This is a genomic window from Novosphingobium malaysiense, from assembly GCF_000802225.1.
GTDB lineage: Bacteria > Pseudomonadota > Alphaproteobacteria > Sphingomonadales > Sphingomonadaceae > Novosphingobium > Novosphingobium malaysiense.
The window spans coordinates 1-55,538 of the sequence record NZ_JTDI01000004.1 but is presented as its reverse complement, the minus strand read 5'-3'; the positions used below and the strand labels follow the sequence as shown (position 1 = coordinate 55,538).

The following is a 55,538-nucleotide window of genomic DNA, read 5'->3' as shown; positions in this document are numbered from 1 at the left end:
AAAATGGTGGTGGTGCGAAAAGACTTCTGCGGGGCGATTTTCAGTTTGAAGCGACCGAGGAGTGAAAAAAGCCCATGGCACCAGCCATTTGCCTCAATGAGTGGCTAGCGGAGGTGGACAACCTTGCTCTCTCCTCGACGGCTGCGAACGCCGAGGCTCAGGCCGGCTATGTGCGGGCGATGGGCGTGCTCATGCGCATGCGGCCCGAAGGGCTGGCGGGCGAACGCCTTTCGCCGGACCGCGAGGCCGACGTCATGCGAAACGTGTCCATGGGCGCCTTCGAATCGGCGGCCCTGGGCCTGTTACCGAGCGATGCACGCATGATGACGTCGTCACCAGGACCGGGGCGACACCTTGCTACCGTGCGGCTGTTCGGACAGCGAGGTGAATCGACGTCATCGGGAAGCACTTTCGCCCTGGCGCTCGTCGGCGCCCTGGCGCTGTCGGTCGTCGATCACTACCACGAAGCCGTTAACGCCCTCTAGCCGCTCCGACCGCGAACCTAAATCTGTCTTCGATCAACTCAGCGGTTTGCTCGATCCGAAGAACAGGGCCTGGCTTATCGCGGCGCGAACGGTTGTTTCCTGGAACGGCTTGGTGACCAGATAGGTCGGTTCGGGCCGCTCTCCGGTAAGCAGGCGTTCGGGGTAAGCGGTAACAAAGATCACCGGTACGTCGCCGAACTTGAGAAGGTCTTCCACGGCATCGATTCCCGAGCTGCCATCGGCAAGCTGAATATCGGCCAGGACCAGGCCAGCCGGCCTACGTTCGAAAATTTCCAGCGCCTGGGCATGAGTGGCCGCAGTGCCGACGACGTCGTGGCCGAGATCCGTAACCAATCCTTCAAGCTGCATCGAGATGAGCGGCTCGTCCTCTATGATCAGGACGCTGGTGCGGCTCTCGCCTTCGATCTCGCGCACGGCCTGGGCGATCAGCACGTCGACCTCTTCCTCGGTCACGCCGAGGATCTGTGCCGTCTCCTCACGCGTGAATTCCTCCACAGTTGTCAGCAGCAATGCCTGGCGGTGGGTCGGCGCGATCGTGGCCAGGCGCGTCTTGGCGGCCTGTTCATGCGCGCTGTCGCTGCGCAGCTCCGCGGTCGGTTCCTCGACATGCCCGGTGGACCAGATACGGGTAAAGGTCGCGTACAGGGCTGCCCGGCTTTCGGCGATCTCCTCGCGCAGGGGCTGGTCGGCGAGCGCGGCTTCGAGAGTGGCGCGAACGTACGCATCGCCAGAGTGTTGCGAACCGGTGAGCGCGCGCGCGTAACGGCGCAAATAGGGCAACTGAACAGCAATCTGATCGGAGACGGACATTGAAATTCCTCAAGATTTGGGGGTCGAATGATCTTGTACGTTCAAAATGGCGCTATGCGCCGCCACCCGGAGTAAAGGTCTGACTCCAGTGCGAGCATAGGGCAACCGCAAAATTTTTTCTCCCGTGCCTCTTTCCCGGGAACCAAATTCACGCATTCCACGTTTGCCTCATATCACCACTGGCTCCCCCCACCCCACCCCCCGCAACCGGTGGTGACCCGATCCCGGAGGCCTCCGTCCAGAAATATCTGGACGGAGGCCTCAAAGTTTCTGGAGCACACTTGTTCCTGCTGGACCGCAATTTTTTCATTGTGGCTGTGCCGGAAAATAATGTGCGAGCCCTGGATTTCCTAGCATTTAAAGCGCGTTGCGTAGCTCGGCCTTGTTGGTCCCTTGCGTGATTGGGGAACTTTTTTCGTCCGACCGGCGTTTGCTTGTCATCTGGTTATTTAGGAGGGCATCGAATGACCGTAGCAACCGAAGCCGGAGCGGAAACCAAGGCGGCACCGGCCAAAGCTCTCAGTGATCGCAAGTTCAAGCAGGCACTGTCCGACGTAGCCCCGCATCTGCGTGCATTTGCTCGCGGTCTTTGCGGCTGCCGGGATCGTGCCGACGATCTGGCCCAGGAGGCTATGCTGCGCGCCTGGGCTGCGCGTGACCGCTATGCTGCGGGTACGAATTTCAAGGCGTGGACCTTCACCATCCTACGCAACCATTTCTATAGCGAAGCTCGCCGGGCCCGTTTCCATGGGGAGTATGACGAGATCGCCGCCGAGCGCATTCTTTGCGCAGAGGCCAGCCAGGAAAGCGCCATCGACTTGGGCGACGTGATCCGCGCGCTGACGGCCATTCCCGAAACATATCGGGAGGCTCTGGTGCTGGTTGCTGCTGGCAATCTCTCCTATGAAGAAATCGCCCAGATCTGCGGCATTGCGCTTGGCACCGTGAAGAGCCGGATATGTCGCGCTCGCGCGATGCTCGCAAATGTCATCGAGTCGGGCCAGCTTCCCGACTTCCGCCATAACTTCGTCCTGAAGGGCGAAGCGATCGACGCATTCTTCGCTGAATTGGAGAAGATTGCGAACGTCGACGAGAGCGGCCGTGTTGCCGCTTGATGCAATAGGGAAGATTGAACCGTGGGTGCTGCTACGGTAGCTGATAGCGGGAAGGTCCTCATCGTGGAGGACGAGTTCCTGCTGGCGCTGCAGTTGGAAGATATTCTCGAGGATGGCGGGCACGCCGTGATCGGCACCGTGCCCGACGCCGCCTCGCTGGCCAAGTTGGGCGATGCGCCCGATGTCGCGCTGGTCGACCTCAACCTTCGGGACGGCCTGACCGGGCCCGAAGTCGCCCGGCAACTGGCGCTGCAGTTCGGGGCGCGCGTCATCTACGTTACGGCCAATCCCAAGCAGATCGGATCGCCTGCACCGACGGCTGTAGGCATCGTCCAGAAACCTTTCACACGCGAGTCCATCCTGGCTGCAATCGCCTATGTCCTGGCGGGGTGCCCGGATACAAATCGTCCGGCGGAGCTCGAACCGCTCAATCAGGCCTGACCGGCCAAAAGCGGAAAGGGCACAAGCCTCGTGGCAAGTGAAGCCGTCCTGCAAGCCCTGCAGTACTACGGCGCCGGCGCAGGTGCGCTGGCTGCCTTGGTCGTCTCACTGGACCTTGGACGGCGCTGGACGGGATGGGGCTTCGTCATATTCGTTACGAGTTCGCTCGCACTCATAGCCTGGGGCTTTCTTGACGAGGATGCAAAGGGGATCGGGGCGCAGAACCTCATCCTCTTCGTGATCAACTGCATCGGCGTCTGGCGCTATCTGCTGTCGAAGCGTCCGCGAAAGCCCGAGTGATCCGAAATTACCAATCCATTTGACAAACGAGAAGGGGAGGGGGACCGAGGTCCTCCTCCCCTTTTCCGCGTTTGCTCCGACCTGGAGAGGCTGGATCAGACAGGGCCGACGGCATGTTCGCCCGCTTCATCCGGATGGATCTTCTTTCCGGAAACGAGTTTGTAGGCGCCCTTCAGGCCCATGTCGGAAGTCCAGACTTCGCCATCGGCGATATCGAAGCGCAACATCATCACGCTCGGATCGCTCTTGCCGTCGGGGAACCAGGCCTCCACCGCATTGCTCCAGTGCTGATTGCGAAGGCCGGCGTCGGTCTCTTCGACCAGCGTACCGTCGATGCAGGCGAAAACGTCGTGGCCCTTGGTCATCACCTGGCCGACCGCCTTGCCGCCGGAGGCAATGCGGTTGTCGCGCTTGCAGAAAAACCAGATCGCGTGGTGCGCGCTCTTGTCGAGCTGTGCGGTCATGGGTTCTGCATGATGCCGCGCACCTTCGAGCTGCATCATGATGAACGGGCTGGCGGCAAAGGCCTTCCAGAATGTTTCGCGGACGTCGCTGTCCATTGATTTGGTTTCCACAATAGCTCTCCTGATTGGACTCTCGTGGAATCAACGCGCCCGTACCCGCCGCGTTCCCCACAGTAATGGCCTGCAGGGAACGGCTGGCCGCATGGGTTATTCGCGTTCGTCGCCGGGCTTTTCAGCCTCGGCATTCGCAAGTTCCTTTGGCTTGCGCTTCTCGAACACCTTGGCGAGCCTTTGCTCCGCCTCTGCTGACAAGGTCTTCGCCGCGGCGGGGAACATGTCTTCTTCCTCTTCATCGATATGGTGAAGATAGCGGTGGCGCATTTCCTTGAACTTGGTGAGCCACGCACTCGAACTCATGTCGGTTTCGATCAGTTCGCCGAGAAAGTCGTCGATTTCCTTGTGTTCGGACACCGAATGGCGCGCCTCGTCGCGAAGCTCCGGGCAAGCCAGCATCGTTGCATAGAGCGATTCCTCTTCTGCCGCGGCGTGTGCCTGGAGCTCCTTTCGCAACTGCTCGAAAAGCTGCCGGCGCTCAGGCGTATCGCCATGGGTTTCGCCCAGTTCCTCGAGCAACTTGCGATGCTGGTCATGGTCGCTTTTGAGGTCCTTGAATATCAATGCATCTGCCATCGTCGGCGGCTCCTTTGATAGATCGCGTTCGTCATCGATAAAACGACCACGGGCGGCCGTGGTTGCAGTGCAACCGAACCGGCGGCGAACCTAGGCGTCGGAGCGCATGACCTGCGCTATCGCCCTGCGGATGTCGCCTTCGTTGTAGGGCTTGGTCACGATCGGAACCGACTTGAACCGCTCGGCCTGCATCGAGGTATCCCCGTAGCCGCTGGCAAATATGAACGGTATGCCCAGCTCCAGCAGCCTCGAGGCAACGGGTTCGCTGGTGTCCTTGCCCAGGTTCACGTCCAGCATGGCGAAAGCCACCGATGTTTCCTCGATGATCGCGAGTGCCGCGTTAACCGAGCCAGCGACGCGGCAGTCGTTGAAGCCAAAACCACGCAGAACGTCTTCCGTCTCCATGGCGATGATCACGTTGTCTTCCACGATCAATGCGACTTCAGATGCGGCGTTTGGCATGAGTTCGGATACCTCGGGCGGTTCGTGCACCAGATCGCGCTGTGCGGCGCTCGGTGTTTCGAAAGTGGATATGTGGTCGACAGGGACGAGGAAGAACGCGTGGAGGCCTTCTTCCGGATAGATCACCGACGCCGATCCGCCGAGTTCGTGCGGAATCGTGCGTTCGATGATGGCTGACCCGAAGCCGCGGCGCGTGGGCTGCTTGACTGCGGGTCCGCCATGTTCGCGCCAGTCTATTTCCAGTGCCCCGTCATCGTTGCGCCCGATCGTGATGGCGACCCCGCCTCGCGAATCTGAAAGCGCGCCGTACTTGCACGAGTTCGTCATCAATTCATGCACGACAAGCGCGAGCGTGGTGAATGCCGAAGGCGCGATGAGTGCGTCGGGACCGTCGATCATCACGCGATCGGCGCTGTGGCTGGCGTAAGCGGCGGTCTCCGTGCGGATGAGGTCGTACAGCGAAGACGGCGACCAGTCACGGCGCGTTACCTGGTCATGGGCGCGAGCAAGGGCATGGATGCGGCTGCCGACGAGTTCGGCGAACTCGTCGATGGTGCTTGCGCCTTCCTTGCTCTGCGAAACGAGCCCCCGGATGAGATTGAGGATGTTGCGCACGCGGTGATTGAGTTCCGCGATGAGCATGTCCTGTTGCTGGCCCGCCTGTGCCCGCTCCAGGCTTGCCGCATCCGACAGGCGCAGCACCACTTCCAGCAGGGTCACGCGAAGCGCTTCGGCCGCAGAGGTTTCCTCGACCGTCCATGGCCGCGAGTAGCCGCTTCGTTCCTCCTTCCAGAGCTCGAAACTCTTGCGCGGGGTGAGGCGGGCGCCGTTCGGGCCCAGCTCGATCGCCTTTTCCGGATTGCCGGCCCAATTGACTTCGCGCGCCTGTTCTTCGCGAAACAGGACGATGTAGTCGCGCGGTGTCCGGCTTACGGGCAGAGCCAGCAGACCCGCCGCCTTGTCCGACCATTGCGCTGCCGGAGCAAACAGCGCCGAGAGATTGTCCGTGGCCCAGACGGTGCTGGCGCCTGCCGTGTTGAGGAAACGGGCCAGCTTGGCGAACTGCTCCCGGTCGGGAGTCGATCCCTTGCTTACGAACCGCCCGTCGAACCAGCCGACAACGCCGTCGAAGGGGATGACGGTCCGGATCGATTCGGCGAAGCCGTCGAACTCCTCGAGCAGTGAGCCGCCCCCTGCGACCCTCGCCATGATCTGGTCATGCAGCCGCAGCGAACGCGAACGCATTTCCAGCGCGGCATCCGTCTCCTTCTGCTCCAGCAGATAGGCGAAGAATTCACCGAAGAGTTCGCTGGCGGTGCGCACCGAATAGGACAAGGTGAGCGGCGAATAGTGATGGCAGGCCATCAGGCCCCACAGCTTTCCGCGGCGCATGATGGAGACGGACATCGACGCCTTTACGCCCATGTTGCGCAGATACTCGATATGAATGGGCGATACCGCGCGCAATCCCGACATCGACAGGTCTAGCGGATCGCCGTTGGGCCCGGTCGCCGGGTGGATCGCGACGGTCGGGTCGTCGACGTCGCTGATAATCCGCAACATGTTCTTGGCGTAGAGCCGTCGTGCCTGCGCCGGTATGTCGGAGGCTGGAAAATGCAGGCCCCTGAAACTGTCGACCGTTCCGTTGAGGCTCTCGGCAACGACTTCTCCGGCGCCGTCCTCGTTGAACTGATAGACCATCACACGGTCGAAGCCCGTCAGACCGCGTAAGTGGCGCGCTGCGCTGGAGCACAATTGCTCCACGCTGTCGGCTTCGCGCAGGCGGTTGATCATCGGCCTGACATAGGAGACGTAATCTCGCCGGTGTCCGGCTTCGTGTGGCTCGATTTCGACGACGAAGGATCGCCCCGAGCGGTGGACGGCAATGTCGAACATGCGCCCGTCGCCCAGCAGGTCGATTTCGAACAACCGCTCGACCGTGTTCGCATCCCCGGCCAGCTGCAGGCGCGAGCGTATATCGTGCATTGTGCCGGAGGGAATGAAGTCGGTGGCAGCAAGCCCGACCATGTCCTCAGCCGAATGCCCGAACAGGTCTTCGCAATTGTGCGAGACGTGATTGATGATCCAGTCGTCCGCGAACGACATGAGCCAGCCAAAGCTCTGGATGCGGCCTATGATGTGGATCGGTTCGATATCGCAGGTGGTCAGGTCCACCTGATGCATGTCTTCAGCCATCGACCCCCATTTCTTTCAGGCTCTCTTCGGCGGGGCTGACGGCAAATGCCCGGGCGAAAGTGTCAAAACTTGCGAGTGCGGCAGCTGGCACCGCTTCGCAATCAAGCGCGGTGAAGGCGTGTTCCCGTAACCAGGGCAGCAACGCTTTCCAGCAGGCGGGGCCACTGTCGTCTTCCATGTATCGGGAGCGAAAGCCTTGCTGTTCGCCCCAGTACCCCTGGCGCCGGATCACCGCGAGCCCGAGACGCGAGCCGGCAATGACATAACCGACGCCTGCGGCGCTTCCGGACGCGGCGATTTCGGGCGGAGTGGCAAGTGTGGGCAGGGCGGCGGATTTCATGCCGAGCCGGTGAAGATCGTCGCGCAGCATGTCGAGGTAGTCGGGCGCGGCCAGTCCCAATTCTTCTTCGACGAACCGGCGGAAGACTGCCTGCAAGGGTGCCAGCCCTATCGCGTGAGCCGAGAGGAACCGGATCAGGTCAGCACGACGATCAAGCACCAGCGACCCGAAAGCGGCATCCAACCGTTCATGGGACGGCCCCGTGCGTTCGCGCAGGAGCGCGAGCATGTCCGGCGACGTGCGCGCCGCTCGACCGCCGCCTACAGCATGTTGCATTGCGCTGATACGCATAGACTTCCCGCACAAAGGATAACTGTTGGTCGATTGGCCATCACGACCGGCAAATCCAACACGCCGGTTGGCGAAATGTTCCACGGGAACGCATAAACCTTCGTCGAGAGGGCGTCTGTTCACTTTTGTACGCAGCGATGGAACCGTAGCGGCGGGCAGGGGTTGATGGTCATGTTGAAGCCGCACGCCCCTTGAGGATGCCACACATGCCGCAGTTCACATCCCAGCCCCTGGCCCAGACAGCCGTTGCTCCACGGAGCGACCTTCTGGACGTGTTGCGTCCCGAGGAGCGGGCGCTGTTCGAGCAATATTGCACCAACGGCTGGATGAAATCGGGTTCCGTCATCTACCAACCGGGCGACACCGTGGAATTCTGCTATCTACCTACGGGATCTGCCCTGAGTTCGTTCTTCGTTGAGCTCGACGACGGAACTGCCGTGGAGACCATTCTCGTGGGTCGCGAGGGCGCACTTGGAGGAATTGTGAGTCAGGGAACCTTGCCTTCCTACGCCCGTGCCAATGTTCTCCATGAGGGCCTCTTCCGACGTATCGCCATGCGCGACCTCGAAGCTGCAAAGCGCGCCAGTCCGGCCATTGCCAACCTGTTCGCCCGCTATGCCGACTGCGTGATGGCCCAAGTGTTCCAGTCGATCGCGTGCAACGCAGTGCACACCATCGAGCATCGCGCCGCCAAGTGGCTGGGGGCGGCGATCGAGCGCACCGGCAGGACCGACGTGGCGATGACCCAGGAGCAGTTGGCTTCGATGATGGGCATTGGACGCAGCTATGCCAGTCGCGTCCTGCAACGGTTCAAGCGCGACGGGCTCGTGCGCACGCGCAGGGGCGGCATCGAAGTGCTCGATCCGGACGGGTTGCGGGGACGTGCGTGTAGCTGCAACGACCAAGTGAATGCGCATTTCGACCAAGTGCTGGGCGGCGTATACGCATCCGCTCGCTGAGGAGGAGGAGCGTTTGCTCTCGAATCCCCAACTGTCCGAAACCTGTCATAGTAAAGACGCCAAACTGCCAATTTAAAACTCTAGCAGAGTCGCCGCTAACACTAGAGCGGGGCTGTGACCTAGATGTCCGATACTCTCATAGAAAACGGTTATACCGACGGCGACGTCGACACCAACCAGACTACTTCCGTCTCCCTGGAAACTCTTGCCGACGCGCGATACTCGCGCCGCCAGGCCATATTCGGCGGGGCCAAGGCCACCAGCCTCGCCCTGATGGGAACGACGATGCTGGCCGCGTGCAATGAAGACAACAGCGAATCGACCCTCGTCGTGTCTGCCGGGCAGAACGCGGCGACCAGCGCCGGCCGCGTCGTGATCCTCACGGGCTCGGTTACCGCAGGCGATGCGAACGTCACCTCGTCGGCCTGGGCACAGAATAGCGGGCCGGACGTCGACCTCGTGGTCGATGGGCTTACCGCCACCTTCATAGCGCCTGCCGTCGAGACCGCGACAGACCTCACCTTCGGTTTCGCGGTGCAGAACGCCGATGGCGAGGCCGCGAACGCGACGACGACCATCCGCGTCTCGCCGGCCGTTCTCGGCTTTTCGGCCGTTGCGCACAGCCTTGACGACATCGTGGCGGTCCCCTCGGGCTACACCGTCACTATCATGACCCGCCTCGGCGATCCGCTGGCCGCAGGCGTGGGGGCCTATGCCAATGACGGCACCGACGGCGACTTCGCCCAGCGCATTGGCGACCATGGCGACGCTCTGCACTTCTTCGGGCTGTCCTCGTCCGGCACGCGGGACGACGGCAGTTCGACGCGCGGCCTGATGGTGCAGAACCACGAGAACCTGAATGTCCAGTATCTGCATCCCAATGGCCCGACCAATGTCTCGACCGGCCCGCGCCCTGCGGACGAGGCCAAGAAGGAAATCGAAGCGCACGGTGTATCCGTCTCCGAATACGTCGATGGCGGCGACCGGCAGTGGACGTACGTGGCCGACAGCAGCTTCAACCGCCGCATCACGCCGATGACGCCGATGCAGATCATGGGGCCCGCCGCCGGTTCGGCCATGCTGGCGACGGCCTACTCGGCCAACGGGACTGCCGGTCGCGGCACCATCAACAACTGCGCCAACGGCATTTCCGGCTGGGGTACGAACCTGACCTGCGAGGAAAACTGGGCCGGCTACTTCCGCCGCGACGCTGCCGACGTGGCGCTGCGCACCGAGCGCGAACTCACTGCACTGGCGCGCTACGGCGTCTCGGTACGGACCGGCAATTATGCCTGGTCGACGGTCGCCTCGACCGATCCGATGTTCACCAAGTGGAATGCGACGATCACCGGTGCGACGGCTGCCGACGACTATCGCAACGAGCCCAACCAGTACGGCTGGGTGGTCGAGATCGATCCCTACGATCCGAATTCGACCCCTCGCAAACGCACCGCCCTTGGCCGCTGCGGCCATGAAGGTGCCTTCGTGCGGATCGCTGCCGGCCAGAAGGTCGGTGTCTACATGGGCGACGACAGCCGCCGCGAGTACCTCTACAAGTACGTCTCGAACGCCACGTGGGATGCAGGCGATGCCAATGCATCGGATCGTCTCTCGGTCGGCGACAAGTATCTCGACAACGGCACGCTCTACGTTGCCAAGTTCGAGGCGGACGGCACGGGCACGTGGCTGCCTCTGGTTTTCGGTTCGGTACCGAACCGTCCCGCCGTCGGCACGACGCCGGAATACGTCTTTGCCGATCAGGCCGATATCCTGATCAACGCGCGTCTCGCCGCGGACGCGCTTGGGGCAACGCCGATGGACCGCCCGGAATGGACGGCTGGCAACCCGGTGACTGGCGAGATCTATCTCACGCTTACCAACAACAACGCCTCGAACCGTCCGCTTGACGGCACCGATGCGGCCAACCCGCGCCACTATGGCGACCCGAAGCTCTCGGGCTCGACCAGCTACGGCAACCCCAACGGCCACATCATCCGCCTGCGCGAGGATGGCGACGACACCGCCGCCACGACCTTCGCCTGGGACATCTACCTGTTCGGTGCCGATGCAACCGACTTTCCGTCGGATGCCAGCGTCAACGTTTCGGGTCTCACCACGGACAACGACTTCTCGAGCCCGGATGGCTTGTACTTCTCGCGCGACTCCAATCCCGCGGGCCAGATCAATCCGGTTCTCTGGATCGAGACCGACGATGGGGCGATGACCGACCGCACCAACTGCATGCTGCTCGCGGCCCTGCCGGGCCATGTGGGCGATGGCAGCGCGGTCACGCTGACCAACAAGGATTCGACCGGCGCGACGGCGCAGCAGGCGACCATTGCCGGTACCCCGGCTACGGCAGCCAACCTGCGGCGATTCCTGGTCGGGCCCGCCGAGTGCGAGATCACCGGCATCGACATGACGCCGGATGGCCGCACGCTGTTCGTCGGCATCCAGCACCCGGGCGAGGATGGCACGCCCGCGGCACCGACCAGCCACTGGCCTGACAGCCAGGCCGGTACCACTGCCACGACCGTGCGCCCGCGCTCGGCCGTGATTGCTATCACCAAGGACGATGGTGGCGTAATCGGCCTCTAAGAGGCTGCGCTAGTCAGTCTGTCCCAAGGATGTCGGGGAGGGGGCCTAGCCTTCTGCCCGACATGCTTTTCGACCCAGATCTCCGCTTCACCGGGTGCGGGCCGGAATTTGATCTAGGCCCTTGTTCAGCACGACGCCCGGTTCCATGCAGAGCGGATGGACAAGCCTCTCACTCTTACACTGAACGGTGCCGCCGGCACGGTCACCGGCTCCTGCCACGAATTCGTTTACGGCAAATCGCGCATCCTTGTCGATTGCGGGATGTTCCAGGGCTCGCGAACGCTCGAAGGGCTCAACGCGGAGCCGTTCGCGTTCGATCCGCGGCATATCGACGCCGTGGTGCTGACCCATGCCCATATCGACCACTCCGGGCTTCTACCGAAACTGGCTGCGGAAGGCTTTACCGGGCCGATCTGGTGCACGCAGCCGACGGCCGATCTTCTCGAATACATGCTGGCCGATTCCGGGCGCATCCACGAAGCAGACACCGCTCGCCGCAACCGCCGTCGCGATCGGGCCGGGGAGGACCCGATCGAGCCGCTCTATACCGAAGCCGACGCCATGGCGGCTTGGGGCATGTGCCGCCCGGTCGAGCTGGAAGAATGGTTCGAGCCGGCGCCGGGGTTTCGTGCCAGGCTCTGGAACGCAGGGCACATCCTCGGCTCGGCTTCGGCGGAGATCGAGGCGAATGGGACGCGTGTCATGTGCTCTGGCGATCTCGGCCCGGACAACAAGGCCTTTCATCCCGATCCCGAAGGTCCATCGGGCTACGACCACGTCCTTTGCGAAAGTACATATGGTGACCGCAGGCGCGAACCGGTGACGATCGAGGCCCGCCGCAAGGTGCTGGAAGCGGAAATCCGCGGCGCGCTCGATCGTGGCGGCAATCTCATCATTCCCAGTTTCGCGCTGGAGCGTACGCAGGAACTGCTGCTGGATATCGTCGAACTGCTGCGTGCCAAGGCGATCCCGCCCGTGCCGGTATTTATCGATTCTCCGCTGGCGAGCCGCGCCACCAGTGTGTTCAAGCGTCATGCCGCCGAACTGGAAGACCTGCACGGATCCTGCGTCTTCGAGCATCCGCAGCTCCACTATGTGGAGAGCGTGCAGGAATCGATCCGGCTCAATTCGGTGAGCGGGGCGATCATTCTCGCGGCCTCTGGCATGTGTGAAGGCGGACGCATCCGCCATCACCTGATTCACAATCTCTTCCGGCGCGAATCGACCGTGCTCTTCGTGGGATACCAGGCAGCCGGTACGCTGGGGCGGGTGATCCTTGACGGCGCGCAGCGCGTGCGCATTTCCGGACAGGACGTCCATGTGCGCGCAGCCATCCGCCGCATCGATTCCTACTCCGCGCATGCGGATCAGGGCGAGCTGCTGGATTGGGTCGCGGCCCGCGCGCCGATCAGGGGCAGCCTGTTCCTTGTCCATGGCGAGGAAGGGGCTTTGCAGACCATGAGCCGGCTCGCGCAGACCAGGGCTCCCGATGCGACCATGGTGGTGCCGGCTATCGGCGAAACCTGGGAATTGCCTGCCGGCGGCCCGGCCCGGCGTTTGAAGACCGGCCGCGTGGAATTGGCCACGGCCATCGATCACGACTGGCAGAATGCCTATGCCGATTTCGTCACCGGTCTGAAGCGCGATCTGGGACGGATCGGCGACGATCAGGCACGCAAGGAGGCTCTGGCGCAGATGCGCAAGGTGCTCGACAGCTACGCGGCGCACAAGGATGGGCGGCGTCGACGTACGACGAGTCATGCATCTCGCGAGCGATGACGCATTCTGCAGTCTGGAACTCGCGCGCGGGATACCTTAATAGACATCTGTGTTGAGTAGCGTCGGCGGCAAAACCACGGCGCGAAGGATAAGGCCGCAGGTGCCAAGGGAGACGCATCGTGAACAAGCCCGAGAAATTCGATCCGAACCGCCTGATCGCGCAGGACATGGATGATGAGGTTCTGTCCACTTATCCCACCGAGGCCTTTCTCTCGAAGGAGTATCTCGAGGCCGAGAAGAAGCTGCTCTGGCCCAGGGTCTGGCAGATGGTCGAGCGAGAAACCGACCTGCCGAACCCCGGCGACTGGATGACCTACAACGTCGCCGATGAATCGATCATCGTGCTGCGCAAGGATGATGGCAGCCTCAAGGCGTTCCACAACGTCTGCCCGCACCGCGGCCGGCAGCTGGTATCGGTACCCGACATGCTTCCGGGCAAGGTCCACGATGTGCGTGGCAACAACCGCAAGAATTTCATCTGCGGCTTCCACGGCTGGACCTTCGATCTGGACGGACAGAACACCTACATTCTCGATCCGCAGGACTGGGACAACAAGCTCACGCCCGAAATGACCTGCCTGTCGGAGGTCAAGGTCGATACCTGGGCCGGCTATATCTACATCAACATGGATCCCGACTGCGTTCCGCTGAAGGAGTGGATGGGGCGCGCGGGCGAGATCCTGGGGGCCTACGAGCTCGACAAGATGCGCTACAAGTGGCGCCAGTGGGCGATCTACGACTGCAACTGGAAGACCGCGATCGAGGCCTTCCTCGAGCCCTATCACGTCGCCGGCACGCATACCCAGTTGCTGGCTTATGGCGATTACTACGCGCTCTCCAAGCAGTACGGCCTGCACTCGGTGTCGAGCTACGACACGCGCGACGACAAGTTCAAGATGAACGAAAGCGCCGGCACCACGCGCGCCGGTAAGGGCGACGATCCGCGCGTCTCCACGTACGAACTGATCCGCGAGAACTACGAGACGGTGAACTACTCGGCCTCTACCGAGTCGCTGGTGAAGGCAGCAAGCCGGCTCAAGGATGAACTGCCCGAGGGCGTCTCCCCGCAGGAATGCATTGCCTACTGGCTCAAGATCGCCAAGGAAGCCGATGCCGAGCGTGGGGTGATCTGGCCGGAAATTCCGGACGACGTCATGGCCGAGACCGGCCTCGCCTGGGGCCTGTTCCCCAACCAGAACATCCTGCACGGCGTGACCTTCGCCCTGTGCTACCGCGTGCGTCCCTACGGCGATGATCCCGACAAGTGCATCTTCGAAAGCTACGCGCTCGAACGCTTCCCCGAGGGCGAAGAGCCGGAGACCGAATGGGTCTACGCCGATCCGACCGGCGACAACTGGGGATCGGTGCTGGCGCAGGACTTCTCGAACATGCAGTTCGTGCAGAAGGGCATGAAGTCGTCCGGCTTTCGCGGTCCGCTACCCAATCCGCACCAGGAGCAGAAGGTGATCAACCTGCATCGCAACCTGGCCAATTTCATGGAAGGACGCGGGGCGCCGACCAGACTGGATATAGAATAGCGGCGAACTGACCCTGCGAGGTCGCACGCGGCAAGAGGCACTGCGTCCTCGTTGTCTCGCGTGCCGGCGCCTGCCCGCGCGCCTGAAAATTCAAAGCTTTGCAACGCATTCTCGAAGATAGTTCCGTTTTGGACGGAAATTCTTCGCCTGTGGATTAAAATAGGGATTAATCCATACCGCAATCGTCCGTATTGTATCGGCATGGAACAGTACCGCACCATCGCCGTCATCGAGAGCAATTACCAGAATCGGGCCAAGGTGACCAACGCCCTGTTTTCGGGTGGCTATCACGCTGAACCTTATGAAGAGATTGAGGAATTCATCTCTGCAAGCCGCGATGGCTATGTTGTGCTGATCAATGACGACGGCAACAGCATCGATAAGCTGCTCGACCTCATGCACCGCAATGCGATGTGGTTTCCAATCATCCCTTATTCGGAAACGGCTTCGCTGGATTCCATTGTGTCGGCGATGCTGAAGGGTGCGATCGGGTACATCGACCGCCTTCCTGACCTCGAGAGCGTGGCCAACGTCATCAATTCGAACCAGCCGGAGCGCGCGAAGCTCGTCGAGACCGGTCGAATGCGTGCGAATGCACGTGCGAAGATGGTGTTGTTGACGAAGCGAGAGCGCGAAGTTCTGCAGTGCATGTCCGAAGGTATGTCCAACAAGGTGATTGGCATGCAGTTGGGGATCAGCCCGCGCACGGTCGAAATTCATCGCGCCAACATGATCGCGAAGCTCGAAACGGACTCGACCAACGAGGCGCTTCGTCTCGCTGCCTACGCCGAGATCTGAGCACTTCGGGAGGCTTGCTGTCCGGTGAGCCTGCCTAGGAAGATGTCCGCAGTCTGATCTGCGAAATCGTTTCGCCGAGAATGGCTTCGCGAGTCTCGTCGTATTCGTGCGAACCTGGCTTCAATTGGCTCAGTGTGGGCGGTTGGTGCTTCTTCTTGTGCATGATGATGAAGCACCTGTCGTAAAAGATCTGCACCATTTTCCTCAGCGCCGCATCCGTCAGTTGGATATAGACGCGTCTGGAATCCTGACTGTCGCGGTACCTTCTGACGAGTTCTTCGCGTTCCAGTAATGCAATCCAGCGCAACGCGGTCGTCTGCGGAACCTGGGCGCCGATACAGACGCTGGTTGTCTGCATCTTGATGTTTTTCAACTCGGCCATGAACAGGTCGAGAAGAATGTCCCACGTCGGCTCCCCGAAAAGCTGAGCGGTCTGGAAAACCTTTTCCCTGTGTCGGCGCAGGTTATAGGCTTCCGAAACCGTATCCATCCAGTCTTCTATCGTTGGTGTCTGGCTGGTTTCGTCGGCATCTTCGATCGAAATCCCGCGGGCTTCGATTTGCATGATGAGCTCGTTCAGTTCGTCGGCAAGCATTTTCATTCTTCTGGTCGGCATGGTCTTGCAATTCCCGCCTGAGTTTTATTCCGCGACTGAGTTCATCGTCTTTAACTCTGTCTCTCCCTGGCAGCCGAACTGACCCTAGTTCGCCGCCGATGAACGATAGCAAGGTTGCCTTGAGTTTCACGAAAGTCAACCGGATGAAAATCTTGAAATGCCTAAGTTTTGCAGGCGGGTGCTGACTTTTATTAAGAAGTTAGCGTCACATTGTGGCCGGTCGTAAAGCCTTGTTTCAGGCTTTGCTTATATGCGCACTTCTTACCGCTTGGCTGTTCGGAGCAAAGCGTGGGTTTCCTTGTGCGTTATTCTTAATTCCTGATTCTGCCGTGCGTTCCTGCGCTGCAGACGGAGTACACCTTTCCGTGCTTGACCGAGGGCGAAACATCGCCTAAGCGCGCGCTTCTCCTCGGCGAGCCCGAGGCAACATTATTGAGCTGAACAATGCCGCGTCGGCGTTTCCGGGGTCTTTTGGGCATTAACGCCTGATTGGTCCAACTCTGGATGGTCTTGCTCCCAGTCGGGCGAAGCCACTTTTCCGGATAACCGGCGGCAGAGTAATCCGGTGCTTCAGGCCGGGTGGAGTGTTTTCGGCTCACGCGAACCGATATCGCGATCGAGGTTTCGGAAATCCGGCGATGCCGGAAACACGAAGCTGCCGCGATGCATCGGTTTGGCGTGACTGTGCTCTACTCTTCCCTGCTGCAAGCGCCGGGCCCCAGACCCGGGGTGCGACGGGTCCGTCCCGTGGCTTGCGGTTTCGCCCACGGTACGGGCCGGATCCATCGCACTCCCATTTTGAAAGAAGAGTATAGATGCCCACTATCAACCAGCTGGTCCGCAAGGGCCGCGAGCCGCAGAAGGCCAAGTCGAAGGTCCCGGCGATGGAGCAGAACCCGCAGAAGCGCGGCGTCTGCACCCGTGTCTACACCACGACCCCGAAGAAGCCGAACTCGGCTCTTCGCAAGGTCGCCAAGGTGCGCCTGACCAACAGCCGCGAAGTCATCTCCTACATCCCGGGCGAAGGCCACAACCTGCAGGAGCACTCGGTGGTCCTGATCCGCGGCGGCCGTGTGCGCGACCTTCCCGGCGTGCGCTACCACATCCTGCGCGGCGTGCTCGACACGCAGGGCGTGAAGGACCGCAAGCAGTCCCGCTCGAAGTACGGCGCCAAGCGTCCGAAGTAAGCCGCAAGGGCGTCTTGCCGAGGGGCGTCATCCCAGCGAAGGCTGGGGTCGCAAGCCGCCTCGCAGAACGTCGAAGGAATACACATTTACCGAGCGGCCTGGAGGCCAACGATCCCCGCCTTCGCTGGGATGACGTCTAAAGACCTCCGCTACGCTCCGGACATTTTGGAGTTATCAAATGTCACGTCGTCGTCGTCCCGAGAAGCGGGAAATCCTGCCGGATCCGAAGTTCGGTGATCTGGTCCTGTCGAAGTTCATGAACAACCTCATGTACGACGGCAAGAAGTCCGCCGCCGAGCGCATCGTCTATGGCGCGCTCGACACCATGGAATCGCGCGCCAAGGCCGATCCGGTCCAGCTGTTCCACGATGCCCTGAACAACGTGAAGCCGCAGATCGAGGTCCGCAGCCGCCGCGTCGGTGGTGCGACCTACCAGGTCCCTGTCGAGGTTCGCCCCGAGCGTGCCCAGGCCCTGGCCATCCGCTGGCTGATCACCGCCGCGCGCAACCGTCCCGAAACGACCATGTCGGCCCGGCTCTCGGGCGAACTGATGGATGCCGCCAACAACCGCGGCAACGCCGTCAAGAAGCGCGAAGACACGCACCGCATGGCAGACGCCAACCGCGCCTTCTCGCACTACCGCTGGTAAGACGCACCGTGCCGCCCGCTGGCAACGTCATGCGGGCGTCACACTTTCAATTCAGGGGGCAGGGGCCTATCTGAGGGCCGCTTCCTCCCAAACTCCTGCTAAGGATTTTCACCATGGCACGCAGCCATCCGATCGAACGCTACCGCAACATCGGTATCATGGCGCACATCGACGCCGGCAAGACCACCACGACCGAGCGTATCCTCTACTACACCGGCAAGTCCTACAAGATCGGCGAAGTGCACGACGGTGCCGCGACCATGGACTGGATGGAGCAGGAGCAGGAACGCGGCATCACCATCACCTCGGCTGCGACCACCACCATGTGGAAGGCGGACGACGGCCAGGGTGAAGAGCACCGCATCAACATCATCGACACCCCCGGACACGTCGACTTTACCATCGAGGTCGAGCGCTCGCTGCGTGTGCTCGACGGCGCGGTGGCCGTTTTCGACGGTGTGGCCGGCGTGGAGCCGCAGTCCGAGACCGTGTGGCGCCAGGCGGACAAGTACGAAGTGCCCCGCATGTGCTTCATCAACAAGCTCGACCGCACCGGTGCCGACTTCTATTACTGCGTGCAGTCGATCATCGATCGTCTCGGCGCGGTGCCGCTGGTGATGTACCTGCCGATCGGCGCCGAGAGCGACCTCAAGGGCGTCGTCGATCTCGTCAACAACCGTGGCATCGTCTGGCAGGACGAGTCGCTGGGTGCCAAGTTCGACTATGTCGACATCCCGGCGGACCTCGCCGACAAGGCCGCTGAATACCGCGAGAAGCTGATCGAGCTCGTCGTCGAGCAGGACGACGACGTCATGGAACAGTACCTCGAGGGTAACGAGCCCGATGTCGCCACGATCAAGCGGCTGATCCGCAAGGGTACGCTCGAGCGCGCCTTCGTGCCGGTGACCTGCGGTTCGGCATTCAAGAACAAGGGTGTGCAGCCGCTGCTCGACGCCGTTGTCGATTACATGCCGAGCCCGATCGACGTTCCGGCGATCGAGGGCATCAACCCCGACACCGAGGAAAAGGACAGCCGTCCGTCCGACGACAGCGCGCCGTTCTCGGCCCTGGCGTTCAAGATCATGAACGACCCGTTCGTCGGTTCGCTCACCTTCTGCCGCATCTATTCGGGCACGCTGTCGAAGGGCACGTACCTGAACTCGGTGAAGGACAAGAAGGAGAAGGTCGGCCGCATGTTGCTGATGCACTCCAACAACCGCGAGGACATCGACACGGCCTACGCCGGCGACATCGTCGCTGTGGCAGGTCTCAAGGAGACCACCACCGGCGACACGCTGTGCGCCGAAAAGGCTCCGATCATCCTCGAGCGCATGGAGTTCCCGGATCCGGTCATCGAGCTGTCGGTGGAACCCAAGACCAAGGCCGACCAGGAAAAGATGGGCGTTGCCCTGTCGCGCCTGGCTGCCGAGGACCCGTCCTTCCGCGTCTCGACCGACCACGAATCGGGCCAGACCATCATCAAGGGCATGGGCGAGCTTCACCTCGACATCATCGTCGATCGCATGAAGCGCGAGTTCAAGGTCGAGGCCAACGTCGGCGCGCCGCAGGTGGCCTACCGTGAATCGCTCGCTCGCGAAGTCGAACTCGATTACACCCACAAGAAGCAGTCGGGTGGTTCGGGTCAGTTCGGTCGCGTCAAGGTCAAGCTCATCCCGGGTGAGCGCGGCGCGGGCATCAACTTCCACGACGAGATCAAGGGCGGCAACATTCCGCGCGAATATATCCCGTCGGTCGAGAAGGGCATGCGCGAGACGGCCGAGACCGGTTCGTTGGTCGGCTTCCCGATCATCGACTTCGACATCCACCTCGTGGACGGTGCGTACCACGACGTCGACTCGTCGGCCCTGGCCTTCGAAATCGCCGGTCGCGGTGCGATGCGCGAAGCCGCCCAGAAGGCCGGCATCAAGCTGCTCGAACCGATCATGAAGGTCGAGGTCGTGACTCCGGAAGAGTTCATGGGCGACGTCATCGGCGACCTGAACTCCCGCCGTGGTCAGATCCAGGGCACCGACGCCCGCGGTAACGCGCAGGTTGTCGAGGCTCACGTGCCGCTCGCGAACATGTTCGGCTACGTCAACCAGCTGCGCTCGTTCACCCAGGGGCGCGCGCAGTACACCATGCAATTCTCGCACTACGACGAGGTCCCGGCGAATGTCGCGGCCGAGGTGAAGGAGAAGCTTGCCTGAGGGCAAGAATGGTTCTAGGGGCGGCGCCTGCTGATTCCGCGGGGGCCGCCTTGATACCCGCAGATTCAATTTAAAGACGAAAGAAGGTTTGAAAGATGGCGAAGGCAAAATTCGAGCGGAACAAGCCGCACTGCAATATTGGCACCATCGGTCACGTCGACCACGGCAAGACCACCCTGACGGCTGCCATCACCAAGATCATGTCGGAAACCTACGGCGGTGAAGCCGTTGACTTCGCCAACATCGACAAGGCTCCGGAAGAGCGCGAGCGCGGCATCACCATCTCGACGGCGCACGTCGAGTACGAGACCGACAAGCGCCACTACGCGCACGTCGACTGCCCGGGCCACGCCGACTACGTGAAGAACATGATCACCGGTGCCGCCCAGATGGACGGCGCGATCCTCGTCGTGAACGCTGCCGACGGCCCGATGCCGCAGACCCGCGAGCACATCCTGCTCGCTCGTCAGGTCGGTGTGCCGGCGCTGGTGGTGTACCTGAACAAGGTCGACCAGGTGGATGACGAGGAACTCCTCGAGCTCGTCGAGCTCGAAGTTCGCGAACTCCTCTCCTCGTACGAGTTCCCGGGCGACGATATTCCCATCATCAAGGGTTCGGCTCTGGCCGCTCTCGAAGGCCGCGACGACGAAATCGGCAAGAACTCGATCATCGAGCTGATGAAGGCCGTTGACGAATTCATTCCGCAGCCGCCGCGTCCGACCGACAAGCCGTTCCTGATGCCGGTGGAAGACGTGTTCTCGATCTCGGGCCGCGGTACCGTTGTGACCGGCCGTGTCGAGACCGGCATCATCAAGGTCGGCGAGGAAGTCGAAGTCGTTGGTCTGCGCGACACGCAGAAGACCACCGTCACCGGCGTCGAAATGTTCCGCAAGCTGCTCGATCAGGGTGAAGCCGGCGACAACATCGGCGCGCTGGTTCGTGGTCTGAAGCGCGACGAGGTCGAGCGTGGTCAGGTTCTCGCCAAGCCGGGCACCGTTACCCCGCACACCGAGTTCGACGCCGAGGTCTACGTTCTGTCGAAGGACGAAGGTGGCCGTCACACGCCGTTCTTCGCCAACTATCGCCCGCAGTTCTACTTCCGCACCACCGACGTGACCGGTGAAGTGATCCTCCCCGAGGGCACCGAGATGGTCATGCCGGGCGACAACGTTGCCCTGTCGGTCAAGCTGATCGCCCCGATCGCCATGGACGAAGGTCTGCGCTTCGCTATCCGCGAAGGCGGCCGCACCGTCGGCTCGGGCGTTGTCTCGAAGATCACGAAGTAATTCGCTGATCCTCGGATAGCCGAGATAAAGGCCCGGTCTCCGCAAGGAGGCCGGGCTTTTTCGTTGCGGTCCGGCACGTTGCGGGGCAGGGGAGGGGCATGGCGCGCAAGTATTCAAAACATGGTCCCCGCGAGGACCTGTTCGGGGACGACGAGGACGAGGCGAGTGAAGCGCCGCCGCCCGACTGCTGGCTTTGCGGCAGGCTTTGTGGCGAAACCGTCATCTGGCACCATCCGGTGCCCAGAAGCCGGGGCGGGCGAGATACGGTGCCGATGCATCCGATCTGCCAGAACATGCTGATCACCACGTTCACGAACTCGGAGCTGCAGCGCTACGGGCTGGATGTCGATCTCCTGCGGCTCGATCCCCGGATCGAGAAGTTCCTGGGCTGGGTCGCCAACAAGGATCCCGATTTCAACGCTGCGCTGGGCAAGAAGAAACAAAGGTAGATCGCGCACTTGCGCAGGCCCGGTGGGCGGAGCCACGCCGGAGGCTTGCCGGGCAGATAGGTGGCTTCAGAATCGTGCGCCAAACCGCGAACCGGAATCATTTCCTTGCGCGCGGTGGCGCGGGGGGCGGGACCCCGCAGAATTCCGAAATTTTTCCCGCACTCAGGCCTTGCACGAATCCTGATCGCGGTGTAGGGGCGCGCTTCGAATTGATCGGGGCGCAAGCCCTTTGGCTCTTTCTCATCGGTAGTAGGTAATGGAAGCTCAGAACATCCGCATTCGCCTGAAGGCGTTTGACCACCGCGTACTCGACCAGGCCACTGGCGAAATCGCTGACACGGCTCGCCGCACCGGCGCGCTCATTCGGGGCCCCATTCCGCTGCCGACGAAGATCGAGAAGTTCACCGTGAACCGCGGCCCGCACATCGACAAGAAGTCGCGTGAGCAGTTCGAGGTTCGCACCTACAAGCGTCTGCTCGACATCGTGCAGCCGAACGCTGCAACTGTCGATGCGCTCATGAAGCTCGATCTGGCTGCTGGCGTGAACGTCGAGATCAAGCTGGCCTGAGCCGGCTGAGGGGCTGCTTCCGGCAGTCCCGCGGTCCTTTCCGATCGGACCTTAAACGACCGGAGCGATATTCGAACCTTCGGGTTCAGATAACCTTGTCGATCCTCGAGATCGGCTTTGCGGGGAGAAACCCGCAGAGACAGAGCCCCCTCGGGAAACCAGCGGGGACACAAGGGATACCTCCGGCGCCGCCTTCGGGCCAAGCACCGGGAATGCGTCCCCCGTCTCGCTTCCGCGACCCTGAGTGCAGGGCCTGCAGGGAGCACCCAGCCCGGACGGGGCATGCATCACAAATTGGGCTGGACACGCCTGTTCGGGATGGGCCCGGGCAGGCCTCTGTAAGGAGTAAAGGTCATGCGTACCGGCGTGATCGCAAAGAAAGTCGGGATGACCCGCCTGTTCCAGGAGGACGGTCGCCACGTGCCCGTCACTGTCCTGGCTTTGGAAGACTGCCAGGTGGTTTCTGTCCGCACCGCCGACCGCGACGGGTATGTCGCGGTTCAGCTCGGTGCCGGCGAAGCCAAGCAGAAGAATGTTGCCAAGCCGCAGCGCGAGCATTTCGCCAAGGCTGAAGTTCCCCTCAAGGCCCGTGTCGCCGAGTTCCGTGTCGCCGACGACGCGCTGCTCGACGTCGGTTCGACCATTGCTGCCTCGCACTTCGTGCCCGGCCAGCTCGTCGACGTTGCCGGCCACACGCAGGGCAAGGGCTTCCAGGGTGCCATGAAGCGTTGGGGCTTCGGCGGCCTGCGCGCCACCCACGGCGTTTCGCTCTCGCACCGTTCGCACGGTTCGACGGGTAACCGCCAGGATCCGGGCAAGGTCTTCAAGAACAAGAAGATGGCCGGCCACATGGGCGACCGTCAGCGTACGCAGCAGAACCTCGAAGTCGTCCGCGTCGACGACGAGCGTGGTCTGATCTTCGTCAAGGGCTCGGTCCCGGGCGCGAAGAATGCCTGGCTCACCGTTTCGGATGCCGTGAAGGTTTCCCGTCACGCCGAGGCTCCGTACCCCGCCGGCCTGAAGCAGGCCGCCAACAGCAATGACACGGCCGCTGCCGACACGCCTGCGGAAGACACCGCGGCGCCGGAAGCGACCGAAGGCCAGGAGGGCTAAGTCGTGAAGGTTAAGGTCCTCAATATCGACGGTTCGGCCGGCAAGGGCGACATCGAACTGTCGGATGACGTGTTCGGCCTCGAGCCGCGCGCGGACATCCTCCATCGCGTCGTCACCTGGCAGCTCGAGAACCGCCGCGGCATCGCCCGCGCAACTCGCGAGCGTTCGGACGTAGCGCGCACCGGCAAGAAGTGGGGTCGTCAGAAGGGCGGCGGCACGGCTCGTCACGGTGACCGTGCGGCTCCGGTCTTCATCGGTGGTGGTAAGGCTCACGGCGCCCGTCGCCGCGAGTTCAGCCAGTCGCTGAACAAGAAGCTGCGCGCTCTCGGCCTGAAGATGGCCCTGTCCTCGAAGGCCCAGAACGGCCTGATCGTCGTCGACTCGCTCGACGGTGCGGACGGCAAGACCAAGGCGCTCGCCGGTCAGCTCGCCAAGGCGGGCTTCGGCAAGAAGGTGCTCGTGATCGACGGCGAAGCGGTGAACGACAACTTTGCTCGTGCAGCTCGCAACATCGTCGGCGTCAACGTGCTCCCGGCTCAGGGCGCCAACGTGTACGACATCCTGAAGCATGATACGCTGGTGCTGACGCGCGCCGCGGTCGAAAAGCTGGAGGCGCGTTTCAATGGCTAAGACCAAGGAAGTGGATATCCGTCACTACGACGTGATCCTGTCGCCGCACATCACCGAGAAGTCGACGCTCGTCTCCGAGAACAACGCTGTCGTCTTCAAGGTTGCCGACACGGCGACCAAGCCCGAAATCAAGGCTGCCGTCGAGGCGCTGTTCGACCGCAAGGTCAAGAGCGTCAACACGCTGGTCACCAAGGGCAAGACCAAGCGCTGGCGCGGTAAGGCTTACCGTCGCAGCGACGTGAAAAAGGCGATCGTGACGCTGGCCGAAGGCGAGCAGCCGATCGACATCACCGAAGGCGTACAGGGCTGATCCGATGGCACTCAAGAACTACAACCCGACCAGCCCCGCCCGTCGCGGCCTGGTCCTCGTCGACAAGTCGGCGCTGTGGAAGGGCAAGCCTGTCAAGGCTCTGACCGAAGGCAAGCGCAAGACCGGTGGCCGCAACAACAAGGGTCATGTCACGTCGCGTGGCATCGCCGGTGGTCACAAGCAGAAGTACCGCTACATCGACTTCAAGCGTCGCAAGTGGGACATGGAAGCCACCGTCGAGCGGATCGAATACGATCCCAACCGCACGGCGTTCATCGCTCTGGTGAAGTACACCGACGGTGAACAGGCCTACATCATTGCTCCGCAGCGTCTGGCCGTTGGCGATGTCGTCATCGCTGCCGAGAAGGCCGACACGAAGCCGGGCAATGCCATGCTTCTGTCGCAGATGCCGGTCGGTACCATCTGCCACAACGTGGAGATGAAGCCGGGCAAGGGCGGTCAGATCGCGCGTTCGGCGGGCACTTACGTGCAGGTCGTCGGTCGTGACCGCGGCATGGTCATCGTTCGCCTGAACTCGGGCGAGCAGCGCTACCTGCGTGGCGACTGCATGGGCACGGTCGGTGCGGTGTCGAACCCCGACAACCAGAACCAGACCCTCGCCAAGGCCGGTCGCAAGCGCTGGATGGGCCGTCGCCCGCTGACGCGCGGCGTGGCCAAGAACCCGGTCGACCACCCGCACGGTGGTGGTGAAGGCCGCACTTCGGGCGGCCGTCATCCGGTTACCCCGTGGGGCAAGCCGACCAAGGGTGCCCGCACTCGCAACAACAAGCAGACGGACAAGATGATCATCCGTTCGCGCCACGCCAAGAAGAAGAGGTAAGACACGATGGCACGTTCCGTCTGGAAAGGCCCCTTCGTCGACCTGTACCTGCTCAAGAAGGCTGAGGCCGCGCAGGATGCAGGTAATCGCGCCGGTCCGATCAAGACCTGGTCGCGTCGCTCGACGATCCTTCCGCAGTTCGTTGGTCTGACGTTCAGCGTCTACAACGGGCACAAGTTCATCCCTGTCTCGGTCAACGAGGACATGGTCGGCCACAAGCTCGGTGAATTCGCGCCCACGCGCTCGTTCCCCGGCCACGCTGCCGACAAGAAGGGCAAGCGCTAATGAGCAAGCAGGCAGCACCGCGCCGCGTCGGCGAGAAGGAAGCCCTGTCGGTCGGCACCACGATCCGTGGTTCGGCGCAGAAGCTCAACCTCGTCGCAGGCCTGATCCGCGGCAAGAAGGTCGAGGAAGCCATGAACATCCTCGCTTTCTCCAAGAAGGCGATGGCACAGGACGCCCGCAAGGTACTCGCTTCGGCGATCGCCAATGCGGAAAACAACCACAACCTCGACGTCGACGCGCTGGTCGTCGCCGAGGCTTCGGTCGGCAAGTCGATCACCATGAAGCGTTTCCACGCCCGTGGCCGCGGCAAGTCCACCCGGATCCTCAAGCCGTTCTCACGCCTGCGGATCGTCGTTCGCGAAGTCGAGGAGGCCTGATCCATGGGTCATAAGAGCAATCCGATCGGTCTGCGTCTGCAGATCAACCGTACCTGGGACAGCCGCTGGTTCGCGGAAGGCCGGGACTACGGCAAGCTGCTTGAGGAAGACCTCAAGATCCGCAAGTTCATCATCGAGAGCGTGCCGCAGGCGGCGATCTCGAAGGTGGTGATCGAGCGTCCCGCCAAGCTGTGCCGCGTGTCGATCTATGCCGCTCGTCCGGGCGTCATCATCGGCAAGAAGGGCGCCGACATCGAGAAGCTTCGCAAGAAGCTCGCTGCGATGACCGACAGCGAAGTGAAGCTGAACATCGTCGAGATCCGCAAGCCGGAAATCGACGCCAAGCTCGTCGCTCAGGGCATTGCCGACCAGCTGGTGCGCCGCGTGGCGTTCCGCAGGGCGATGAAGCGCGCGATGCAGTCGGCCATGCGTCTTGGCGCCGAAGGCGTGAAGATCATGTGCGGCGGTCGTCTCGGCGGTGCGGAAATCGCCCGCGTCGAGCAGTATCGCGAAGGCCGCGTTCCGCTCCACACGCTGCGTGCCAACATCGACTATGCCGAAGCCGAGGCGCTGACCGCCTATGGCATCATCGGCATCAAGGTCTGGGTCTTCAAGGGTGAGATCCTGGGCCACGACCCGACGGCGCAGGACCGGCTCATGCTGGAGGCTCAGACCTCCGGTGTTCGCCCGGCGCGTTGAGGCTTAGGATAGAGTAAGCACCATGCTGCAACCGAAGAAAACCAAGTTCCGCAAGGCGTTCAAGGGCAAGATCCACGGCAACGCCAAGGGCGGCACCGACCTGAACTTCGGGTCGTACGGCCTCAAGGCCCTCGAGCCCGAGCGGATCACCGCCCGCCAGATCGAAGCGGCCCGCCGCGCGATCACGCGTCACATCAAGCGCCAGGGCCGTCTCTGGATCCGCGTCTTCCCGGATGTGCCGGTTTCGAAGAAGCCTGCCGAAGTCCGTCAGGGTAAGGGCAAGGGTTCGGTCGAATACTGGGCCGCTCGTGTGAAGCCCGGTCGCATCCTGTTCGAGCTCGACGGCGTTGCCGGTCCGCTCGCTGCAGAAGCGTTCAGCCGCGCTGCGATGAAGCTGCCGATCAAGACCAAGGTCGTTGCCCGTCTCGGCGACACCTCGCACCTGGAGGGTTAATCATGGCCGCCAAGATCGAAGACCTTCGCGCCAAGACCGACGACCAGCTCTCCGCCGAGCTGTCCGACCTCAAGCGCGAGCAGTTCAACCTGCGTTTCCAGGCCGCCACGAGCCAGCTCGAGGCGCCTGCCCGGATCAAGCAGGTCCGTCGCGACATCGCCCGCATCAAGACGCTCCAGGCTGAGCGTTCGGCTGCGGCGAAGTAAGGAGGAAACACGATGCCCAAGCGTATTCTGATCGGTACCGTCGTTTCCGACAAGACCGACAAGACCGTTACCGTGCTCGTCGAGCGCAAGGTGAAGCACCCGCTGTACGGGAAGATCATCCGCCGCTCGAAGAAGTACCACGCCCACGATGAAGACAACGCCTACCGCACCGGTGAGCGGGTCCGCATCGAGGAAACCAAGCCGTTCTCGAAGACCAAGACCTTCCGGGTCCTGGATCGCCTTCAGGCCGGCAAGGGCGTGGCGTTCGAAGCGAACCTCGAAGTCGAGGGCGCCGGGAACTAAGTAGACGTTTTTTGGAACTGCCGGACTGGTTCCGGCAAGCCAGTTGAGAAGGAACCGGATCGATGATCCAGATGCAATCCAATCTCGACGTCGCGGACAATAGCGGCGCAAAGCGCGTCCAGTGCATCAAGGTACTGGGTGGCTCTAAGCGTCGTTTCGCAGGCGTCGGCGACATCATCGTGGTGTCGGTAAAGGAGGCGCAGCCGCGCGCTCGCGTCAAGAAGGGCGACGTTCACCGCGCGGTGATCGTGCGCACCAAGAAGGACGTGCGCCGTCCCGACGGCAGCGTGATCCGCTTCGACAGCAATGCTGCGGTGCTCATCAACAAGAGCGAGGAGCCGATCGGCACTCGTATCTTCGGCCCCGTCGTTCGCGAACTGCGCGGCAAGGGCTTCATGAAGATCATCTCGCTTGCTCCGGAGGTGCTGTAATGGCTGCTGCGAAGATCAAGAAGGGTGACGCGGTCGTCGTCCTGTCCGGCAAGGACAAGGGCCGTACCGGAACCGTCCTCCAGGTCCTGCCGAAGGACGGCAAGGTCGTGGTCGAGGGTGTGAACGTCGCGACGAAGCACCGCAAGCCGACCCAGATGAACCCGCAGGGTGGAATCGACCGTACGCCGGCGCCGATGGCGATCAGCAAGGTCGCCGTGGCGGACAAGGACGGCAAGCCGACCCGTGTTCGTTTCGAAGTCAAGGACGGCAAGAAGGTCCGCGTGGCCGTGAAGTCCGGGGAGACCATCGATGGCTGAGAAGTACACCGCACGCCTTCGGGCCAAGTACGACGACGAGATCGTCAAGGCCATGACCGAGAAGTTCGGTTACAAGAACCGGCTCGAGGTTCCTCGGATCGAGAAGATCACGCTCAACATGGGCGTGGGCGAGGCGAGCCAGGACAAGAAGAAGGTCCAGACTGCCGCAGCCGAGATGGAAGCCATCTCGGGCCAGAAGCCCGTGATCACGCGTGCCCGCAAGTCGATCGCGCAGTTCAAGCTGCGTGAAGGCATGCCGATCGGCTGCAAGGTGACCTTGCGCCGTGAGCGTATGTACGAATTCCTCGATCGTCTCGTCACCATCGCGATGCCCCGCATCCGCGACTTCCGTGGCCTGAACCCGAGGTCCTTCGACGGTCGCGGCAACTACGCGATGGGTCTCAAGGAACAGATCATTTTCCCTGAGATCAGCTACGATCAGATCGAGAAGGTGCGTGGCATGGACATCATCGTCACCACCACCGCCAAGACCGACGACGAAGCGCGCGAGCTGCTGCGTCTGTTCGGTTTCCCGTTCCCCGCCGAGGCGGAACAGAAGGAGGCGGCGTGAGCCGCCGCTGAGGAAGAGAGCTTAAGTCCATGGCGAAACTGAGTTCCGTGAACAAGAACGAGCGTCGCAAGAAGCTTGTTAAGAAGTATGCAGGCAAGTACGCGCGCCTCAAGGCGATCGCTGACGATGAATCGCTCGACGAATCCGAGCGTCTCATTGCCCGTCTGAAGCTGGCCGAGATCCCGCGCAACGGCAACCCGACCCGGGTTCGCAACCGCTGTGCCACGACCGGTCGTCCGCGCGGTTACTACCGCAAGTTCGGCCTGTGCCGCGTCGAGCTGCGTGATCTTGCCAACAAGGGCATGATCCCCGGCGTGACCAAGTCGAGCTGGTAAGGGATACCTGAGCAATGGCTATGACCGATCCCCTGGGTGACATGCTCACCCGCATCCGCAACGGCCAGCAGGCGAAGAAGGACTCCGTCCTTTCCCCCGCCAGCAAGCTGCGTGCGCGCGTGCTCGAAGTTCTCCAGCGCGAGGGCTACATCCGTGGTTTCAGCGATGATGCCACCGGTGCCCACCCGCAGTTGCGCATCGAGCTGAAGTATTTCGAGGGCGAGCCTGCTATCAAGCACATCGCCCGCGTCTCCAAGCCGGGCCGCCGCGTCTACTCGGGTTCGAAGGAACTCCCGGTTGTGCGCAACGGCCTTGGTATCACCATCGTCTCGACGCCCAAGGGCGTGCTCTCGGATGCCGAGGCCCGCACCGAAAACGTCGGCGGCGAAGTGCTGGCGGAGGTGTTCTGATGAGCCGCATCGGCAAGAAGCCGGTGGCAATCCCGAACGGGGTTACCGCCAATATCGACAACGGCGTGCTGAGCGTGAAAGGCCCCAAGGGCACTCTCACCATGGGCCTGTCCGAACTGGTGAACTACACCGTCGAGGACGGCTCGATCGCCGTGCAGCCGGTCGACCAGTCGAAGAAGGCGCGCAGCCACTGGGGCATGCAGCGTACGCTGGTCTCGAACCTGATCGAAGGCGTTACCGAAGGCTATTCGAAAGTCCTCGAGATGAAGGGCGTCGGCTACCGTGCGCAGTCGCAGGGCAAGAAGCTGAAGCTTCAGCTCGGCTTCTCGCATGACGTGGACATCGACGTGCCTGAAGGCATCGAGATCAAGACCCCGGATCAAACCACGGTCGAGATCTCCGGTATCGACAAGCAGAAGGTCGGCCAGGTTGCGGCCGAAATTCGCCGCTGGCGCAAGCCCGAACCCTACAAGGGCAAGGGTATCAAGTACCGTGGCGAGTACATCTTCCGCAAGGAAGGGAAGAAGAAGTAATGGCAAAGCTTTCCCTTTTCGAACGCCGTCGCCGGCGTGTCCGTACCGCACTTCGTGCCCGTTCCGGTGGGCGTCCGCGTCTGTCGGTGCACCGCACTGGCCGTCACATCTATGCGCAGATCATCGACGATGCGCAGGGGCGTACCGTTGCCGCCGCCAACACGCTTGGTGGCAAGGGCACCGACGTCGACGCCGCTACCCGCGTGGGCAAGGAGCTCGCCGAGGCCGCCAAGAAGGCGGGTGTTACCTCGGTGGTGTTCGACCGCGGCGGTTTCCTGTTCCATGGCCGCGTCAAGGCGCTGGCCGATGCCGCCCGTGAAGGCGGGCTGGAGTTCTGATCATGGCAGACGAAAACACCAACCCCGAACAGCCGATTGCGGCTGATCACCCGCAGGGCGGTGAGCCGCAGGCGCAGCCGGAGGCTCGTGAGGGTCGCGGCGGTGGCCGCGGTGATCGTGGCGGCCGTGGTCGCGGAGATCGTGGCGGCCGTGGCCGTCGTGACGACCGTCGCGGTGGTCGCGGTGGCGACGAGGACGGCGGCGAGGAGCTGATCGAGAAGCTGGTTCACATCAACCGCGTCTCGAAGACCGTCAAGGGCGGTAAGCGTTTCGGCTTCGCAGCTCTGGTCGTGGTCGGTGACGGCAAGGGCCGCGTTGGCTTTGGCCACGCCAAGGCTCGCGAAGTTCCCGAGGCGATCACCAAGGCGACGGCTTCGGCCAAGAAGAAGATGATCCGCGTCGCGCTGAAGGAGGGCCGCACCCTCCATCACGACGGCAAGGGCCACTTCGGCGCCGGCAAGGTGAACGTGCGTACGGCGCCGGCCGGTACCGGCATCATCGCCGGTGGTCCGATGCGTGCCGTGTTCGAGAGCCTGGGCGTTTCCGACGTTGTGACCAAGTCGGTCGGCACCTCGAACCCGTACAACATGATCCGCGCCACCTTCGACGCGCTGACCAACCAGGCATCGCCGAAGGCGGTCGCTCAGCGTCGCGGCAAGAAGGTCGCTGACCTGCTCGGTCGCGGTGGCGCCAGCGAGGCAGAGGCGGAAGCCGCTGCCGAAGCCATCGTGGAGTAATCGATCATGGCCAAGAGCGCTAAGAAAACCATCAAGATCAAGCAGATCGGTTCGCCGATCCGCCGCCCCGAAAGCCAGAAGAAGATCCTTATCGGTCTTGGCCTGGGCAAGATGCACAAGGTCGTCGAACTGGAAGACACCGCGGAAGTCCGTGGTGCCATTGCCAAGCTGCCGCACATGGTCGCGGTTGTCGACTGAGCCTTCAGGCATCGTCACGTTATCAGGAAGGCCCCGGTGGAAACGCCGGGGCCTTTCGCTTTGGATGGAGGCCATCGTGCCCCTTTTCCCGACGGTCGGCTGTGCTATGCGCGTTGACCGATGACCACGGTGGAGCAGGTCTTGAAGTTCAAGGGACTGGCAGGAACGATCCTGGCTATGGTGGCCGTGTCCGGCTGCTCGCCGCATCCGCAGGAAGGTGATGTCAACGCCGATGGCGCCCTCGTGGCCGATTGCGGAGACAGGCGTGCGGACCCGGCCGCTCTCAATGCCATGCGGGTGTCCGACAAGGCCCTGTTCAAGGCGCTTTCGCGCCACACGAAGCCCGATCCGGTCGCTGAGGCGCAAAAGGCTCTCGAAGCCGGCGATTTTCGCCTGGCAGCGGCGACTACGCCTGATGGTGTGACCACGGAGCTGTACGGGGCGGAATGCCGCGTCCTGGGTGGACTCAAGCCCTGGATGGTGCGCGTGTTGGCTTTCGTCCCCGACGAGGCTGTCGCTATGGGCAAGGGGCCCGATGACAAGGTTACCGACTTCGGTCGGCGTTATAACGCTGCGGTCCTTACCGACGTGCGCTATCCCTTCGCAGACGTTTGCCGGGATCTGGATCGCGCAGGGCCCAAGCCCGACTTCTCCGAAGCTGCCACGAAGGGGATAGAATTGCCCTTCGGCTTCGCTGAGCTCGGTCCGGCGCGGATGTCCTATGGTCTGGGTGCAGCGGCGCGGCGGGGATCGGTCTACGACATCAATGTCTTGATCCGCCGCGACCACCAGGAGGTGAACGCGTCGGACATGTTCGGCATGACCCCGCTGGCCTGGGCGATCGCCTATCACCGCTGGCCCGCGGCCGAAGCGCTGCTCAAGGCAAAGGCAAGCCCGACCGGAGCCGCCTGCCAGACGGCCATCGACCGCGAATCGCCGCTGCAGGTCGCGCGGATCATGCGCTGGTACGCGATGATCAGGCGGTTGCGCCCGCTGGTGACGGAAGAGCAGTTTGCCAACCTGCGCCAGAACCCCAGCTGGGACGACAAGAGCCTGTCCGAATTCAATCATGCGCTTACCGAGCTCAAAGAGCGCTATGCCAAGCAGTTGCGCCGGCAGAGTTTCTCGCGCCACGATCTGATTTTCGAGGTCGACGAGAAGGGCAATTCGGTCTCCTGCAAGCTGGAGCCTGCCGCCAGAATTCCGGAATTCGGCGAGGAGCTTTGCGGTCTTGCCGTGGACATCGTGCAATGGGCCCCGGCACGTGACGCCTTCGGCATCACGGTTCCGGAAAGTGCCAAGCTGGTCGTCGGCTTCGGCGGGATGTAAGCCGGGCACTTGCCGTGCTACGTCATCGACGGGGCGCGGCGTGTTGCTTCCTGCACTCTGCCCAGACGTTCATCTTCGCGCTGGTAAGCAGGTCGGGTGTTTCGATGCTGGCGACCTTGCGGCAGTTGTCGGTGACGTAGGCCGTGACTGCGTCGATCACTTCCATGTTCGGTGGATCCTGGCGGGGGCTGTCCGGCATGACGACGGTTCCGGGCCGAAGGCGGAGGACGCGGCGTGTCTCTCCCAATGTGGAAAGATGGCTCAGGTCTTTCTCGATCAGATGAGCCAGATGATGCGGAAAGACCAGGGGCGTGGGAAAACGGTGGCCGGTGAGGACGTAGAGCTGTGGCGGGCCGTCGACCACGAAGAGGTCGCCGCCGTGGTCATGCGTTTCGATGGCACGCACCAGCGCCGCCATCGCCTGTTTCGATTGGCGTGTGTGCTCGAAGTCGAACGCGTGGGAAGTCTGGAGTGACCACAGGGTGAGGGCTGCAAGGGCAACGGGCCCCGCGATGCGTCGCTGGAAAAAGGTTGCGGTAGAGATTGCCAGTGGAACCAGCAGCGGCAGCGAATAATGCATGTAGAAGTTCGACACCGACAGCAGCCCCAGGAGCGCGGCCGCGAGCCATGGAAGAACGAAGCGGCGGCCATCGCCGCGCCATGTTGCCAAGGAGAGCGTCGCGACAACGATGATCGGTGCCAGAATGATGAAGGTCACCAGTGCGCGCATTGTGCTGGCGTAGAGGAACTCGGGCTTCTCGAGGTTCGAGAGCACCATCGCCTGCCAGTAGATGTCCCAGTACCCATGCAGCCAGTACCATGCCGATATGGCGAGGGCAGGGGCGGCGCCCAGGGCCATCCAGCTCATTGCATGGAGGGCCAGATGCCCGCGCCGTATCGGGGAGCGGAAGAGCAGGGCGACGGCATAGAGGCCGAAGAAGCATGATTCGAAGAATGCCGTCGGCTTGACGACAATGGCGATGCCGGCAAGCAGCATCGCCGCCATCGCTTTTGCCGGGACCTCGCCCGCGCCCAGGCGTTCGCGCGAACGGAACACGATCAGCGCGGCGCTGGCCATGAACAGGTTGTAGAAGACGGGTGCCTGCCCCCCGAAGCCCTGCAGCCGATCGAGCCAGAGCAGATATACGATGCCCGCAAAGAGGCCCGCGCGCGGCGTACTCCACAGGCTTGCGAAGCGGGCGATGATCCACGCCGTCGCCGCAGCAAAAGCCGTCGCTACCAGCTGATAGGCCAGCGGCGCGTCGGACAGGAACGCGATCAGGTAGTAGATGAAGAACAGGCCCCAGGGCTTGCGATCCCAAACGTCCACATAGGGCAGCGCCCCATGGTGCATCGCGATTCCGACCGTGTGGTAGAACGCCTCATCGACGTGAAGATTGGGGTCTCCGAACGTGCTGGCACGCAGAGCCATGCCGATCAGCAACAGTATCGGCGCATACCAGACCGGGAAATGACCCTGCTTCGTGTTCATCCTGGTCCCGCTTTGCGCGGAACGTGGATAATTTAGAGTAAACTTTTCCGATCATCTGCCATGCGTCGTGGTGCCGACGCCTTCCCGGACATGCGGATCGCCTAAAGGGGGTGACATTGGCCTTCGCATCCGCTAGGGGCGCCGCTTCCTATCAAGCGCGACGAAAAGCGAAAGCGAGTGCAGACTATGAAACTGAACGATATCCGCGATAATTCGGGTGCCCGTCACCGCCGCATGCGTATCGGCCGTGGCATCGGCTCGGGCAAGGGCAAGACCGGTGGCCGTGGCCAGAAGGGTGCCAAGGCACGCTCGGGCGTCTCGATCAACGGCTTCGAGGGCGGCCAGATGCCGCTCCACATGCGCTTGCCGAAGCGCGGCTTCAACAACAAGCAGTTCGCCAAGGACTATGCCGAAGTTAACCTGGGTATGGTGCAGAAGGCGATCGATTCCGGCAAGCTCGACACTTCGGGCACCGTCGATCACGCCGCTCTCAAGGTGGCCGGGCTTGCCCGTGGTGGCAAGGACGGCGTGCGCCTGCTGGGCAAGGGCGAACTGACCGCCAAGGTTTCCTTCAACGTTGCCGGCGCCTCGAAGGGCGCTGTCGCCGCGGTCGAGAAGGCCGGTGGATCGGTCACGCTTCCCGCCAAGGAAGCTGCCGAGGCCTGAGCCCGCGTGGTTCGAGTGAATTAGGCAGGAGGGCGGGCGCACGGCGCTTCGCCCTCCTGTGCTTTTCCGGGTACAGGTCTTTCAGACATTCCACGAATGTCTATATGGCCAGTTCCGTTCCGGGGTTCGACAAGGCAGACGCCAGTCGCTAAGGGCGAATCCGACAAGACAATTCGAGGCATTTCCCAAGTCATGGCTTCCCGCGCCGACAACATCGCCAGCTCGCTTAGCCTGGCCAACTTTTCAAAGGCGACCGAGCTCAAGAAGCGCATCTGGTTTACCATCGGTGCGCTGATCGTGTTTCGCTTCCTGAGCTTCGTGCCGCTGCCGGGTGTGAACCCGCTCATCCTCGAATCGCTCTACTCGCAGACGCAGGGCGGTATCCTCGATCTGTTCAACACTTTCTCGGGCGGTTCGCTCTCGCGCATGAGCCTGATCGCGCTAGGCGTGATGCCCTACATCACCGCCTCGATCGTGGTGCAGCTGGCCGCTTCGCTTCATCCGGCGCTGATGGCGCTGAAGAAGGAAGGCGAGGCCGGCCGCAAGAAACTCAACCAGTATACGCGCTACGGCACGGTCGGTCTCTGCGCGCTGCAGGGCTACTTCCTGGCCGTCAGCCTCGAGGCCTACGGCGCGTCGAGCGGTATGCAGGCGGTCGTCGACCCGGGCTACATGTTCCGCATCGGCGCGGTGATTTCGCTGGTCGGCGGCACGATGTTCCTGCTGTGGTTGGGTGAGCAGATCACTTCGCGCGGCATCGGTAACGGTGTTTCGCTGATCATCATGGCCGGCATTGTCGCCCAGATGCCGACGTTCGCAGCCAACCTGGGGCAGGCTTACAGTGCGGGCGATACCGGCTCGGTACTGATTATTTCGCTGATCGCGCTGATCATCGCCATGATCCTGTTGATCTGCTTCTTCGAGCGCGCGACCCGCCGTCTGCTGATCCAGTATCCCAAGCGCGCCACCCAGCGCGGCATGATGCAGGCCGATCGCAGCCACCTGCCGCTCAAGCTCAACACCGCTGGCGTCATTCCTCCGATCTTCGCGAGCTCGTTGCTGCTGCTGCCGCTGACCATCACCCAGTTCGCCGGCAACTCGCTGAGCCCGGAATCGACGATGGGGCAGTTCGTGGTTACGCTTAACCAGTACCTGGGCCACGGCAAGCCGCTCTACATGCTGCTCTACGCAGCGGGTATCATCTTCTTCAGCTTCTTCTACACGGCCGTCGTGTTCAATCCGGAAGAGACCGCCGAGAACCTCAAGAAGAACGGCGGCTTTATCCCGGGCATCCGGCCCGGGGCCCGGACGGCTGAGTACCTCGATTACGTCCTGACGCGCGTGACGGTGATCGGCGCGATCTACCTGACCATCGTCTGCACGGTTCCTGAGTACTTCCTGTCGATGACGGGCTTGCCGCTCCTGTTCATGGGTGGCACCAGTCTGCTGATCGTCGTCAACGTGACTGTGGATACGATCACGCAGATTCAGTCGCACCTGCTGGCGCACCAGTACGGCGACCTCATAAAGAAGGCGAAACTGAAAGGCCGCATGCGCTGAGGCCACGAGCCGCAGCCGGCGATAGGGCATATTGAGGGGTAAAGCGTGAATATCATTCTGCTGGGGCCGCCGGGGGCGGGCAAGGGAACCCAGGCCCAGCGTCTGGTAGAGAAGCACGGCATGCGCCAGCTCTCGACCGGCGACATGCTCCGCGCCGCCGTCAAGGCGGGAACGCCGACCGGGCTTGAGGCCAAGGCCGTGATGGATCGGGGTGAACTGGTCTCGGACGGTATCGTCTCGGCCCTGATCGGTGACGAACTCGATGCGATGGGTGTCGATGTCGGCGCCATCTTCGATGGCTATCCCCGAACGGCCGCCCAGGCTGAAACGCTCGACGGAATTCTGGCTGATCGCGACCGCAAGCTCGATCATGTGATCGAGCTGGAAGTGGACGAGGAGGCGCTGGTCGAGCGCATCACCGGGCGCTTTACCTGCGCCACGTGCGGCAAGGGCTATCACGACAAGTTCGAACAACCCAAGATTCCGGGTACCTGCGACAAGTGCGGCGGCACCGAATTCAAGCGTCGTCCGGACGACAACGCCGAGACGGTGCGCACGCGCCTGGCGGAGTATCGTGCTAAGACCGCTCCGATCCTGCCGATCTACGAAGCCCGCGGGATCGTTCACAAGGTCGACGGCATGGCGGACATGGACGACGTCACGGCCGCGATCGAGGCGATCCTCGCCTCCTGACGCGATTGCCGAGATGCCCCGGGCTTCGGGCCGAGGATTTGGACAGGTCGAGGGAGACGGCGATGATTCCGATCAAGCGCATTGCCACCAGGGCGCTGCTCGGCGGCCTTTGCGTCGCTGCGATGGGAGCTGTCAGTGTTCCTGCTGCGGCGAAGGTCGCAAGCGTTTCCGACCGCGGTTTCGTCGTGCAGCACCTTGTCGAAGTGCCGGTTGCTCCGGACGAGGCATGGGCCACGCTGCTCAAGCCGGCCGAATGGTGGGACTCGGATCACACCTGGTCGGGTGATGCGGCCAATCTCTCGATCGACCCGAAGGCTGGAGGGTGCTTCTGCGAAGTGCTCCCCAACGAGACGTCTCCGCGCGCAGCGCCGCGCGGCAGCGTCGAGCACATGCGTGTCGTCTATATCGAGCGGCCGCGCGTGCTTCGGATGGTGGGGGCGCTCGGCCCGTTGCAGGGCGATGCGCTTGGCGGCACCATGACCATCCAGCTGAGGCCCGAAGCCGACGGTGAAAAGACGCAACTGCTCCTGGAGTACGTTGTCGGCGGATATTCCCGCACGGCCTTCGACAAGCTGGCGGGGGCGGTCGACCAGATGCTGGGCGAGCAGTTGCGCGGTTATGCGGCGAAGTTTGGCGGGGCGTTCGAGGCGGCGTTCCCGATGCCGGACGAGACCGCAGCGCAGGAGGCCTCGCCGCTACCGAAGTCGGATGCCATCCCCGGCGTGCTTCCGCTGCCCGAGAACCCGCCCGAGGTGGACGGCAAGGAGGTCATCGGGCGTTGAACGCGCTGCAATGCGGTGTGTTGTTTTGACTGCCGCACCGACTTGCGTTAAAGTTTGGTCACATCTTTTTGCTTGCCCCTCTGTCGATTTTGGCAGGTGGGCCAATTTCCCGTTTCGCAGGCGTTGACACCCCCTGCGAATCATTCTAAGCGCGCCCTTCACTCGTCAGCTTCGGCAGTTCCGGATGGCCCAGGCTTATCGTGCTTCATCGCACTGCCTGAGAAGCCAAACCGGACTTTTGCCGTTTCGTGTGGTTCGGGTGTCAAGCGTTGAGATAGGGGCCGCGAAGCGTGTGCCTCTGTGGAGCATGGAGAATTAAGTGGCTCGTATTGCCGGGGTAAATATCCCCACCAACAAGCGCGTTATCATCGCGCTCACGTATATCCATGGTATCGGTCGCACTAAGGCCGTGCAGATCGCCGACAAGCTCGGGATCGATCACAGCCGCCGCGTTCAGGACCTGTCGGACGCCGAAGTCCTCCAGATCCGCGAGACCATCGATGCCGATCATCTGGTCGAAGGCGATCTTCGTCGCGAAACCGCGATGAACATCAAGCGCCTGATGGACCTCGCCTGCTACCGCGGCCTGCGTCACCGCAAGGGGCTCCCGGTTCGCGGCCAGCGCACGCACACCAATGCGCGCACCCGCAAGGGCAAGGCCAAGCCGATCGCCGGCAAGAAGAAGTAAGCCGCTCGGCCGGTCACCGGTCTTTGCAGCGATTTATCGACAGGATACACGGATATGGCACGCGAACCTCAGCGCATTAAGCGCCGCGAACGCAAGAACATCACCAGTGGCATCGCGCATGTGAATGCCAGCTTCAACAACACCATGGTGACCATCACCGACGCCCAGGGCAACGCGATTTCGTGGTCCTCGGCCGGCATGATGGGCTTCAAGGGCAGCCGCAAGTCGACTCCCTATGCCGCCCAGGTCGCAGCCGACGACGCGGGCAAGAAGGCCGCCGAGCACGGCGTGCGCACCCTGGAAGTCGAGGTGAAGGGTCCCGGTTCGGGCCGTGAGAGCGCTCTTCGCGCTCTGCAGGCCGTGGGCTTCACCATTACCTCGATTCGCGACGTTACGCCGATTCCGCACAACGGCGTCCGTCCCTCGAAGCGCCGCCGCGTCTGATCGAGTCTTTGCCGAGCAACGAACCGGTCGTTGCTCGGTTATTTCGGAACATCCCGGGCCTTTCCACCAGGCTTTGGGATGTAACCGCCATCGAAATCCCAGGGGAAGTCCATGACTGTCAACATCAAGAACTGGCAGGAACTCAAGAAGCCGAATAGCCTTGAGATCAAGCCGGGACCAGACCCCAAGCTGAAGGCGACTTTCGTTGCCGAACCTCTCGAGCGCGGCTTTGGCCTCACGCTCGGTAACGCGCTGCGGCGCGTTCTTCTGTCTTCGCTCCAGGGCGCGGCGATCACCTCGATCAAGATCGAGAATGTCCTTCACGAGTTCTCGTCGCTTGCCGGCGTGCGTGAAGACGTCACCGACATCGTCCTGAACGTCAAGCAGATCGCACTCAAGATGCAGGGCGAAGGCCCCAAGCGTCTTCAGCTTTCCGCCACCGGCCCGGCCGAGGTGAAGGCTGGCGACATCGCCGTTTCGGGTGACATCGAGGTCATGAACAAGGACCTCGTCATCTGCCACCTCGACGAGGGCGCGACGCTGAACATGGAACTGACCGCCGACACCGGCAAGGGCTACGTGCCCGCCGTCGGCAACCGTCCGGTGGACGCTCCGATCGGTCTCATCCCGGTCGACTCGCTCTACTCGCCGGTGCGTCAGGTCAGCTACAAGGTCGAGAACGCCCGTATTGGTCAGGAGCTCGACTTCGACAAGCTGAGCCTCACGGTCGAAACCGACGGCACCGTCTCGCCGGAAGACGCCGTGGCCTATGCCGCGCGCATTCTTCAGGACCAGCTGGCGCTGTTCGTCCACTTCGAGGACATCGCCCCGGTCGGCGCTTCGCCGATGGTCGGTGTGGCTGCCGGTGGCGCCGCTCCGGAAGAGAGCGATGCCAACCAGCTCAACCGTTACCTTCTCAAGAAGGTCGACGAGCTGGAACTGTCGGTCCGTTCGGCGAACTGCCTCAAGAACGACAACATCATCTACATCGGCGACCTGGTCCAGAAGACCGAGGCCGAGATGCTCCGTACGCCGAACTTCGGCCGCAAGTCGCTCAACGAGATCAAGGAAGTCCTTTCCTCAATGGGCCTGCGCCTCGGCATGGACATCCCGGGCTGGCCGCCCGAGAACATCGAAGAGATGGCCAAGAAGCTCGAACAGGAGCTGCTGGGCTAACCAGACACGTGCGATCCCGGCTTCGGTCGGGATCGTCGTATTCGGGTGAAGGGTGGCGACCCGTGAAACGGCCACCAGGATCGGGCTACCTCACACGGGCCCCCTACGAACGGAGAAAGTACAATGCGTCACAAGTACGGCCAGCGTAAGCTGCAGCGCACCTCGAGCCACCGCGCCGCCCTGCTGCGCAACATGGCAGCCGCGCTCATCAAGCACGAGCAGATCCAGACTACTACGGCCAAGGCCAAGGAACTGCGCCCCTACGTCGAGAAGCTTATCACGCTTGCCAAGCGTGGCGGCCTGTCGAACCGTCGTCTCGCGCATTCGCGTCTGATGGACGAGACGCAGGAAAAGAAGCTGTTCGACGTTTTGGCCGAGCGCTACGCCGGTCGCAACGGCGGCTATACCCGTATCATCAAGGCCGGCATCCGCGCTTCGGACGCCGCCCCGATCGCGATCATCGAACTGGTCGACCGCGACACCGATGCCAAGGGTCAGGATTCCGGTCCGGTCGAAGCAGAGACCGAGGAATACGCAGAGGCCTGAGCCTTACGTCCGTAAGGATTACGAAAAGCGGTCGCGAGTGCTAGGCTCGCGGCCGCTTTTGCGTTGGGAGAGATGGATGAACCGCCTGTGGTGGCTGGTCGGGGGCTTGTCGCTGGCTCTAGCCGGCCCCATTACGGCTGAACCCATGCCCGAAATTACCTATCCCGAGACCCGCCGCGATAGCATCGTCGAAGATCACTTCGGCGAACATATCGCCGACCCCTATCGCTGGCTCGAGGCCGACGTGCGCAACGCGCCCGAAGTGGCCGACTGGGTCGCGCGCGAGAATGCTGTCACCGAAAGCTACCTCGACAGTCTTCCCCACCGAGCCCGTTTTGCCGAGCGCATCCGGGCGTTCATGGACTTTGAACGCTTCGGTCTGCCGACGAAGGCGGGCAAGCGCTATTTCTACACGCGGAATACCGGGCTGCAGCCGCAGGCGCAGCTCTTCGTGCGCAAGGGGCTGGACGGTGATCCCCGGCTGCTGCTCGATCCCAATGCATGGGCCAAGGACGGGGCAACGGCGCTAGATGCCTGGGAGCCTTCGGAACACGGCCGCTACCTTCTCTACAGCGTGCAGGATGGCGGCACCGACTGGCGCATCCTGCGGGTGCTCGACGTCAAGAGCGGCGAAACGCTGGCCGACGAGATCCGCTGGGCGAAGTTCACAGCGCTGGCGTGGGTGGGCGAGGAGGGCTTCCTCTATTCGCGTTTCCCCGCGCCTGAAGAGGGCGCCGCGTTTCAGTCGCTCAACTACGATCAGGCGGTGTACTTCCATCGCCTCGGCACGCCGCAGGACGCCGATGAACGTGTCTACGCGACCCCCGACCACCCCGACTACGGCCATTCCGCAAGGGTCACGCAGGATGGTCGCCTCGTGGTGATCACGAGCCATGTCGGTACCGATGCGCGCTATGAAGTCCATGTGATCGACCTGGCCCATCGCAAACGCGACGGGTGGAAGGCGCAGCCTCTGGTTACCGGTTTTGAAGACGACTGGAAACTGGTCGAGGGCGCAGGGCAACACCTGTGGTTCGTGACCAACAGGGATGCACCGCGCTATCGGCTCGTGTCCATCGATCTCGCGGACCCGTCTCCGGATTGGACGGAGATCGTGCCGGAACGGACCGACATTCTGGAGCGGGCGGGCATCGTCGGTGACCAACTCGTGCTCAATTATATGCGCGATGCCGCCAGCCATGCGGAGATCATCGGGCTGGACGGCTCTCCCGGACGGACGCTGGCCTTGAACGGCATCGGTACCGCGTCCGGTTTTCGGGGGAAGCCCGGCGACGCGGAGACTTTCTACGCTTTCACCAGCTTCAATTGTCCGGCCTCGATCTATCGGATGAACATACGGACCGGGGAAAGCATGCCGTTTGCAGAACCCAGCCTTTGCTACGATCCCGGCGCCTATCTGGTGGAGCAGCGCTTCTACACGTCCCGGGACGGAACCCGCGTGCCGATGTTCATCGTGCGCAGCAAGGCTATTGCAGAGGCAGGCAAGCCGGTGCCCACATTGCTCTATGGATATGGTGGCTTCGACGTTGCGCTGACGCCCGGGTTTTCGGCAACACGCATGGCCTGGCTGGAAGCAGGCGGCGCCTTTGCGCTGGCCAACCTGCGAGGCGGCGGCGAATACGGGCGCGAATGGCACGATGCCGGTAGGCGGGAGAACAAGCAGAACGTCTTCGACGATTTCATCGCTGCCGGCGAGTTCCTCGTCGCGCAGGGCATCGCGAAGAAGGACGGACTTGCCATCCAGGGCGGCTCCAATGGCGGCCTGCTGGTCGGGGCCGTCGTCAACCAGCGGCCGGACCTGTTTGCGGCGGCGGTGGCGCAGGTGGGCGTGATGGACATGCTGCGCTTCGATCGCTTCACGGCGGGGCGCTACTGGGTGGATGACTACGGTTATCCGGATCGGGAGGCGGATTTCCGGATCCTGCGCGGCTACTCGCCCTATCACAATATTCACGACGGGGTGGACTATCCGGCGATCCTGGTGACCACTGCCGACACTGACGATCGCGTCGTACCAGGCCACTCGTTCAAGTATACTGCGGCGCTCCAGGCAGCGGATCTTGGCGACAAGCCGCGTCTCATCCGCATCGAAACGCGGGCAGGGCATGGATCGGGCAAGCCGACCGACAAGGCGATCGAGGAAGGCGCTGATATCCTTGCTTTCCTGGCGCAATGGACCGGGCTGTCGCTCGATTGGCAACCGCGTTCAGAAAAGTAGTCTAAATTATGAACGAAGTCTGTAGATAGGGTTCAGGCTCTTCTCACGGCCCTTTTTGTAAAAAGGGACCATCGCGGGACATTCCGTCCCGGGTGTTGAGAGGAACAAGAGCCATGCAGACGTTTACAAAGACTCTGATCGGGACCGCCGCCGCCGGTGCCATGGCGGTTTCGGCGGCCACTCCGGCATTAGCGCGCGATCGTGACGGCGGCATCGACGCCGGCGATGTCATTGCGGGTGCCGTTGTGATCGGTGGTATCGCTGCCATTGCGGCGGCCGCCAGCGACAACGACCGGGATCGCTATCGCTATGACGGCCGCTGGGACCGCCGCCACGACGATCGATACGACCGCTATGGGCGATACGACTACCGCCGCGGTCTGCGTCCGCGCGATGCCGTCGAACGGTGTGTGTCGGTCGTCACGCGCACGGCCAACCGCTACAGCTATGGCGGCCGAGCGAAGGTAACCGACATCCGCAAGGTCGACCGCAAGCGTTACGGATACAAGATCAAGGGCCGTATCGCCGTGAATACCATGGGACGCCACTGGCGCCGCGGTGACCGCGATTACGGTTACGGATGGGACCGCGACCATCGCGGCTGGAACCATTCACTGCGCGGGTACGATTCGGGCAGGTTCGAATGCAAGGTCGATTATCGCGGCCGCATCAGGGATATCGATTTCAAGGGTATCCGCGGACTGTGATCCGATTTGAGAGGACGGGCGGTTCATGCCGAAGAAAGCATGAGCCGCCTATCGTCTTCCTGTCGTAGTCGGCGCGGATCGTGCGCGCCGGTCATGGGACAACCATCGATGAAATACTTCCGTTCGCGTACCGCTGCTTCGCTTGCCGCTCTCGCGGCGTTTTCCATGACGGCCACCCCGGTGTTCGCCCGCGGCTACGGCCACTGGGGACGCCACCACCATCGTCACCATGACGGCATCGACGGTGGCGATGTGCTCGCCGGTCTACTTATCGTCGGTGGCATTGCAGCCATCGCCACCGCTGCGAGCAAATCCAGCCGCGACAAGGGTCGAGACGAGCGCGCGCGCTATCCCGGTGGTCCCGATTACGACGATCGCGATCCCGGCTATGCGGAATCCCCTTCGCGTGACTACGAGCGCGGCGACTATCCCGATGGCCCGGTTGCGGCCGGCAGCTTCGATGCCGCCGTGGACGCTTGCTCGGACGAACTGGAGCGCAACGAGCGCGACGTCGACACCGTCGATAACGTGCGGCGCTACGGGGAGCGTTACAGCGTCGAAGGGCGTCTCGCGGACGGGCGCGACTTTGCCTGCAGTGTCGACGACAGCGGCCGGATCCGCTCGGTTTCGGTCGACGGCCGGGGCATGATTTGAGCTAGTCCTTTCCGCGGTGTACGGGCAGGCCGAGCGACCAGTGGATCGCGGCCCCGCGTAGCGCAAAGCCGGCAGCCACCGCGATCGCCCAGGTAAGGCTGGGGGCAAGGCCGACGGATATTCCGGCGGCTGCCAGGCCGGCGGCAAGCGCGGCGGCGGTGACATAGAGTTCCGGCCGCATCAGGATCGAGGGTTGGCCTGCCAGTACATCGCGGATGATGCCGCCGACGCAGCCAGTGACCACTCCCATGAGGACCGCCGGTATGACGGGGGCGTCCCAGGTCAGCGCCTTGATGGTGCCGAGTACCGAATACATGGCCAGGCCCAGGGCATCCGCCCATTCCAGCAGCCGGCCCTCCCACCAGCGGACCGGGGTGAACCAGGCCAGCAGTGCGACGGCCAGACAGACGGGTGCCACGGTGCGGTCATGCACCCAGAAAACCGGCGCACCGATCAGCAGGTCGCGCAGCGAACCCCCGCCGACGCCCGTCACCAGTGCAAAGAAGGCGACGGTTACGAAGGTTTGCCTCAGGCGCGCTGCGACGAGTGCACCCGTAAGTGCGAACACGGCGATCCCGGCGAGATCGAGGGCCGGGGGAAGGACGGGATCCACGGGTGGCATGAACAGGGCTCTAGCACGGGTGATCAGCTTGACGGACAGGGAAATTATGATACACGAAGGATCATAAAAATCTCGGGAGAATGGGCGCGTGTCTTACGAAAATGCCGATTGGTATACGGATGTATCGCTGGTCGACGATCCTCACGCCTACTTTGATTACCTGCGGGGGAAGGGGACGGTGGTGCCGCTTCCGTATCGCAACGCGGTGGCGGTCGTGGGCTATGAAGAGACGATCGAGGTAATGCTCGACAGCGAGCACTTTTCCGAGATCAATGCGGTTACGGGCGGGCTGGTGGAGCTGCCGTTCACGCCGGAAGGCGACGACATTTCGCAAGAACTGGAAGCGGCGCGCGGCAAGATCGACTTCGCCGACCAGATCGTCACCGAATCCGGAAACCGCCATGCCGACCTGCGCTCGATTCTCGCCCGCCTGTTTACGCCCAGCCGCCTCAAGCAGCTCCAGCCGCAACTGCTTGCCACGGCCGAGGGGCTGATCGACGAGTTCCACGCCGACGGCAGAGTGGACATCGTGCGCCAGTATGGCGGGCCTTACGGTGCGCTCGTCATCTCCGACCTGCTCGGCCTTTCCGACAAGATGCGCGAGAAGTGCCGGCGTCTTCTCGAAGGCACGCTTCCGGTGCCGATGGACGCGACCAAGGAAGACATGATGAAGAATCCCCTTGTCCCGGTGGGCAAGGATCTGTTCGGCATGATCGCCCGGCGGCGCATTGCCAACCATCCGCTTCTGGCTCCGCTCCGGAGCCTGCTGGTGCATGAGGACATTCTCAACGAACTGGCGCAGGCGACTTACCCGGACGGCAGCAGACCCTCGCTAGTCGACCTGACCGGGCTGGCCGCGTTCTTGTTCGGAGCCGGGCAGGACACGACTAACCGCCTGCTGGCGAACGGCTTCAAGGTCATTGCCACGCGGCCGGATATCCAGGCCGAACTGCGCGCCGATTCTAAGCGGATCGAGACCTTCATCGAGGAACTGCTGCGCTACGACGGATCGGTGAAGAGTGCCGGGCGCATCTGCCAGAAGACCACGACGCTGGGCGGGGTGGAGATCAAGGCCGGAACGAGGATACTGATGAGCCACATGGCCGCCAATCGCGATCCGCGCCGTTTTCCGGATCCGCAGACTTTCGATATGAACCGGCCCAAGCTCAAGGAACATCTGGCTTTCGGGCGCGGCGCACATACCTGCATCGGCGCGCCTTTGGCCCGGCGCGAGGTCGCCACCAGCATCGAACGGCTGCTGGCGCGGATGGACAATATCCGCTTGTCCGAAGCCCATCACGGTCCTGAAGGCGCAAGGCGTTTCGAATACGAACCGACCTACGTCCTGCGCGCATTGAAAAGCCTGCATCTGGAGTTTGACCCGGTCTAGCCGCCGAAGGGCTTTGCCGCCGCCGGACTTGCACCGGGGCGGCAGGGGGGTAGGGTGCCGCCATTGTAGAATTGACGGACATTCCCCCCATGAAACCCACAAGATACTTCTCGCTCGCCACCGTTCTGCTGGCGAGCGCGGCTTGCGCGCAGGTGCCAGCCGACGTCGAGACGGCCTCCGTGGCACCGGCGCCGATTTCTGCCGAACCGGCCTATGACCTGTCGGGGCAGAAGGCCAAGCTGGCGGTCATCGACATGGACGTCGACACGGCCTTTCTCAATGCCGAGCAGCGCGAAGTCGTGAACCTCCTCATCAAGGCATCCGATCTGCTCAGCGAAGTCTACTTGCGCCAGCGCTATTCGGAGAACCCGCAGATCCGCCGCGCGATCTCTATGAGCCGGCGCGCGGACCGCGACCTGTTGCTCGAGATGTTCGACCGCAACTTCGGCCCCTGGGATGAAATTGGCGAACTCCATCCGTTCTGGGGCACTACGCCGATGCCCGAAGGCGCGGGCTTCTATCCCGAGGATCTCACGCGCGAGGAACTGCAGGCCTACATCGCTGCCCATCCCGATCAGAAGGAGGCCCTGCTCAGTCCCTACACCGTGGTGAAGCGGGAAGGGGAAAAGCTGGTCGCGATCCCCTACTCCGTGGAATACCGGCAGTGGCTGGAGCCGGCGGCGCAGCTGCTCGAACAGGCGGCGGCCAAGACCAGCAATCCCAGCCTCAAGAAGTTCCTGAGCCTGCGCGCCAAGGCCTTTCGAACGGACGATTACTACGAGAGCGAACTGGCCTGGATGGACCTCAAGGACACGCCTATCGAAGTCGCGATCGGGCCCTACGAGGTCTACACCGACCGCCTGATGGGCGCGAAGACCGCGTTTGAAAGCTTCGTGACGCTCAAGGACCCGGAGGAGTCCGCCGCGCTCGCCAAGTACAAGAACTATCTCAGGGACATGGAAGCCAACCTCCCGATCGAGGACCGCTACAAGAACTTCCAGCGCGGGTTCGCCAGCCCGATCGCGGTGGCAGAGCAGGTCCACGGCGGCGGCGACAACGTACCCGGCGTGCAGACCATCGCCTTCAACCTGCCCAACGACGAACGCGTGCGCGAGGCCAAGGGCGCGAAGAAAGTTATCCTGTCGAATGTGCTGGGCGCAAAGTTCGAACGCATCCTCAAGCCGATGGGCGCCTTGGTGCTCCAGCCGGACCAGGCCGGTCTCGTCGCCAAGAAGTACATGCAGTACGAAACGCTGTTCCACGAACTGTCGCACAGCCTTGGGCCGGGCACGATCACGGTGAATGGACAGACCACCACTGTCGACAAGATGCTCAAGGAGCAGGGATCAGCGCTGGAGGAAGCCAAGGCCGATGTCGCGGGCGTATGGAACATCCTCTTGATGATGGACAAGGGCGAGATACCGGTCGGCGAGAAGCCGCAGCTATTCGCCACCTATTTCACCGGCATCTTCCGCTCGGTCCGCTTCGGCGCCGTCGAGGCGCACGGCAAGGGGGCGGCGCTGCAATATGCCTATCTGCGCGACCACGGTGCTTTCACCTACGATCCGCAGAGCCGGCGCTACGTGGTCGACGACGCGAAGATGGAAGCGGGCGTGCGCAGCCTGCTGCATGATATCCTGATGCTGCAGGCGCTTGGCGACTACGAAGGTACCAAGGCCTTCATGGCGAAATGGGCCAAGCTCGATCCCGAAGCCGAAGCAGCAATCGCTTCGATGGACACGATCCCCGTCGATATCCGGCCGGTCTATCCGGATTCGATCTGACCGGGGAGCGTAGGTTCCCTGAATGGCGGGCACCATCGCGGTCCCGCCAACCCTGAGCCGGGTTTCGTCGCCCGGCCAATCAGTGCGGAACGGTACCGAGTTCGAAGCCGGTCTTGTCGTGCAATGCGAACTTGTCGACGATGTCGGCGCTCGCCTGGTTGTAGCCGATGACGTTCACGTCGGCGCCGCCCTTGGCCAGCTTGCCGACGATCTTGTCCAGCGCATCGACCGAGGAGATGTCCCACAAGTGCGCGTGGGTCATGTCGATGACCACCTTGGGCGCAGTTTCCTTCTCTGCCTGCATCTGCTCGATGAAGCGATGGACCGAGGCGAAGAAGATCTCGCCGGAGATGCGATAGGTCGCGGTCTGGCCGTCGGCGCTGACCTCGCGTTCGATGCGGAACAGGCGCTGGACCTTCTGCGCGAAGAAGATGCCCGAGAGCAGCACGCCGGTCAGCACGCCCATCGACAGGTCGTGCGTGGCAACGACCACGACGACCGTGGACAGCATCACCACCGAGCTCTGCCAGGGGTGGCGCTTGAGATTGGGGATCGAGTTCCAGGAGAAGGTGCCGATCGACACCATGATCATCACTGCCACCAGTGCCGGCATCGGCACCTGACCGACGAAAGGCCCGAACAGCGCCAGCAGGACAAAGAGGACGAATCCGGCGGTGAAGGTGGAAAGCCTGCCGCGCCCGCCAGAGGTGATGTTGATCACCGACTGGCCGATCATTGCGCAGCCGCCCATGCCACCGAACATGGCCGCAACGATATTCGCGATGCCTTGGCCCCGGCATTCGTAGCGCTTGTAGGAATCGGTGTGGGTCATGTCGTCGACGATCTGCGCGGTCAGCAACGATTCGAGCAGGCCGACGGCTGCCATCGCGCCGGCGGTCGGCGCGACGATCTGGACTGTCTCCCAGGTAAACGGCACCTGCGGCAGCGAGAAGCTGGGCAGCCCCGAGGGAAGTTCGCCCATGTCGGCGACCGTGTGCACCGGCAGGCCAAGGCCGATGGAAAGCGCCGAAAGCACGATGATGGAGACCAGCGGGGAGGGCACTGCGGTGGTGACGCGGGGAAACAGGTAGATGATCGCCAGGCCGCCCAGCACCATCGCGTAAGTGTGCCAGGTCACGTCCGTCAGCTGCGGAAGCTGCGCCATGAAGATCAGGATGGCCAGGGCATTGACGAAGCCGGTGATCACCGACCGCGAGACGAACTGCATCACGAGATTGAGCCGCAGGAGGCCGGCGATAATCTGGAAGATACCCATCAGGATCGTCGCGGCGAAGAGGTATTCCACGCCATGTTCGCGCACGAGCGGGCCCACGAGCACCGCGACGGCTGCCGTCGCCGCCGAAATCATGCCGGGACGTCCGCCGGTGAACGAGATCACGATGGCGATCGCGACCGATGCCCACAGGCCCACGGCAGGATCGACGCCAGCAATGATCGCAAAACCGATAGCCTCGGGAATCAGCGCCAGTGCGACGACAATCCCCGCGAGAATGTCGGCTCGCACGTTGCCGAACCAGTCTTGGCGAAAGTTGGTGGTAAAGGGCATCAGATGTTCCAGCCGCATTGGGCCGCGCCACGCGCAGAAGCAGGCTCGGCCGATTTCGGAAAGGGCGGGCGTCTTCGCACCCGCAGCAAAACTCGCGGGCGCCCATGCCCTATCGCGCCGATGGGTGCAACCCGTCGTTGGTCCGGAGCGGCTGACCGCTACTCGGCTGCTTCGCCCAGTTCTTCTGCCTCGGCGGCCTGTCGCGCCCACATGTCGGCATAGAGGCCGTCATGGCGCAGCAGTTCGCCGTGACGGCCGCTTTCGACAAGCCGACCGTCGCTGAGTACGAGAATCCGGTCGGCATCGGCTATCGTGGAAAGGCGGTGCGCGATGGAAATCGACGTTCGATGCTCGGCTACCCGGTGGAGGGTGGCGAGGATTTCCTGTTCGGTACGCGTATCGAGGGCGCTGGTCGCCTCGTCGAGCAACAGGATCGGCGGATTTTTCACCAGCGTTCGGGCAATCGCCACGCGCTGTTTCTCTCCGCCCGAGAGCTTGAGGCCGCGCTCGCCGACTTCGGTGTCGAAGCGCTTGGGCAGGCGGTCGATCAGTCCCATGAGCGAAGCGCCCCTTGCGGCGGCTTCGATGTCGGACTGCGTGGCGTCTTCGCGGCCATATCCGATGTTGTAGCCGATGGTGTCGTTGAACAGCACAGAATCCTGCGGAACGATGCCGATCGCTGCGCGCAGGGAGGCTTGGGTCACGTCCTTGATATTCTGCCCGTCGATCAGGATGCGCCCCTCCTGCGGATCGTAGAAGCGGAACAACAGGCGCGCCAGCGTGGACTTGCCCGCGCCTGACGGACCGACGATGGCGTAGTTCCGGCCCGCAGGTACTTCGAAAGAGAGGCCATTGAGAATGGCGCGGTCCTTCTCGTAGCCGAACACCACGTTGTCAAAGACGACGGAAGGCCGGCCGATCACGAGTGCGGGAGCGCCGGGCTTGTCCGCGACTTCCACGTCTGTGTCGAGCAGACGGAACATCTCGGCCATGTCGATCAGGCCCTGCCGGATCGTGCGATAGACCATGCCAAGCATGTCCAGCGGACGGAACAGTTGGGTGAGGTAGGTCTGCACGAAGACAAGCTGACCCGCCGTGTACTTGCCCTGGTACCAACCCCAGACCGTCCAGGCGAGCGCGAAGGCCATCAGCAGGTTCACGACCACGGCCTGGGCGATGTTGAGCATGCCCAGCGAGTTCTCGCTCTTTACCGCCGCTTCGGCATAGGCGCGGGTGGCATTTGCATAGCGCGATTCCTCGCGGGCTTCGGCCGAGAAGTATTTTACTGTCTCGTAGTTCAGCAGGGAATCGACGGCACGCGCCAGCGCCTGTCCGTCGAGCTCGTTCATCTTTTGGCGCAGCTGTGTCCGCCACTCGGTGATCGTGCGGGTCACCCAGATGTATGCGGCGATCGCAAGCCCCGTGGCAGCCACGAGGCCGGGGCCGAAGTTCAGCCAGAAGATGACGGCGACGACGGCCAGTTGCAGCACGGTGGGCGCGATGTTGAACAGCATGAAGTAGAGCATCGTGTCGATGCTCTTGGTGCCGCGCTCGATTGTCTTGGTGACTTCGCCGGTTCGCCGGGCGAGGTGAAAGCGCAGCGACAGGCGGTGAAGCTGCCCGAAGACGTTTTCCGCCAGTGCCCTTGTGGCATCCTGCCCGACCCGCTCGAACACGATATTGCGCAAGTTGTTGAACGCGGTCTGCGCAAACCGGCCGGCGGCATAGCCAAGCACGGTCCACATCGCCAGTTGCAGTAGCTTGGGGCCGGTCGCCCCCATGGCATCGACGGCCCACTTCAGCAGATAGGGCAGAATCAGCTGCGCCCCGGTCGATGCCAGGATCAAAAGGCAGGCGACGACGATCCGCCAGCGCAGGGCCTTGTTGTCGCGCGGCCATAGGTAGGGCAGGAATCGTAGCAGGGTGCGCCAGCCATCGTGGCGTGCATTGGGATCGTTGACGGCTGTATCTGGCGGCATCGCCGCTATTTAGGCCGAATGCCCGGTAAAACAATCGCTGCGGGTGCTATTGCGGGAGATCGAACAGGATCTTGCGCGAAGTAAAATCGATGGCGATCCGGTTGAATACGCGAAGTTCGCGCATGCCCAGAAAGATGGCCGGACGCTTGTCGAGCTTGAGCTCGGCAAATGCAGGGGCGTCAGCAAAGGCGATCAGCACGTTTTCTATGTATAGCCCGTCGACATGAAGCTCTTTCGCCAGGCCCATGTCAGCCGCCAGGGTGTGCCCGGTAACGCTGGAAAGGGTCGCTTGTCCAACCTGTCTGTCGCGTAGCGCGCGTTGAAGGGCCCGGTTGCCCACCGTCGTGCTCGAGCCGGTATCGACGACGACGTTTACGTGAATGCCGTCGATCCGGGCATTGGTCATGATTAGCCGCCCAGAGCGTCGCCTCGCCCGTACGATGATTTCGTATCCCTGGTTGCCCCCCAGATGGTGCCGGTCGCCGATCGTGATGGTGTTCTTGGTGAAATCGAGAAGAACGCGCTGGTCCTGCAGGCTGTCGGTTCCAATGATGCCATCGGCTCCGATGTGCGCGTCGTCGAGTAGTGGTACGGTGAGTCCGTAAACGGACTGACTGCCGATATCGAGGCTGCTAACCTTGGCCGTTGCTACCTGATCGCGCCCTGCCATTCCGACGATCTTCACTCTCGGTCCGAGGGCCAGGCCCAGGTTGCCGGCAAGCGCGGTGGAGACGACCGTGCGTTGCGATCCGGTGTCGATGAGGAAGCGGTAGGGCCCGCTGCCCTGTACGGCGACATCGACGGTCATGCGCATGTCGCGATCGGCCTGGCCCTGCAAGGTCTCCCCGTCGGGATCGGTTTCTTCGCTGATGGCCTGAGGATTGCTGCCCAGAATGACCGGGTCGGCAATCATCAGCGCGAGCGCCAACGCTGTTCCAGACATGTCCCAACTCCCGCAGGCCTATTGCTCGCCTGCTTTCTTTCGTGGAACAATATTACCACGATCGGAGTGTGCTTGCCACTTTTACGCGATGCGGACTTTCAGGCGTTCGCGTACCGGTGCGATCACGTGGAGGGCCATGCCGACAAGATCTTCGCGGGCCGGATGACGCAGCACGAACACCGCCGCCAGCCATGACAGTGCGCAAGCAGTGGCGGTCAGCGTGAAGTCCATAAATCCCAGCGTGGCGGGACTGCGCCAGACGAACACGGCATAAAGGGCGGGCACGATCGTCACGGCTGCCACTCCCAGGCTGGTCGCATAGATGCGCAGCATGGCTTGCCAGTGGAAGCCGACCAGACGCTGCAGCCAGAAGGCGTAGAGGAAGAACCAACCCGCACCGTAGACGATCCGCGAGGCTGCGGCGGCTTCCAGTCCAATGGCCGCGCCGGCCATTAGCGTGGCTACCGAAAGCGCGGTATCGGCGAGGTTGAAATAGAGAAGCTGTCGCAGTCGGCCGAGCAGGATCGGCAAGTCCATGTGCAGGGGCAGGGCGACGAACCAGCATTCGGCAAGTGCCACGAATGCCAGAAGCGGCGCCGCCTCCACCCATTTCGGGCCGTAGAGAAGCAAAATCACGGGCTCGGACAGAACGGCAAGCAGCGCCATGGCCGGCCATACGATTGCGCCATGGGCGGCCACCACGCGCTCGTAGTAGGGGCCCAGGTCTTTCTCTTCATCGCGCAGGCGGGCGAAGGTCGGATAGTAGATCGCGCCAACGGCGCCGGCCACGAGATAGTGGAGCTGGGCTGCCAGGGCCACGCCCCGGCTGTAGAGGCCTGCAGCGCTCATGCCCTGCATGCGCCCGACGATGAGATCCGGCGTGCGCATGCCGATCCCGCCCGATAGGTAGAGCAGGGCGCTGCTCGCGCCGAAGCCGATGATTTCCTTCGCGCGGTGCAGCCGCACTTTGAGAGTCAGGGGCGTGGGACGTAGAACTTGGGCCATCGTCGCCCTAACGGCGGCCTGCGCGATCATCGCCCAAGCCAGCGACTCTGCGGAAAACCCGATCGCGGCCAGCGTCAATGCGCAGGCGCTGTTGGCCGCCGCGCCCGATGCGTTGACCAGAAAGGTCGCGCGAAAGTTCAGCTTGCGTGAAAGCAGGGCTACCGGGACGATGCTCCACGGATTGAGAAGATAGGAAGCCGCGATCAGGCCGAGGATGGGGAAAAGACGCGGTTCGGAATAGAACGCGGCGACCGGCCAGGCGATGGTCAGGATCAGCGCAGCGAGCACAAAAGAGAATGTGACCGCGATGACCGTGCAGTGACGTACGGTGTCTTCATCGGCGGTCGGATGGCGGCCCAGATAACGGGTGAGCCCGAAGTCCTGGATGATCGACAGGATCATGGCCGTCGCCAGCGCGACCGAAAACAGGCCGATCTCTTCCGGCCTCAGGAAGAAGCGCGAGATGATGACCGATGTCACGAACTGCAGTGCAAACTGCGAATACTGGCTGGCCGCAGCCCAGAGCGCCGCCGACTTTACGCTGGCTGTGCCGCGCCCATTGTCCGGCTGGGCCGGGGAGGAAGAGGAATCCGCGGTCACCGGGTCAGGCCGCGTTGGAAGTCGTGAGCGTGGCGGCGAGCCGTAACGCGCGCATGGGCTCGCCGAAGCGCAGCAGACGTGCGACCGTGCGCCACATGCCGTCGCGCCGGCCACCTTCGCGCAGATGCGTTACCAGCAGATCGAAGCCCTCGTCGCGCATGGCGCTTGCCGAATAGCGCAGGCCCAGGGCCACCTGTTCGCGAACCTGGTGGGCGATACCGGAACGGCCGAACAGCGTGTCGAGCCCGTCTATCGGTGGGAGCCTGTCGAGCGTCTCGGTGGGGTCGGGGCGGCCGGCCTTGCGTTCGCGCCAGGCTGCCTGAGCGACGGCCGTGCCGATCTGCTGTTCGGTGGCATGGCGCGAGGAGACCTGGCCGGGGTAGCGGCGATAGCGCAGTAACCGCTCGGGGATGTTGCCGAGCCTGGTCACGCTGGCGAGCCGCAGCCACAGGTCCAGATCCTCGCAATGCCGGAAGGCGGCGTGATAGCCCCCTACGGACCGGACGATGTCTCGCCGGTACATGGCAGCCGGGTGGCATATCAGCTGTCCGCCGACCTCGATGGCCTGCAACAGCTCCTCGTGGGTCAAAGGGTGGTCGGCCATGCCCGTCCGGATAAGCGGTTCGCCATGCTCGCCGATGTCTTCGCTCCAGCTTCCAACCACGCCGTACTCCGGATGGTCACGGAGAAACGCGATCTGCTTTGAGAATCGGTCATGACGGCAGATGTCGTCGGCATCCATACGGGCGACGATCGGGGCCCGGGCGAGCTCGATCATCTCGTTGAGGCTGGCGATCAGGCCGCGATTCTCCCTCAGGATGGGGCGAATACGCGAATCCGTTTCAGCATAGACGCTGATTATCTGCGGCGATGCGTCGGTGGAGCCATCGTCGACGATCAGGAATTCGAAGTCTGTGAAGTCCTGGGCCAGCACGCTTTCTATGGCGAGCGCGAGAAAGCGCTCGCCATTGTAGACGCTCATCGCAACGCTGATCGCCGGTGTCGGCATCGAGGACAGGTTCCCGGTTCTTGTGGCGCCGTCACGCAGCGCGCTGTGCACGCTCCCGGATTAGCGGTGCATGGTAAACAAACCGTGTGAAGCCGCCGCTCGAAGCGCGGCATCAAATCGGCTGGCGCGTGCCGGACGGTTGAAACCCGGGCAATTGCCCCCATATTCCTCATGGAGACCCGAAAACGCTCGGTTTTCCGTCGGTTCGTAAGTTTTCAAAACTTTTTTGAAGAAAGTGTTTGACCGAATCGAGGGTGGTATTTAGAGGGCCTCTCACCGCAGCGGAACGGCCGGTTTTACTGGTTCCCGGGGCGGTCGCCAACAGA

The 55,538-nt window shown here is 62.7% G+C and carries 61 protein-coding genes; 48 read left to right on the top strand and 13 right to left on the bottom strand.

The window, feature by feature from the left end; all coding sequences use genetic code 11:
- Positions 1-74: 74 nt before the first annotated feature.
- Positions 75-485, top strand: a complete 411-nt coding sequence (locus tag LK12_RS14585; protein ID WP_039285577.1) for a hypothetical protein — start codon at positions 75-77, stop codon at positions 483-485.
- 33 nt (positions 486-518) lie between these two features.
- Here LK12_RS14585 and LK12_RS14580 read toward each other — a convergent pair whose 3' ends face one another.
- Positions 519-1,316 (bottom strand): response regulator, encoded by a 798-nt coding sequence (locus tag LK12_RS14580; RefSeq protein WP_039285574.1) that lies wholly within the window; start codon positions 1,314-1,316, stop codon positions 519-521.
- Between the two features lie 464 nt (positions 1,317-1,780).
- On the opposite strand from LK12_RS14580, the gene LK12_RS14575 reads away from it, so the two are divergent.
- Genes LK12_RS14575 through LK12_RS14565 form a run of 3 tightly spaced genes read left to right on the top strand, consistent with a single transcriptional unit; the run spans position 1,781 to position 3,172 of the window.
- Positions 1,781-2,431, top strand: a complete 651-nt coding sequence (locus LK12_RS14575) for a sigma-70 family RNA polymerase sigma factor (protein WP_039285572.1) — start codon at positions 1,781-1,783, stop codon at positions 2,429-2,431.
- A gap of 21 nt (positions 2,432-2,452) precedes the next feature.
- On the top strand, positions 2,453-2,872 hold the full coding sequence (locus LK12_RS14570) for a response regulator (protein WP_039285569.1): 420 nt from the start codon (positions 2,453-2,455) through the stop codon (positions 2,870-2,872).
- Between the two features lie 30 nt (positions 2,873-2,902).
- Entirely contained in the window at positions 2,903-3,172 is a 270-nt protein-coding gene (locus LK12_RS14565) for a hypothetical protein (RefSeq protein ID WP_039285566.1), read from the top strand.
- A 95-nt stretch (positions 3,173-3,267) separates the two neighbouring features.
- Here LK12_RS14565 and LK12_RS14560 read toward each other — a convergent pair whose 3' ends face one another.
- The 4 genes from LK12_RS14560 to LK12_RS14545 form a co-directional block, all read right to left on the bottom strand.
- Positions 3,268-3,747, bottom strand: coding sequence for a pyridoxamine 5'-phosphate oxidase family protein (locus LK12_RS14560; protein WP_231568365.1), 480 nt, complete (start codon positions 3,745-3,747; stop codon positions 3,268-3,270).
- A 96-nt stretch (positions 3,748-3,843) separates the two neighbouring features.
- A complete protein-coding gene (locus LK12_RS14555) occupies positions 3,844-4,326 on the bottom strand; it encodes a hemerythrin domain-containing protein (RefSeq protein WP_039285560.1) in 483 nt (160 codons plus the stop codon).
- A 90-nt stretch (positions 4,327-4,416) separates the two neighbouring features.
- Positions 4,417-6,984 (bottom strand): HWE histidine kinase domain-containing protein, encoded by a 2,568-nt coding sequence (locus tag LK12_RS14550; protein WP_039285557.1) that lies wholly within the window; start codon positions 6,982-6,984, stop codon positions 4,417-4,419.
- Complete coding sequence (locus LK12_RS14545; RefSeq protein WP_052223436.1) at positions 6,977-7,600, bottom strand: biliverdin-producing heme oxygenase; 624 nt, start codon at positions 7,598-7,600, stop codon at positions 6,977-6,979. Before LK12_RS14545 ends, LK12_RS14550 begins: the two co-directional genes overlap by 8 nt.
- Positions 7,601-7,821: 221 nt before the next feature.
- Here LK12_RS14545 and LK12_RS14540 point away from each other — a divergent pair, with 221 nt between their 5' ends.
- From LK12_RS14540 to LK12_RS14520, 5 genes are all read left to right on the top strand, one after another.
- Entirely contained in the window at positions 7,822-8,574 is a 753-nt protein-coding gene (locus LK12_RS14540) for a Crp/Fnr family transcriptional regulator (RefSeq protein WP_231568364.1), read from the top strand.
- 123 nt (positions 8,575-8,697) lie between these two features.
- Complete coding sequence (locus tag LK12_RS14535) at positions 8,698-11,172, top strand: PhoX family protein (RefSeq protein WP_039285555.1); 2,475 nt, start codon at positions 8,698-8,700, stop codon at positions 11,170-11,172.
- 156 nt (positions 11,173-11,328) lie between these two features.
- Positions 11,329-12,951, top strand: coding sequence for an MBL fold metallo-hydrolase RNA specificity domain-containing protein (locus LK12_RS14530; protein WP_039285553.1), 1,623 nt, complete (start codon positions 11,329-11,331; stop codon positions 12,949-12,951).
- A 119-nt stretch (positions 12,952-13,070) separates the two neighbouring features.
- Positions 13,071-14,489: an aromatic ring-hydroxylating oxygenase subunit alpha gene (locus LK12_RS14525; protein ID WP_231568363.1), complete on the top strand. Its 1,419-nt coding sequence runs from the start codon at positions 13,071-13,073 to the stop codon at positions 14,487-14,489.
- A gap of 60 nt (positions 14,490-14,549) precedes the next feature.
- Entirely contained in the window at positions 14,550-15,287 is a 738-nt protein-coding gene (locus LK12_RS14520) for a response regulator transcription factor (protein ID WP_156135499.1), read from the top strand.
- 34 nt (positions 15,288-15,321) lie between these two features.
- On the opposite strand, the gene LK12_RS24665 is transcribed toward LK12_RS14520, so the two are convergent.
- Positions 15,322-15,882 carry a helix-turn-helix domain-containing protein gene (locus LK12_RS24665; RefSeq protein ID WP_197063538.1) on the bottom strand — a complete coding sequence of 187 codons (561 nt, stop codon included), beginning with the start codon at positions 15,880-15,882 and terminating at the stop codon, positions 15,322-15,324.
- Positions 15,883-16,718: 836 nt separating this feature from the next.
- On the opposite strand from LK12_RS24665, the gene rpsL reads away from it, so the two are divergent.
- The 26 genes from rpsL (at position 16,719) to LK12_RS14385 (ending at position 32,666) form a co-directional block, all read left to right on the top strand.
- Positions 16,719-17,090: a 30S ribosomal protein S12 gene (gene rpsL, locus LK12_RS14510; RefSeq protein WP_007011879.1), complete on the top strand. Its 372-nt coding sequence runs from the start codon at positions 16,719-16,721 to the stop codon at positions 17,088-17,090.
- A gap of 178 nt (positions 17,091-17,268) precedes the next feature.
- Positions 17,269-17,739, top strand: a complete 471-nt coding sequence (rpsG, locus tag LK12_RS14505) for a 30S ribosomal protein S7 (protein WP_039285548.1) — start codon at positions 17,269-17,271, stop codon at positions 17,737-17,739.
- Between the two features lie 113 nt (positions 17,740-17,852).
- Positions 17,853-19,946 (top strand): elongation factor G, encoded by a 2,094-nt coding sequence (gene fusA / locus LK12_RS14500; protein WP_039285547.1) that lies wholly within the window; start codon positions 17,853-17,855, stop codon positions 19,944-19,946.
- Between the two features lie 95 nt (positions 19,947-20,041).
- Complete coding sequence (tuf, locus tag LK12_RS14495; protein WP_039285544.1) at positions 20,042-21,232, top strand: elongation factor Tu; 1,191 nt, start codon at positions 20,042-20,044, stop codon at positions 21,230-21,232.
- A 98-nt stretch (positions 21,233-21,330) separates the two neighbouring features.
- Positions 21,331-21,681: a hypothetical protein gene (locus tag LK12_RS14490; protein WP_039285541.1), complete on the top strand. Its 351-nt coding sequence runs from the start codon at positions 21,331-21,333 to the stop codon at positions 21,679-21,681.
- A gap of 256 nt (positions 21,682-21,937) precedes the next feature.
- Entirely contained in the window at positions 21,938-22,249 is a 312-nt protein-coding gene (gene rpsJ / locus LK12_RS14485) for a 30S ribosomal protein S10 (RefSeq protein ID WP_007011873.1), read from the top strand.
- 354 nt (positions 22,250-22,603) lie between these two features.
- On the top strand, positions 22,604-23,362 hold the full coding sequence (rplC, locus tag LK12_RS14480) for a 50S ribosomal protein L3 (RefSeq protein ID WP_039285534.1): 759 nt from the start codon (positions 22,604-22,606) through the stop codon (positions 23,360-23,362).
- A gap of 3 nt (positions 23,363-23,365) precedes the next feature.
- Positions 23,366-23,992 carry a 50S ribosomal protein L4 gene (gene rplD, locus LK12_RS14475; protein WP_039285531.1) on the top strand — a complete coding sequence of 209 codons (627 nt, stop codon included), beginning with the start codon at positions 23,366-23,368 and terminating at the stop codon, positions 23,990-23,992.
- The gene (locus tag LK12_RS14470; protein ID WP_039285528.1) at positions 23,985-24,302 is read left to right on the top strand and encodes a 50S ribosomal protein L23; all 318 of its coding nucleotides are present in this window, start codon (positions 23,985-23,987) and stop codon (positions 24,300-24,302) included. The genes rplD and LK12_RS14470 overlap by 8 nt, the downstream gene beginning before the upstream one ends.
- A gap of 4 nt (positions 24,303-24,306) precedes the next feature.
- Positions 24,307-25,143, top strand: a complete 837-nt coding sequence (gene rplB, locus LK12_RS14465) for a 50S ribosomal protein L2 (RefSeq protein ID WP_039285525.1) — start codon at positions 24,307-24,309, stop codon at positions 25,141-25,143.
- A gap of 6 nt (positions 25,144-25,149) precedes the next feature.
- A complete protein-coding gene (rpsS, locus tag LK12_RS14460) occupies positions 25,150-25,428 on the top strand; it encodes a 30S ribosomal protein S19 (RefSeq protein WP_039285522.1) in 279 nt (92 codons plus the stop codon).
- Entirely contained in the window at positions 25,428-25,805 is a 378-nt protein-coding gene (gene rplV / locus LK12_RS14455; RefSeq protein WP_039285520.1) for a 50S ribosomal protein L22, read from the top strand. The genes rpsS and rplV overlap by 1 nt, the downstream gene beginning before the upstream one ends.
- 3 nt (positions 25,806-25,808) lie before the next feature.
- Positions 25,809-26,504, top strand: a complete 696-nt coding sequence (rpsC, locus tag LK12_RS14450) for a 30S ribosomal protein S3 (RefSeq protein WP_039285518.1) — start codon at positions 25,809-25,811, stop codon at positions 26,502-26,504.
- 22 nt (positions 26,505-26,526) lie between these two features.
- Complete coding sequence (gene rplP, locus LK12_RS14445; protein ID WP_039285516.1) at positions 26,527-26,958, top strand: 50S ribosomal protein L16; 432 nt, start codon at positions 26,527-26,529, stop codon at positions 26,956-26,958.
- 2 nt (positions 26,959-26,960) lie between these two features.
- Positions 26,961-27,164: a 50S ribosomal protein L29 gene (rpmC, locus tag LK12_RS14440; protein ID WP_039285514.1), complete on the top strand. Its 204-nt coding sequence runs from the start codon at positions 26,961-26,963 to the stop codon at positions 27,162-27,164.
- A 12-nt stretch (positions 27,165-27,176) separates the two neighbouring features.
- Entirely contained in the window at positions 27,177-27,467 is a 291-nt protein-coding gene (gene rpsQ / locus LK12_RS14435) for a 30S ribosomal protein S17 (RefSeq protein WP_039285512.1), read from the top strand.
- A gap of 62 nt (positions 27,468-27,529) precedes the next feature.
- Complete coding sequence (gene rplN, locus LK12_RS14430) at positions 27,530-27,898, top strand: 50S ribosomal protein L14 (RefSeq protein ID WP_039285510.1); 369 nt, start codon at positions 27,530-27,532, stop codon at positions 27,896-27,898.
- Positions 27,898-28,215, top strand: a complete 318-nt coding sequence (gene rplX, locus LK12_RS14425) for a 50S ribosomal protein L24 (RefSeq protein WP_039285509.1) — start codon at positions 27,898-27,900, stop codon at positions 28,213-28,215. Before rplN ends, rplX begins: the two co-directional genes overlap by 1 nt.
- The gene (gene rplE / locus LK12_RS14420; RefSeq protein WP_039285508.1) at positions 28,208-28,786 is read left to right on the top strand and encodes a 50S ribosomal protein L5; all 579 of its coding nucleotides are present in this window, start codon (positions 28,208-28,210) and stop codon (positions 28,784-28,786) included. Before rplX ends, rplE begins: the two co-directional genes overlap by 8 nt.
- Positions 28,787-28,815: 29 nt before the next feature.
- Positions 28,816-29,121, top strand: coding sequence for a 30S ribosomal protein S14 (gene rpsN / locus LK12_RS14415; protein WP_039285507.1), 306 nt, complete (start codon positions 28,816-28,818; stop codon positions 29,119-29,121).
- A gap of 14 nt (positions 29,122-29,135) precedes the next feature.
- A complete protein-coding gene (rpsH, locus tag LK12_RS14410) occupies positions 29,136-29,531 on the top strand; it encodes a 30S ribosomal protein S8 (protein WP_039285506.1) in 396 nt (131 codons plus the stop codon).
- Positions 29,531-30,064: a 50S ribosomal protein L6 gene (gene rplF / locus LK12_RS14405; RefSeq protein WP_039285505.1), complete on the top strand. Its 534-nt coding sequence runs from the start codon at positions 29,531-29,533 to the stop codon at positions 30,062-30,064. Before rpsH ends, rplF begins: the two co-directional genes overlap by 1 nt.
- On the top strand, positions 30,064-30,402 hold the full coding sequence (gene rplR / locus LK12_RS14400; RefSeq protein WP_039285504.1) for a 50S ribosomal protein L18: 339 nt from the start codon (positions 30,064-30,066) through the stop codon (positions 30,400-30,402). The genes rplF and rplR overlap by 1 nt, the downstream gene beginning before the upstream one ends.
- A gap of 2 nt (positions 30,403-30,404) precedes the next feature.
- Complete coding sequence (rpsE, locus tag LK12_RS14395; RefSeq protein WP_039285502.1) at positions 30,405-31,139, top strand: 30S ribosomal protein S5; 735 nt, start codon at positions 30,405-30,407, stop codon at positions 31,137-31,139.
- A 6-nt stretch (positions 31,140-31,145) separates the two neighbouring features.
- A complete protein-coding gene (gene rpmD, locus LK12_RS14390; RefSeq protein WP_039285501.1) occupies positions 31,146-31,337 on the top strand; it encodes a 50S ribosomal protein L30 in 192 nt (63 codons plus the stop codon).
- A gap of 120 nt (positions 31,338-31,457) precedes the next feature.
- Entirely contained in the window at positions 31,458-32,666 is a 1,209-nt protein-coding gene (locus LK12_RS14385; RefSeq protein ID WP_039285499.1) for a hypothetical protein, read from the top strand.
- Between the two features lie 22 nt (positions 32,667-32,688).
- Here LK12_RS14385 and LK12_RS14380 read toward each other — a convergent pair whose 3' ends face one another.
- Positions 32,689-34,158, bottom strand: a complete 1,470-nt coding sequence (locus tag LK12_RS14380) for a hypothetical protein (RefSeq protein WP_039285497.1) — start codon at positions 34,156-34,158, stop codon at positions 32,689-32,691.
- 186 nt (positions 34,159-34,344) lie between these two features.
- On the opposite strand from LK12_RS14380, the gene rplO reads away from it, so the two are divergent.
- The 11 genes from rplO to LK12_RS14325 all read left to right on the top strand — a co-directional run bounded on the left by rplO (position 34,345) and on the right by LK12_RS14325 (position 44,313).
- Entirely contained in the window at positions 34,345-34,824 is a 480-nt protein-coding gene (rplO, locus tag LK12_RS14375; RefSeq protein WP_039285495.1) for a 50S ribosomal protein L15, read from the top strand.
- Between the two features lie 192 nt (positions 34,825-35,016).
- Positions 35,017-36,384: a preprotein translocase subunit SecY gene (gene secY / locus LK12_RS14370; protein WP_039285493.1), complete on the top strand. Its 1,368-nt coding sequence runs from the start codon at positions 35,017-35,019 to the stop codon at positions 36,382-36,384.
- Positions 36,385-36,429: 45 nt separating this feature from the next.
- The gene (locus LK12_RS14365) at positions 36,430-37,077 is read left to right on the top strand and encodes an adenylate kinase (RefSeq protein ID WP_039285491.1); all 648 of its coding nucleotides are present in this window, start codon (positions 36,430-36,432) and stop codon (positions 37,075-37,077) included.
- A gap of 62 nt (positions 37,078-37,139) precedes the next feature.
- Complete coding sequence (locus LK12_RS14360) at positions 37,140-37,859, top strand: SRPBCC family protein (protein WP_052223434.1); 720 nt, start codon at positions 37,140-37,142, stop codon at positions 37,857-37,859.
- A gap of 319 nt (positions 37,860-38,178) precedes the next feature.
- Positions 38,179-38,547 carry a 30S ribosomal protein S13 gene (gene rpsM / locus LK12_RS14355; RefSeq protein ID WP_039285489.1) on the top strand — a complete coding sequence of 123 codons (369 nt, stop codon included), beginning with the start codon at positions 38,179-38,181 and terminating at the stop codon, positions 38,545-38,547.
- Between the two features lie 54 nt (positions 38,548-38,601).
- On the top strand, positions 38,602-38,991 hold the full coding sequence (gene rpsK, locus LK12_RS14350) for a 30S ribosomal protein S11 (protein WP_007011846.1): 390 nt from the start codon (positions 38,602-38,604) through the stop codon (positions 38,989-38,991).
- Positions 38,992-39,102: 111 nt separating this feature from the next.
- On the top strand, positions 39,103-40,167 hold the full coding sequence (locus LK12_RS14345; RefSeq protein WP_039285484.1) for a DNA-directed RNA polymerase subunit alpha: 1,065 nt from the start codon (positions 39,103-39,105) through the stop codon (positions 40,165-40,167).
- 123 nt (positions 40,168-40,290) lie between these two features.
- Positions 40,291-40,713, top strand: coding sequence for a 50S ribosomal protein L17 (rplQ, locus tag LK12_RS14340; RefSeq protein ID WP_039285483.1), 423 nt, complete (start codon positions 40,291-40,293; stop codon positions 40,711-40,713).
- A 76-nt stretch (positions 40,714-40,789) separates the two neighbouring features.
- On the top strand, positions 40,790-42,952 hold the full coding sequence (locus tag LK12_RS14335; RefSeq protein ID WP_039285482.1) for a prolyl oligopeptidase family serine peptidase: 2,163 nt from the start codon (positions 40,790-40,792) through the stop codon (positions 42,950-42,952).
- A gap of 113 nt (positions 42,953-43,065) precedes the next feature.
- Positions 43,066-43,659 carry a hypothetical protein gene (locus LK12_RS14330; protein WP_039285481.1) on the top strand — a complete coding sequence of 198 codons (594 nt, stop codon included), beginning with the start codon at positions 43,066-43,068 and terminating at the stop codon, positions 43,657-43,659.
- Positions 43,660-43,767: 108 nt separating this feature from the next.
- Positions 43,768-44,313, top strand: coding sequence for a hypothetical protein (locus LK12_RS14325; RefSeq protein WP_231568362.1), 546 nt, complete (start codon positions 43,768-43,770; stop codon positions 44,311-44,313).
- Between the two features lies 1 nt (position 44,314).
- Here the strand turns inward: LK12_RS14325 and LK12_RS14320 are convergent, their stop codons facing one another.
- On the bottom strand, positions 44,315-44,935 hold the full coding sequence (locus tag LK12_RS14320; RefSeq protein WP_039285480.1) for a trimeric intracellular cation channel family protein: 621 nt from the start codon (positions 44,933-44,935) through the stop codon (positions 44,315-44,317).
- Between the two features lie 88 nt (positions 44,936-45,023).
- Between LK12_RS14320 and LK12_RS14315 the strand changes: the two genes are divergently transcribed.
- Positions 45,024-46,325 carry a cytochrome P450 gene (locus LK12_RS14315; protein WP_039285479.1) on the top strand — a complete coding sequence of 434 codons (1,302 nt, stop codon included), beginning with the start codon at positions 45,024-45,026 and terminating at the stop codon, positions 46,323-46,325.
- An 89-nt stretch (positions 46,326-46,414) separates the two neighbouring features.
- Entirely contained in the window at positions 46,415-48,109 is a 1,695-nt protein-coding gene (locus tag LK12_RS14310; protein ID WP_039285478.1) for a dipeptidyl-peptidase 3 family protein, read from the top strand.
- Between the two features lie 79 nt (positions 48,110-48,188).
- Here the strand turns inward: LK12_RS14310 and LK12_RS14305 are convergent, their stop codons facing one another.
- The 5 genes from LK12_RS14305 to LK12_RS14285 all read right to left on the bottom strand — a co-directional run bounded on the left by LK12_RS14305 (position 48,189) and on the right by LK12_RS14285 (position 55,263).
- Positions 48,189-49,676 carry a SulP family inorganic anion transporter gene (locus LK12_RS14305; RefSeq protein ID WP_039286045.1) on the bottom strand — a complete coding sequence of 496 codons (1,488 nt, stop codon included), beginning with the start codon at positions 49,674-49,676 and terminating at the stop codon, positions 48,189-48,191.
- 158 nt (positions 49,677-49,834) lie between these two features.
- Positions 49,835-51,655, bottom strand: a complete 1,821-nt coding sequence (locus LK12_RS14300; protein WP_039285477.1) for an ABCB family ABC transporter ATP-binding protein/permease — start codon at positions 51,653-51,655, stop codon at positions 49,835-49,837.
- 46 nt (positions 51,656-51,701) lie between these two features.
- The gene (locus LK12_RS14295) at positions 51,702-52,598 is read right to left on the bottom strand and encodes an aspartyl protease family protein (RefSeq protein ID WP_039285476.1); all 897 of its coding nucleotides are present in this window, start codon (positions 52,596-52,598) and stop codon (positions 51,702-51,704) included.
- An 81-nt stretch (positions 52,599-52,679) separates the two neighbouring features.
- Positions 52,680-54,203, bottom strand: a complete 1,524-nt coding sequence (locus LK12_RS14290; RefSeq protein WP_039285475.1) for an oligosaccharide flippase family protein — start codon at positions 54,201-54,203, stop codon at positions 52,680-52,682.
- Positions 54,204-54,207: 4 nt separating this feature from the next.
- Complete coding sequence (locus tag LK12_RS14285; RefSeq protein ID WP_231568361.1) at positions 54,208-55,263, bottom strand: glycosyltransferase; 1,056 nt, start codon at positions 55,261-55,263, stop codon at positions 54,208-54,210.
- Positions 55,264-55,538: the final 275 nt, after the last annotated feature.

Excerpts from the sequence above, each read along its gene's own strand:
- LK12_RS14585 (WP_039285577.1), top strand. The coding sequence starts at position 75 with ATGGCACCAGCCATTTGCCTCAATGAGTGGCTAGCGGAGGTGGACAAC.
- LK12_RS14580 (WP_039285574.1), bottom strand. The coding sequence starts at position 1,316 with ATGTCCGTCTCCGATCAGATTGCTGTTCAGTTGCCCTATTTGCGCCGT.
- LK12_RS14575 (WP_039285572.1), top strand. The coding sequence starts at position 1,781 with ATGACCGTAGCAACCGAAGCCGGAGCGGAAACCAAGGCGGCACCGGCC.
- LK12_RS14555 (WP_039285560.1), bottom strand. The coding sequence starts at position 4,326 with ATGGCAGATGCATTGATATTCAAGGACCTCAAAAGCGACCATGACCAG.
- LK12_RS14550 (WP_039285557.1), bottom strand. The coding sequence starts at position 6,984 with ATGGCTGAAGACATGCATCAGGTGGACCTGACCACCTGCGATATCGAA.
- LK12_RS14545 (WP_052223436.1), bottom strand. The coding sequence starts at position 7,600 with ATGCAACATGCTGTAGGCGGCGGTCGAGCGGCGCGCACGTCGCCGGAC.
- LK12_RS14540 (WP_231568364.1), top strand. The coding sequence starts at position 7,822 with ATGCCGCAGTTCACATCCCAGCCCCTGGCCCAGACAGCCGTTGCTCCA.
- LK12_RS14535 (WP_039285555.1), top strand. The coding sequence starts at position 8,698 with ATGTCCGATACTCTCATAGAAAACGGTTATACCGACGGCGACGTCGAC.
- LK12_RS14530 (WP_039285553.1), top strand. The coding sequence starts at position 11,329 with ATGGACAAGCCTCTCACTCTTACACTGAACGGTGCCGCCGGCACGGTC.
- LK12_RS24665 (WP_197063538.1), bottom strand. The coding sequence starts at position 15,882 with ATGCTTGCCGACGAACTGAACGAGCTCATCATGCAAATCGAAGCCCGC.
- rpsL (WP_007011879.1), top strand. The coding sequence starts at position 16,719 with ATGCCCACTATCAACCAGCTGGTCCGCAAGGGCCGCGAGCCGCAGAAG.
- rpsG (WP_039285548.1), top strand. The coding sequence starts at position 17,269 with ATGTCACGTCGTCGTCGTCCCGAGAAGCGGGAAATCCTGCCGGATCCG.
- fusA (WP_039285547.1), top strand. The coding sequence starts at position 17,853 with ATGGCACGCAGCCATCCGATCGAACGCTACCGCAACATCGGTATCATG.
- tuf (WP_039285544.1), top strand. The coding sequence starts at position 20,042 with ATGGCGAAGGCAAAATTCGAGCGGAACAAGCCGCACTGCAATATTGGC.
- LK12_RS14490 (WP_039285541.1), top strand. The coding sequence starts at position 21,331 with ATGGCGCGCAAGTATTCAAAACATGGTCCCCGCGAGGACCTGTTCGGG.
- rpsJ (WP_007011873.1), top strand. The coding sequence starts at position 21,938 with ATGGAAGCTCAGAACATCCGCATTCGCCTGAAGGCGTTTGACCACCGC.
- rplC (WP_039285534.1), top strand. The coding sequence starts at position 22,604 with ATGCGTACCGGCGTGATCGCAAAGAAAGTCGGGATGACCCGCCTGTTC.
- LK12_RS14470 (WP_039285528.1), top strand. The coding sequence starts at position 23,985 with ATGGCTAAGACCAAGGAAGTGGATATCCGTCACTACGACGTGATCCTG.
- rplB (WP_039285525.1), top strand. The coding sequence starts at position 24,307 with ATGGCACTCAAGAACTACAACCCGACCAGCCCCGCCCGTCGCGGCCTG.
- rpsS (WP_039285522.1), top strand. The coding sequence starts at position 25,150 with ATGGCACGTTCCGTCTGGAAAGGCCCCTTCGTCGACCTGTACCTGCTC.
- rplV (WP_039285520.1), top strand. The coding sequence starts at position 25,428 with ATGAGCAAGCAGGCAGCACCGCGCCGCGTCGGCGAGAAGGAAGCCCTG.
- rpsC (WP_039285518.1), top strand. The coding sequence starts at position 25,809 with ATGGGTCATAAGAGCAATCCGATCGGTCTGCGTCTGCAGATCAACCGT.
- rplP (WP_039285516.1), top strand. The coding sequence starts at position 26,527 with ATGCTGCAACCGAAGAAAACCAAGTTCCGCAAGGCGTTCAAGGGCAAG.
- rpmC (WP_039285514.1), top strand. The coding sequence starts at position 26,961 with ATGGCCGCCAAGATCGAAGACCTTCGCGCCAAGACCGACGACCAGCTC.
- rpsQ (WP_039285512.1), top strand. The coding sequence starts at position 27,177 with ATGCCCAAGCGTATTCTGATCGGTACCGTCGTTTCCGACAAGACCGAC.
- rplN (WP_039285510.1), top strand. The coding sequence starts at position 27,530 with ATGATCCAGATGCAATCCAATCTCGACGTCGCGGACAATAGCGGCGCA.
- rplX (WP_039285509.1), top strand. The coding sequence starts at position 27,898 with ATGGCTGCTGCGAAGATCAAGAAGGGTGACGCGGTCGTCGTCCTGTCC.
- rplE (WP_039285508.1), top strand. The coding sequence starts at position 28,208 with ATGGCTGAGAAGTACACCGCACGCCTTCGGGCCAAGTACGACGACGAG.
- rpsN (WP_039285507.1), top strand. The coding sequence starts at position 28,816 with ATGGCGAAACTGAGTTCCGTGAACAAGAACGAGCGTCGCAAGAAGCTT.
- rpsH (WP_039285506.1), top strand. The coding sequence starts at position 29,136 with ATGGCTATGACCGATCCCCTGGGTGACATGCTCACCCGCATCCGCAAC.
- rplF (WP_039285505.1), top strand. The coding sequence starts at position 29,531 with ATGAGCCGCATCGGCAAGAAGCCGGTGGCAATCCCGAACGGGGTTACC.
- rplR (WP_039285504.1), top strand. The coding sequence starts at position 30,064 with ATGGCAAAGCTTTCCCTTTTCGAACGCCGTCGCCGGCGTGTCCGTACC.
- rpsE (WP_039285502.1), top strand. The coding sequence starts at position 30,405 with ATGGCAGACGAAAACACCAACCCCGAACAGCCGATTGCGGCTGATCAC.
- rpmD (WP_039285501.1), top strand. The coding sequence starts at position 31,146 with ATGGCCAAGAGCGCTAAGAAAACCATCAAGATCAAGCAGATCGGTTCG.
- LK12_RS14385 (WP_039285499.1), top strand. The coding sequence starts at position 31,458 with ATGACCACGGTGGAGCAGGTCTTGAAGTTCAAGGGACTGGCAGGAACG.
- LK12_RS14380 (WP_039285497.1), bottom strand. The coding sequence starts at position 34,158 with ATGAACACGAAGCAGGGTCATTTCCCGGTCTGGTATGCGCCGATACTG.
- rplO (WP_039285495.1), top strand. The coding sequence starts at position 34,345 with ATGAAACTGAACGATATCCGCGATAATTCGGGTGCCCGTCACCGCCGC.
- secY (WP_039285493.1), top strand. The coding sequence starts at position 35,017 with ATGGCTTCCCGCGCCGACAACATCGCCAGCTCGCTTAGCCTGGCCAAC.
- LK12_RS14360 (WP_052223434.1), top strand. The coding sequence starts at position 37,140 with ATGATTCCGATCAAGCGCATTGCCACCAGGGCGCTGCTCGGCGGCCTT.
- rpsK (WP_007011846.1), top strand. The coding sequence starts at position 38,602 with ATGGCACGCGAACCTCAGCGCATTAAGCGCCGCGAACGCAAGAACATC.
- LK12_RS14345 (WP_039285484.1), top strand. The coding sequence starts at position 39,103 with ATGACTGTCAACATCAAGAACTGGCAGGAACTCAAGAAGCCGAATAGC.
- rplQ (WP_039285483.1), top strand. The coding sequence starts at position 40,291 with ATGCGTCACAAGTACGGCCAGCGTAAGCTGCAGCGCACCTCGAGCCAC.
- LK12_RS14335 (WP_039285482.1), top strand. The coding sequence starts at position 40,790 with ATGAACCGCCTGTGGTGGCTGGTCGGGGGCTTGTCGCTGGCTCTAGCC.
- LK12_RS14330 (WP_039285481.1), top strand. The coding sequence starts at position 43,066 with ATGCAGACGTTTACAAAGACTCTGATCGGGACCGCCGCCGCCGGTGCC.
- LK12_RS14325 (WP_231568362.1), top strand. The coding sequence starts at position 43,768 with ATGAAATACTTCCGTTCGCGTACCGCTGCTTCGCTTGCCGCTCTCGCG.
- LK12_RS14320 (WP_039285480.1), bottom strand. The coding sequence starts at position 44,935 with ATGCCACCCGTGGATCCCGTCCTTCCCCCGGCCCTCGATCTCGCCGGG.
- LK12_RS14310 (WP_039285478.1), top strand. The coding sequence starts at position 46,415 with ATGAAACCCACAAGATACTTCTCGCTCGCCACCGTTCTGCTGGCGAGC.
- LK12_RS14305 (WP_039286045.1), bottom strand. The coding sequence starts at position 49,676 with ATGCCCTTTACCACCAACTTTCGCCAAGACTGGTTCGGCAACGTGCGA.
- LK12_RS14300 (WP_039285477.1), bottom strand. The coding sequence starts at position 51,655 with ATGCCGCCAGATACAGCCGTCAACGATCCCAATGCACGCCACGATGGC.
- LK12_RS14295 (WP_039285476.1), bottom strand. The coding sequence starts at position 52,598 with ATGTCTGGAACAGCGTTGGCGCTCGCGCTGATGATTGCCGACCCGGTC.